The organism is Inquilinus sp. Marseille-Q2685, assembly GCF_916619195.1.
Lineage (GTDB): Bacteria > Pseudomonadota > Alphaproteobacteria > DSM-16000 > Inquilinaceae > Inquilinus.
The window spans coordinates 1-55,335 of sequence record NZ_CAKAKL010000002.1 but is presented as its reverse complement, the minus strand read 5'-3'; the positions used below and the strand labels follow the sequence as shown (position 1 = coordinate 55,335).

The 55,335-nt window shown below is 65.8% G+C and carries 57 protein-coding genes and 4 pseudogenes (1 of these 61 only partly in view); 20 read left to right on the top strand and 41 right to left on the bottom strand.

Features of this window, described 5'->3' with window-relative positions:
- The 5 genes from LG391_RS09180 to LG391_RS09160 all read left to right on the top strand — a co-directional run.
- A protein-coding gene (locus LG391_RS09180; RefSeq protein ID WP_225767707.1) for an SUMF1/EgtB/PvdO family nonheme iron enzyme crosses the window boundary here: on the top strand, positions 1–556 show its 3' portion. It extends 1,418 nt beyond the left edge of the window; 556 of the gene's 1,974 nt are visible here — the last part of the coding sequence; the start codon falls outside the window, past its left edge; it ends in the stop codon at positions 554–556.
- A gap of 104 nt (positions 557–660) precedes the next feature.
- Positions 661–1,290: a GTP cyclohydrolase II RibA gene (gene ribA / locus LG391_RS09175; protein WP_225767706.1), complete on the top strand. Its 630-nt coding sequence runs from the start codon at positions 661–663 to the stop codon at positions 1,288–1,290.
- Entirely contained in the window at positions 1,287–3,014 is a 1,728-nt protein-coding gene (locus tag LG391_RS09170) for a WD40 repeat domain-containing protein (protein ID WP_308013038.1), read from the top strand. The genes ribA and LG391_RS09170 overlap by 4 nt, the downstream gene beginning before the upstream one ends.
- Positions 3,011–4,354 (top strand): hypothetical protein, encoded by a 1,344-nt coding sequence (locus LG391_RS09165; RefSeq protein WP_308013037.1) that lies wholly within the window; start codon positions 3,011–3,013, stop codon positions 4,352–4,354. Before LG391_RS09170 ends, LG391_RS09165 begins: the two co-directional genes overlap by 4 nt.
- On the top strand, positions 4,344–4,886 hold the full coding sequence (locus LG391_RS09160) for an NADPH-dependent FMN reductase (protein WP_225767703.1): 543 nt from the start codon (positions 4,344–4,346) through the stop codon (positions 4,884–4,886). Before LG391_RS09165 ends, LG391_RS09160 begins: the two co-directional genes overlap by 11 nt.
- Here the strand turns inward: LG391_RS09160 and LG391_RS09155 are convergent.
- On the bottom strand, positions 4,821–6,131 hold the full coding sequence (locus tag LG391_RS09155) for an MFS transporter (protein WP_225767702.1): 1,311 nt from the start codon (positions 6,129–6,131) through the stop codon (positions 4,821–4,823). The genes LG391_RS09160 and LG391_RS09155 overlap by 66 nt on opposite strands.
- A gap of 186 nt (positions 6,132–6,317) precedes the next feature.
- Here LG391_RS09155 and LG391_RS09150 point away from each other — a divergent pair, with 186 nt between their 5' ends.
- Entirely contained in the window at positions 6,318–7,253 is a 936-nt protein-coding gene (locus LG391_RS09150; protein WP_225767701.1) for a LysR family transcriptional regulator, read from the top strand.
- 268 nt (positions 7,254–7,521) lie between these two features.
- Here LG391_RS09150 and LG391_RS09145 read toward each other — a convergent pair whose 3' ends face one another.
- Positions 7,522–7,710, bottom strand: coding sequence for a helix-turn-helix domain-containing protein (locus LG391_RS09145; RefSeq protein ID WP_225767700.1), 189 nt, complete (start codon positions 7,708–7,710; stop codon positions 7,522–7,524).
- 212 nt (positions 7,711–7,922) lie between these two features.
- Here LG391_RS09145 and LG391_RS09140 point away from each other — a divergent pair.
- From LG391_RS09140 to LG391_RS09130, 3 genes and pseudogenes are all read left to right on the top strand, one after another.
- Positions 7,923–8,678: pseudogene (locus LG391_RS09140) on the top strand (ArdC family protein); the annotation flags it as partial.
- A gap of 34 nt (positions 8,679–8,712) precedes the next feature.
- A pseudogene (locus LG391_RS09135) lies at positions 8,713–9,147 on the top strand (transposase); the annotation flags it as partial.
- A 537-nt stretch (positions 9,148–9,684) separates the two neighbouring features.
- Positions 9,685–10,212 carry a hypothetical protein gene (locus LG391_RS09130; protein WP_225767699.1) on the top strand — a complete coding sequence of 176 codons (528 nt, stop codon included), beginning with the start codon at positions 9,685–9,687 and terminating at the stop codon, positions 10,210–10,212.
- A 492-nt stretch (positions 10,213–10,704) separates the two neighbouring features.
- Here LG391_RS09130 and LG391_RS09125 read toward each other — a convergent pair whose 3' ends face one another.
- The 6 genes from LG391_RS09125 to LG391_RS09100 form a co-directional block, all read right to left on the bottom strand.
- Complete coding sequence (locus LG391_RS09125; RefSeq protein ID WP_225767698.1) at positions 10,705–11,469, bottom strand: DUF6602 domain-containing protein; 765 nt, start codon at positions 11,467–11,469, stop codon at positions 10,705–10,707.
- A 483-nt stretch (positions 11,470–11,952) separates the two neighbouring features.
- The gene (locus tag LG391_RS09120) at positions 11,953–12,615 is read right to left on the bottom strand and encodes a hypothetical protein (RefSeq protein ID WP_225767697.1); all 663 of its coding nucleotides are present in this window, start codon (positions 12,613–12,615) and stop codon (positions 11,953–11,955) included.
- On the bottom strand, positions 12,608–13,828 hold the full coding sequence (locus tag LG391_RS09115; RefSeq protein ID WP_225769330.1) for an AAA family ATPase: 1,221 nt from the start codon (positions 13,826–13,828) through the stop codon (positions 12,608–12,610). The genes LG391_RS09120 and LG391_RS09115 overlap by 8 nt, the downstream gene beginning before the upstream one ends.
- A 433-nt stretch (positions 13,829–14,261) precedes the next feature.
- Positions 14,262–14,762, bottom strand: coding sequence for a MucR family transcriptional regulator (locus LG391_RS09110; RefSeq protein WP_225767696.1), 501 nt, complete (start codon positions 14,760–14,762; stop codon positions 14,262–14,264).
- A gap of 98 nt (positions 14,763–14,860) precedes the next feature.
- On the bottom strand, positions 14,861–15,679 hold the full coding sequence (locus LG391_RS09105; protein ID WP_225764519.1) for an IS5 family transposase: 819 nt from the start codon (positions 15,677–15,679) through the stop codon (positions 14,861–14,863).
- A gap of 24 nt (positions 15,680–15,703) precedes the next feature.
- The gene (locus tag LG391_RS09100; protein WP_225767695.1) at positions 15,704–16,144 is read right to left on the bottom strand and encodes a hypothetical protein; all 441 of its coding nucleotides are present in this window, start codon (positions 16,142–16,144) and stop codon (positions 15,704–15,706) included.
- Positions 16,145–16,414: 270 nt separating this feature from the next.
- Between LG391_RS09100 and LG391_RS09095 the strand changes: the two genes are divergently transcribed.
- The gene (locus LG391_RS09095) at positions 16,415–16,759 is read left to right on the top strand and encodes a hypothetical protein (RefSeq protein WP_034830839.1); all 345 of its coding nucleotides are present in this window, start codon (positions 16,415–16,417) and stop codon (positions 16,757–16,759) included.
- 122 nt (positions 16,760–16,881) lie between these two features.
- Here LG391_RS09095 and LG391_RS09090 read toward each other — a convergent pair whose 3' ends face one another.
- The gene (locus LG391_RS09090) at positions 16,882–17,118 is read right to left on the bottom strand and encodes a hypothetical protein (RefSeq protein ID WP_225767694.1); all 237 of its coding nucleotides are present in this window, start codon (positions 17,116–17,118) and stop codon (positions 16,882–16,884) included.
- 338 nt (positions 17,119–17,456) lie between these two features.
- Here LG391_RS09090 and groL (LG391_RS09085) point away from each other — a divergent pair, with 338 nt between their 5' ends.
- Positions 17,457–19,082: a chaperonin GroEL gene (gene groL / locus LG391_RS09085; protein WP_225767693.1), complete on the top strand. Its 1,626-nt coding sequence runs from the start codon at positions 17,457–17,459 to the stop codon at positions 19,080–19,082.
- Between the two features lie 33 nt (positions 19,083–19,115).
- On the opposite strand, the gene LG391_RS09080 is transcribed toward groL (LG391_RS09085), so the two are convergent.
- The 5 genes from LG391_RS09080 to LG391_RS09060 form a co-directional block, all read right to left on the bottom strand.
- Positions 19,116–19,430 carry a hypothetical protein gene (locus LG391_RS09080; protein WP_225767692.1) on the bottom strand — a complete coding sequence of 105 codons (315 nt, stop codon included), beginning with the start codon at positions 19,428–19,430 and terminating at the stop codon, positions 19,116–19,118.
- 34 nt (positions 19,431–19,464) lie between these two features.
- Positions 19,465–20,763: a glycoside hydrolase family 130 protein gene (locus LG391_RS09075; RefSeq protein WP_225767691.1), complete on the bottom strand. Its 1,299-nt coding sequence runs from the start codon at positions 20,761–20,763 to the stop codon at positions 19,465–19,467.
- A gap of 35 nt (positions 20,764–20,798) precedes the next feature.
- The gene (locus tag LG391_RS09070) at positions 20,799–23,081 is read right to left on the bottom strand and encodes a glycosyltransferase family 4 protein (protein WP_225767690.1); all 2,283 of its coding nucleotides are present in this window, start codon (positions 23,079–23,081) and stop codon (positions 20,799–20,801) included.
- A gap of 88 nt (positions 23,082–23,169) precedes the next feature.
- The gene (locus LG391_RS09065) at positions 23,170–23,310 is read right to left on the bottom strand and encodes a hypothetical protein (RefSeq protein WP_193366467.1); all 141 of its coding nucleotides are present in this window, start codon (positions 23,308–23,310) and stop codon (positions 23,170–23,172) included.
- Between the two features lie 76 nt (positions 23,311–23,386).
- Positions 23,387–23,599 carry a cold-shock protein gene (locus tag LG391_RS09060; protein WP_225767689.1) on the bottom strand — a complete coding sequence of 71 codons (213 nt, stop codon included), beginning with the start codon at positions 23,597–23,599 and terminating at the stop codon, positions 23,387–23,389.
- A gap of 446 nt (positions 23,600–24,045) precedes the next feature.
- Between LG391_RS09060 and LG391_RS09055 the strand changes: the two genes are divergently transcribed.
- The gene (locus LG391_RS09055; protein ID WP_225767688.1) at positions 24,046–24,492 is read left to right on the top strand and encodes a tetratricopeptide repeat protein; all 447 of its coding nucleotides are present in this window, start codon (positions 24,046–24,048) and stop codon (positions 24,490–24,492) included.
- Between the two features lie 116 nt (positions 24,493–24,608).
- Positions 24,609–25,073 (top strand): hypothetical protein, encoded by a 465-nt coding sequence (locus tag LG391_RS09050; protein WP_225767687.1) that lies wholly within the window; start codon positions 24,609–24,611, stop codon positions 25,071–25,073.
- A 32-nt stretch (positions 25,074–25,105) separates the two neighbouring features.
- Here LG391_RS09050 and LG391_RS09045 read toward each other — a convergent pair whose 3' ends face one another.
- Positions 25,106–26,164, bottom strand: coding sequence for a fatty acid desaturase (locus tag LG391_RS09045; RefSeq protein WP_225767686.1), 1,059 nt, complete (start codon positions 26,162–26,164; stop codon positions 25,106–25,108).
- A gap of 1,015 nt (positions 26,165–27,179) precedes the next feature.
- Positions 27,180–28,511, bottom strand: a complete 1,332-nt coding sequence (gene ltrA / locus LG391_RS09040) for a group II intron reverse transcriptase/maturase (protein ID WP_225767685.1) — start codon at positions 28,509–28,511, stop codon at positions 27,180–27,182.
- Positions 28,512–29,313: 802 nt separating this feature from the next.
- On the opposite strand from ltrA, the gene LG391_RS09035 reads away from it, so the two are divergent.
- Positions 29,314–30,210 (top strand): LysR family transcriptional regulator, encoded by an 897-nt coding sequence (locus tag LG391_RS09035; RefSeq protein ID WP_225767684.1) that lies wholly within the window; start codon positions 29,314–29,316, stop codon positions 30,208–30,210.
- A 19-nt stretch (positions 30,211–30,229) separates the two neighbouring features.
- Here the strand turns inward: LG391_RS09035 and LG391_RS09030 are convergent, their stop codons facing one another.
- The 17 genes and pseudogenes from LG391_RS09030 to LG391_RS08950 form a co-directional block, all read right to left on the bottom strand.
- Entirely contained in the window at positions 30,230–30,616 is a 387-nt protein-coding gene (locus tag LG391_RS09030) for a cytochrome c family protein (RefSeq protein ID WP_225767683.1), read from the bottom strand.
- Between the two features lie 34 nt (positions 30,617–30,650).
- Positions 30,651–32,801, bottom strand: a complete 2,151-nt coding sequence (locus LG391_RS09025) for a molybdopterin cofactor-binding domain-containing protein (protein ID WP_225767682.1) — start codon at positions 32,799–32,801, stop codon at positions 30,651–30,653.
- Positions 32,802–32,824: 23 nt separating this feature from the next.
- On the bottom strand, positions 32,825–33,031 hold the full coding sequence (locus LG391_RS09020; protein WP_308013036.1) for a 2Fe-2S iron-sulfur cluster-binding protein: 207 nt from the start codon (positions 33,029–33,031) through the stop codon (positions 32,825–32,827).
- Positions 33,032–33,128: 97 nt separating this feature from the next.
- A pseudogene (locus tag LG391_RS09015) lies at positions 33,129–33,422 on the bottom strand (conjugal transfer protein TraG); the annotation flags it as partial.
- A gap of 148 nt (positions 33,423–33,570) precedes the next feature.
- On the bottom strand, positions 33,571–35,301 hold the full coding sequence (locus tag LG391_RS09010; protein WP_225767681.1) for a DUF3363 domain-containing protein: 1,731 nt from the start codon (positions 35,299–35,301) through the stop codon (positions 33,571–33,573).
- A 336-nt stretch (positions 35,302–35,637) separates the two neighbouring features.
- Positions 35,638–35,922, bottom strand: a complete 285-nt coding sequence (locus tag LG391_RS09005) for a hypothetical protein (protein ID WP_225767680.1) — start codon at positions 35,920–35,922, stop codon at positions 35,638–35,640.
- Between the two features lie 297 nt (positions 35,923–36,219).
- Positions 36,220–36,417 carry a hypothetical protein gene (locus tag LG391_RS09000; RefSeq protein ID WP_225767679.1) on the bottom strand — a complete coding sequence of 66 codons (198 nt, stop codon included), beginning with the start codon at positions 36,415–36,417 and terminating at the stop codon, positions 36,220–36,222.
- A gap of 273 nt (positions 36,418–36,690) precedes the next feature.
- The gene (locus LG391_RS08995; RefSeq protein ID WP_225767678.1) at positions 36,691–37,338 is read right to left on the bottom strand and encodes a lytic transglycosylase domain-containing protein; all 648 of its coding nucleotides are present in this window, start codon (positions 37,336–37,338) and stop codon (positions 36,691–36,693) included.
- On the bottom strand, positions 37,335–37,853 hold the full coding sequence (locus LG391_RS08990; protein ID WP_225769329.1) for a S26 family signal peptidase: 519 nt from the start codon (positions 37,851–37,853) through the stop codon (positions 37,335–37,337). Before LG391_RS08990 ends, LG391_RS08995 begins: the two co-directional genes overlap by 4 nt.
- Positions 37,850–38,314, bottom strand: a complete 465-nt coding sequence (locus LG391_RS08985; protein ID WP_225767677.1) for a DUF2840 domain-containing protein — start codon at positions 38,312–38,314, stop codon at positions 37,850–37,852. Before LG391_RS08985 ends, LG391_RS08990 begins: the two co-directional genes overlap by 4 nt.
- A complete protein-coding gene (locus tag LG391_RS08980; RefSeq protein ID WP_225767676.1) occupies positions 38,311–38,529 on the bottom strand; it encodes a hypothetical protein in 219 nt (72 codons plus the stop codon). The genes LG391_RS08985 and LG391_RS08980 overlap by 4 nt, the downstream gene beginning before the upstream one ends.
- A 5-nt stretch (positions 38,530–38,534) precedes the next feature.
- Positions 38,535–39,164: pseudogene (gene parA / locus LG391_RS08975) on the bottom strand (ParA family partition ATPase); the annotation flags it as partial.
- Positions 39,161–40,201 carry a replication initiator protein A gene (locus tag LG391_RS08970; RefSeq protein WP_225767675.1) on the bottom strand — a complete coding sequence of 347 codons (1,041 nt, stop codon included), beginning with the start codon at positions 40,199–40,201 and terminating at the stop codon, positions 39,161–39,163. The gene LG391_RS08970 and the pseudogene parA, both read right to left, overlap by 4 nt.
- Entirely contained in the window at positions 40,198–40,494 is a 297-nt protein-coding gene (locus tag LG391_RS08965; RefSeq protein ID WP_225767674.1) for an AlpA family transcriptional regulator, read from the bottom strand. The genes LG391_RS08970 and LG391_RS08965 overlap by 4 nt, the downstream gene beginning before the upstream one ends.
- Positions 40,495–40,623: 129 nt before the next feature.
- Complete coding sequence (locus tag LG391_RS08960) at positions 40,624–41,166, bottom strand: DUF2285 domain-containing protein (protein ID WP_225767673.1); 543 nt, start codon at positions 41,164–41,166, stop codon at positions 40,624–40,626.
- The gene (locus LG391_RS35015; RefSeq protein WP_225767672.1) at positions 41,108–41,389 is read right to left on the bottom strand and encodes a transcriptional regulator domain-containing protein; all 282 of its coding nucleotides are present in this window, start codon (positions 41,387–41,389) and stop codon (positions 41,108–41,110) included. The genes LG391_RS08960 and LG391_RS35015 overlap by 59 nt, the downstream gene beginning before the upstream one ends.
- 194 nt (positions 41,390–41,583) lie before the next feature.
- Entirely contained in the window at positions 41,584–41,838 is a 255-nt protein-coding gene (locus tag LG391_RS08950) for a DNA -binding domain-containing protein (RefSeq protein ID WP_225767671.1), read from the bottom strand.
- 187 nt (positions 41,839–42,025) lie between these two features.
- Here LG391_RS08950 and LG391_RS08945 point away from each other — a divergent pair, with 187 nt between their 5' ends.
- Complete coding sequence (locus LG391_RS08945) at positions 42,026–42,244, top strand: helix-turn-helix domain-containing protein (protein ID WP_225767670.1); 219 nt, start codon at positions 42,026–42,028, stop codon at positions 42,242–42,244.
- A 113-nt stretch (positions 42,245–42,357) separates the two neighbouring features.
- Here the strand turns inward: LG391_RS08945 and LG391_RS08940 are convergent, their stop codons facing one another.
- Complete coding sequence (locus tag LG391_RS08940; RefSeq protein ID WP_225767669.1) at positions 42,358–43,551, bottom strand: DUF932 domain-containing protein; 1,194 nt, start codon at positions 43,549–43,551, stop codon at positions 42,358–42,360.
- Positions 43,552–43,857: 306 nt separating this feature from the next.
- Positions 43,858–44,166, bottom strand: a complete 309-nt coding sequence (locus LG391_RS08935; protein WP_225767668.1) for a DUF736 domain-containing protein — start codon at positions 44,164–44,166, stop codon at positions 43,858–43,860.
- A 905-nt stretch (positions 44,167–45,071) separates the two neighbouring features.
- Here LG391_RS08935 and LG391_RS08930 point away from each other — a divergent pair.
- Positions 45,072–45,551, top strand: a complete 480-nt coding sequence (locus tag LG391_RS08930; protein WP_225767667.1) for a MucR family transcriptional regulator — start codon at positions 45,072–45,074, stop codon at positions 45,549–45,551.
- 145 nt (positions 45,552–45,696) lie between these two features.
- Here the strand turns inward: LG391_RS08930 and LG391_RS08925 are convergent, their stop codons facing one another.
- The gene (locus LG391_RS08925; protein WP_225767666.1) at positions 45,697–45,972 is read right to left on the bottom strand and encodes an HU family DNA-binding protein; all 276 of its coding nucleotides are present in this window, start codon (positions 45,970–45,972) and stop codon (positions 45,697–45,699) included.
- Positions 45,973–46,109: 137 nt separating this feature from the next.
- On the opposite strand from LG391_RS08925, the gene LG391_RS08920 reads away from it, so the two are divergent.
- Positions 46,110–46,334, top strand: a complete 225-nt coding sequence (locus LG391_RS08920; RefSeq protein ID WP_225767665.1) for a hypothetical protein — start codon at positions 46,110–46,112, stop codon at positions 46,332–46,334.
- A gap of 55 nt (positions 46,335–46,389) precedes the next feature.
- Here the strand turns inward: LG391_RS08920 and LG391_RS08915 are convergent, their stop codons facing one another.
- The gene (locus LG391_RS08915; protein WP_225767664.1) at positions 46,390–46,617 is read right to left on the bottom strand and encodes a hypothetical protein; all 228 of its coding nucleotides are present in this window, start codon (positions 46,615–46,617) and stop codon (positions 46,390–46,392) included.
- A gap of 261 nt (positions 46,618–46,878) precedes the next feature.
- On the opposite strand from LG391_RS08915, the gene LG391_RS08910 reads away from it, so the two are divergent.
- On the top strand, positions 46,879–47,991 hold the full coding sequence (locus LG391_RS08910) for an endonuclease/exonuclease/phosphatase family protein (RefSeq protein ID WP_225767663.1): 1,113 nt from the start codon (positions 46,879–46,881) through the stop codon (positions 47,989–47,991).
- 359 nt (positions 47,992–48,350) lie between these two features.
- On the opposite strand, the gene LG391_RS08905 is transcribed toward LG391_RS08910, so the two are convergent.
- Positions 48,351–49,025, bottom strand: a complete 675-nt coding sequence (locus tag LG391_RS08905) for a cyclase family protein (RefSeq protein WP_225767662.1) — start codon at positions 49,023–49,025, stop codon at positions 48,351–48,353.
- 330 nt (positions 49,026–49,355) lie between these two features.
- Here LG391_RS08905 and LG391_RS08900 point away from each other — a divergent pair, with 330 nt between their 5' ends.
- Positions 49,356–50,213, top strand: coding sequence for a site-specific integrase (locus LG391_RS08900; RefSeq protein WP_225767661.1), 858 nt, complete (start codon positions 49,356–49,358; stop codon positions 50,211–50,213).
- A 6-nt stretch (positions 50,214–50,219) separates the two neighbouring features.
- Positions 50,220–51,437 carry an IS91 family transposase gene (locus LG391_RS08895; protein ID WP_225767660.1) on the top strand — a complete coding sequence of 406 codons (1,218 nt, stop codon included), beginning with the start codon at positions 50,220–50,222 and terminating at the stop codon, positions 51,435–51,437.
- Between the two features lie 625 nt (positions 51,438–52,062).
- Here the strand turns inward: LG391_RS08895 and LG391_RS08890 are convergent.
- The 3 genes from LG391_RS08890 to groL (LG391_RS08880) form a co-directional block, all read right to left on the bottom strand.
- Positions 52,063–52,656 (bottom strand): exopolysaccharide biosynthesis protein, encoded by a 594-nt coding sequence (locus tag LG391_RS08890; protein WP_225767659.1) that lies wholly within the window; start codon positions 52,654–52,656, stop codon positions 52,063–52,065.
- A 276-nt stretch (positions 52,657–52,932) separates the two neighbouring features.
- Positions 52,933–53,160 carry a hypothetical protein gene (locus LG391_RS08885; protein ID WP_225767658.1) on the bottom strand — a complete coding sequence of 76 codons (228 nt, stop codon included), beginning with the start codon at positions 53,158–53,160 and terminating at the stop codon, positions 52,933–52,935.
- A gap of 831 nt (positions 53,161–53,991) precedes the next feature.
- On the bottom strand, positions 53,992–55,335 hold a 1,344-nt coding region (gene groL, locus LG391_RS08880), incomplete at its 5' end, for a chaperonin GroEL (RefSeq protein ID WP_225767657.1).

Here is a 55,335-nt window from a genome sequence, read left to right as displayed (position 1 = left end):
TCGCGCCTTCCTGGAAGACACGGGTCATCCTTCCCTGCCGACGAGTTGGTCCTTTGGCCGTTTTCCGGTCGAGCAAACCAATCACCCTGTGCATACGATCGATGCTTCGGACGCGGAGGCTTACACCAAATGGCTCTCGGCAAGGACCGCACGACGGTTCCGGTTGCCGACGGAAGCCGAGTGGGAGTTCGCCGCGGCAGGTCCCTCCGGCCTCGAATTTCCCTGGGGCAATCGGTTCGAGCCCGATCACGCAAACACTGCTGAGGCCGGTCTCCTCTCGACCACCCCGATCGGTGTCTTCCCTGACGGAGCGTCGCCGTTCGGTGTTCTGGACATGGCGGGAAACGTGGAGGAGTACGTCGCCGCTGACTACCGGGCTTATCCTGGAGGCCTCGCGATAGAAGACGATTTGACGCGAGTCGCCGGCCGTCACCGCGTGGCGCGGGGTGGGAGTTTCACCAGGTTTCGTGATCTGGCGCGGACCCGAAGGCGCCATGGACGGTTCCCACGCGCCATTTACGTGATGGGTTTCAGGCTCGCGGAGGACACGCGGTGACTCTGAGCCAACGGGCCCGCTCCGACAGTCTCTAGCGAACAGTGGCTGCGAAGCGTCAGAACTCGGCGCAGGGCCATCCTTCGACAATGCACGAGGATAGAGCCATGGTGAGAACTGTGACAGTCCGCGCCCAGGTCGTCATCCCGATTCTGGATGGAGAGACCTGCGGGACGTTTTACTCCTTCACTGGATTCGACCAAGCTCACGAACACTTCGCTATCGGGCTGGGTTCTCCAGATCCCGTCTGTCCCGTCGTCAGGCTCCACTCCGAGTGCATCACGGGTGACGTCTTCGGCTCACAGCGGTGCGACTGCGGCCAGCAGCTCACCGAGGCCCTGGGCAGACTTACGGCGGATGGGGGGTATCTACTGTATCTCAGGCAGGAGGGGCGCGGAATCGGCCTCTACGCCAAGCTCGACGCCTACTTGCTCCAGGAACAGGGCCTCGACACCTTCGAGGCCAATCGCCAGCTCCGGCATCCGGAGGACGCTCGTAGCTTCGAGTGTGCGGCTGAAATGCTTCGTGCTCTGGGAGTGCGGCGCTGTCGGCTGATCACCAACAACCCCAGCAAGGCCGCCGATCTCCTCGCCGGAGGAATCGAGGTCGCGGAGGTCCTGCCAACTGGCGTGTACCTGACGCGGCACAATCGTCGTTACCTTGAGGCGAAGGCTCAAAAGAAAAATCACGCAATCGACCTTCGGCGACACGACCAGGCCAAAGCAAATGTCGCATGATGGCCTGGATTTCACGCTCGCCTTCAGGCACGGGAGAGAGAACCATGAAGCACACTGGCCCTATTAGTGGAATCTCTACTTGGGCGGAGACCTTCGTCGCGACTGCCGGCTACGATAATCTCGTTATACTCTGGGATGCTCGGTCTGGACGCGCACTGCAGCGGGCATGCCACGACCACCTCGCCAACCAGTGTTCGTTCAGCCCCGACGGGCGTCTCCTCGTAAGCGCGAGCAGCGACTATACCGCCAGGCTCTGGGACGTCCCAAGCCTGCGCTTGCGCGGAAGTCTCGCTGGTCATGACGACGATGTCGAGATGGCGGTCTTCGCGCCACAGTCGGACCGAATCGCCACCTGCTCACGGGATCACACGATACGGATCTTCGATCTTGACGGGCGATGCCTGCATGTCCTCACGGGGCACACCGCCGATGTGATTTCGGTGAGCTGGGCGGCCGACGGGCGAACGTTGGTCTCCAGCAGCGACGACGGCACCGTTAGACGGTGGAGCGCAGAAACGGGCAGACAAATCGGCACGATCGGCGTCGCCGGTGTGGAGACCGACACGATCGCCGTCACGGCGAACGGCGTCGTTTTCGCAGGCGACGACGAGGGACGTATCTCGATCATCCAAGCCGGCCGGACATCGGCCATTTCCGCCCATGACGCCGGCATCAAGCGGATCGTCTGGAGTGACGCCGAACGCCTCCTGGTCAGCCTGAGCTATGACCGCTCGGTGGTCGTCTGGAGCTTCGATCCCGCGGAAGGCCTCAGACGTCGCAATAGGACCGCGCTCCCCAGCATTGTCTGGCCGCGCAGCTGCGCCTTCCTAGGCCGGGAGAAGCTTGTCTTCGGCACCTTCGGATCCCGCTACGCGACCTGGAATCATGCCGACGATGCCTGGCTGACCGATGGCATCGAGCCTGATATCAGCTTGAACACGGTTGCTGTCTCCGGCGGTTCGACATACGCAATCGGCGATTCTGGAGTACTGCTGCAGGACGGTGTGCCGTCGTCGTGCCTCGGCAGCCTTTGCAATTTCCTCCTGCCCTTCGGCCCGGCACTCCTGACCGGCGGTCAGATGGGCCAGCTGTTTGAAGCAAAATCTGGACGATTGATCCATCAACACAGGTCTCCGTTGAACTGCGGCGCAACCTTCGTCAGGAACGGCGAGCTCCACGCGATCATTGGAACCTATACGGGAGAGGGGCTGGTGCTGGCGCTCCGGGGCGACAGTGCAGTTCTCATGTCCGAGATCAAGCTCCACGACAATGCCGTCAAGGGCCTCGCCGCGGACGGTCGGCGCATCTTCTCCGTGTGTGCGACCGCGGCCGCTGCGTTCCATCACATCGACGACTTCAGCCTTGATCGACACGTTCCGGCAGCACATTCCCGGATCGCGAATGGATGCACGTGCATCGAAGGCGGGTTCGCGAGCGTTGGCCGCGATCTGAAGCTGCGCTTGTGGCTGGGAGACACCACCGAAGTTCACGAGACGCCTCACGCCAATTCCATCAAGTGCATTGCCGCCTCGCCCGACGGTCAAACCATTGCAACTGGGAGTTATGGCGGCACGATCGCGCTGTTCGATCTGAAGAAACGCCGTTGGACAGACTTCGTAAGGCCAACGGCAAGCGGTATCTCTAGCCTTGCCGCAAATGGGGAAATGCCTGGGTTTCTTGCCAGTTCCTATGACGGAAAGCTCTACAGCGTCGGCATCGGATGATGGGAGGTCATTCGCGAGCGGGAGTCGATCGGGCGCAGGTCTCGATGTCGCCTCAGTTATCCCTGCTGCGGGCTGGTTTCGCAAGCGGAGGCATCCTCTCGGCAGTGAGTTCGCTCGAGCTGTCCGGTCCGGCAAGCATACTCCAGGACCTATCCGGTGATGACGAGCGTTGGATGGCCGAGGCCCTGAAAGTTGCGATGGGGAACAATGGCATCTCCAACCCAAACCCGGTTGTCGGCTGCGTCTTCGTTCAAAATGGCACACGTGTTGCCGAGGGGGCGACTGAGTGTTGGGGCGCGCGCCATGCTGAGCGGGTCGCGATTGAGAGGTCTGATTCCATTACGCGGCTTGCCGGCTGCGCGGCCTATGTCACCCTTGAGCCCTGCGCCCACAAGGGCCGGCAGCCGCCCTGTGCGGACCTGCTTGCCACCCTGGGCCTACAGCGGTGCGTCGTGGGTGTCAGGGATCCGAACCGTCTCGTGAACGGAGCGGGAATAGCGAGGCTCCGGGCGGCCGGCGTCGAGGTCACGACGGGTGTTCTTGCGCCGGAAATAGCCGCCTGGCACTCGCCGTTCCTGCTAAGACATCTTCTCGGCCGCACGGTGTTTGCCGGCCTATGGGCGCTATCATCCGAGAGTCCGGCGGGCGCCTCTGGGGACCCGCCGCGGCGGGCGATCGGCCAGCAAGCTCGAGCCTACGCCAATTGGCTTCGCAGGAAATACGACGCCGTCCTCGTGGATTCGCAGACGGCGCTGTCTGCCGGGGCCGAGATAGCCCAAGGCATCCGGGTCGGATCGTCCGGCCGCCCCCCGATCGTCCTGGTCTTCGATCCTGATGCACAGCTTCTCAAGGCCCGCATCAAACGCAAGACCGACCGCCAGGCCGCACGCCCGACCGAGGCGCCCTTCGTATTCCTTGTGAAGAGAACGTCGATTGAGGGGCTGGAGCCGTCCCTGATTGCAGACGATCAGCTGGTCGTCGTCCTCCCGGATTGCCGGGACAGCGGGGCCGCGATAGCCGCAGCGCTCGCCCATCACGATACCACACTGCGAGCCGGCAGGCCGATCGAATCAGTGTTGATCGAATCGTCGTCGCATTTATTAATGTCCTTCGGCCGCTGTGGCCTGCTCGACATCGTGCACGCGTTTGTCGATAGCGCTGGTACTGACGACGACATCTTACGCTCGTGTTCTGATATAGCTTTCAATAATGGCGAACCGCTGCCCCTGCTGGCCAAAATCCAATTGGGTAAGGACTGTCTCCTTGAGTTCCTTGCGGGCATTGCGCGCCCGTGCTGCTATGCTGAACCAAGACTGACTGGGTACGGCGATGATCATTGAGATACTTTCCTGCTCGGCCCGACAGAACTCAGTAAGTCGAGCCTCCATTCCCGACCTCCGCGCAGCATTCGCCTCCTTAGGAAATCACGAGGTCATGGTCACCGACGTTCGGGACCTGCCGCCGATCTGGGTGACAACGACCACGGTTACTGCCTATCCTGCCGAATATCAGGATCTCCACCGACGCGTCTCAGCAGCGGATGGTGTCATCTTCCTGGTCCCGATCCATTGCTATACGGCGTGCGCTCCAGCGAAGTCGATTTCCGAGATCCTGTCGACGGCCATGTTGTGGAAGCCAGTCGGCTTCGTCGTCGGATGCGGAACGCACCGCAGCCACCTTGCGATCAGCGATCTGATGATCAGCATGATCTTCGACCAGCAGGCCTGCTGCTATCCGAAGCCCGTGCACATCACGAGAGCGGACATTGACGATGCCGGAGCAGTGTCGCACGAGATCCAAGAGAGGCTAGTCGAGTTTGCAAAGGGTTTCGCGAGCTTTGCCGGCGCGCTCCGTGACCTGAGGCGGAACTAGCGAAGTACGGTCGCGCTCAAGGGCGTTTCCGTCCCGACCGCGGCGCCCCAGAGCCAAGTTGTCATTGTCCGAACTGGAATCCGATGGTGTTGATGTCCGGTCGAACCATCTGCTGGCGATGAGTGCTGCTCCGGTCAAGAAACCCGCGACCCCGCAGGCGCCCCAGAGCGCCGCCCCGCCTAGATAGGTGTAGACCCATCCTCCCGCCGCCGGCCCGAACGCGGTGGTGGCGGCAAACGTCATTTGATACCAGGCCATATAGCGCCCGGCATTCGAGTGTCCGGCGCATCTGTAGAGGATGTCCATCGATGCGGGAAAGAAAAGCATGAGGCCCAGTTCACTGAGCGACGCGAGCAGCATCGCGGCAGCAAAGCCGCCGGCTGGAAACACCGGAAGAAGCGCATATCCGAGACAAAGCAACATCCCGCCCCATGCGGCACGGTGGAATGGATCGAAAGGAGCGCTCCAAGTCGACAAGGGAACCTGGAATAATACAATAATCAAGCTGCCTAGAGAAAAGATGAGTCCCAGTCCCGCCGGCCCTATGGCGTAGACCTGCTCGAGGAATAACGGGTATGTCGACGTAGCTTGGGTGTTGGTCAACGCGACGAGGCACAAGCCAACGATGAAAAGTGGGAATGCCGGGTGTTGCCACGGGGCGACTTCGGGCAGGGGAACGGCATCGGGTTTGGCGAGCGGTGGCGCATCGCGGCGGCTGGTGGCGCCGACGATCGTGATGGCAACATACACAACGCCGGCGGCGAGAATGCACGCGGTGCCGTTAACCCAGAAGATTGCGGAAAAGCTCCATAAGGCGAGAAAGCCGCCAAGGGCGGACCCGATAGAACCTCCGAGATTTGATGCGACGAGATAGAGGCTATACCCGCGGACAGCCACATCGTTGGAAGCAATTGCCCGAAGTCCCAAATTGTAGCTCGGGCGAAACGATCCCTGGGCGATTCCAGCAAGCAGCAACAGCGCAGTGATAGCCGGCAGGCTGTCAAGCACTCCAAGAGCAATGAACGATGATCCATTCAAGACCAAGCTGGCGAGCAGTATCCCCAATGGGGGCCAGCGGTCGCTCAATCGCGATCCCAGCCAACCTCCGGCTGCGACCCCGACACCATACCACATGATGGTCCAACCGACCTGATCGGCCGACAACTGCAGACGCCCGCTCAGATACAGGGCAAGAAACCGGACGACCATGCCACCTGCCGCGTTCACGAGCACGGCCGCGGTCAAGATCCAGAACCCGGTCGGCAGACCAGCATATGCGGCGAGATAGCTTTGGATGACGTGTCGCGGGCTCGTCCGCAATCTGGAACCTCACAATGTGCTCTTGCCCAGGCCGGAGATTGGTTCAATCCTCCGTCATGCACGATCAACAAAAATGAATAACGGTTAGACACGCAGCCTGGAGGCCGCTTCGTGGACTGGGACAATCTGAAGGTGTTTCTGGCTGTCGAGCGATCACGGTCGCTGACCGAGGCGGCCGCCGAGATCAAGGTCAGCCAGCCGACTGTCGGACGCCGACTGACAGCGCTTGAGGAGACCCTGGGAGTGATGCTGTTTGACCGACGACCGGATGGTTGGCGTCTGACCGCTGCCGGAAAGAAGCTTAAGCCGCTTGCGATCGAGGTCGAGGCCAAGGTCAGTGCCCTTGAGAGAGCAACCGATCGGCTGACCGAAGATGACGGAGGCTTAGTTCGCGTCACTGGCGTGTGGTCGGTCTGCCGCTTCATCCTCGACCGTGTCCGAGAGGCCAATCTGGTGGGACGGGCGATCAGCGTCGAGCTGATCCACGATGGCTCGCTTTACAGCCTGGCCAAGCGAGAGGCTGACATTGCGGTGCGAATCCGGCGATCGGCGCCACGGGGAGACCTAGTGACCCGGTCGTTGGGCGTGATGGCATTTGCGTTGTACGCCTCTCCGCAAACTGCCGCCTTGCCTCCAGACCAACTTGCTTTTGTCGGGTTCGATCTCGCGTCTCAGGGCTTTCGCCAGAGCCAATGGCTGGACGCCTTCGCGGATCGCAGGCCAGTCGTCATGCGTGCAAGCAGCGTCGACTTGCGGATGCGGGCAGCGTTGATGGGAATGGGAGCAACGATCCTTCCGTGCTTCCTCGGCGACGCCCAGCCTGGTCTAGTCCGCCTGACGCCACCCATCCCTGAATTGACCGAGGAGCTGCAACTGCTCGTGCACGGTGATGTTGCAGGAGTGAACCGCATCCGAGTGATGACAGACTTCTTGTTCAGCACCTTCAAGCTCGAGCGTGCGCGATTGTCGGGAGCGGCGTCTGATTTCGATATGGATGTGGCGCCAATGTCGCTCCCGAACCGAGACGAGAAATTGAACGAGATCTGATGCTTCCGACGTGGCGAGATCCCCATCCGCACGAAGTTGGCGGCGAGCCTGGACAGCCCGGCCGCGCCGTCGCTCCGAACGGCGGACCGTTGTCCGAGCGGATCGCCCGCGGCAGCCAGTACTCCTTGAACGCCTTGGCCAGGAGAACGCCTTGGCCAGGATCGGCCACACCGTCTCGAAGTCGGGATGCTCGCCCCCCATGCCGGATGCTTGCGCCGCAGTTTCACGATCGCCGCGACGATCTTCGGCGAGGTCTGTGCCGCCCGGGTCAGCGCGCGCTCGTCCGCTCCGCCAAGCCGGCTTGTCTCTCGGCTGCATAGCGGCCGATCCATGTGTACGCGGTCTTGTGCGACACGCCGAACCACATCGCCAGCGCGCTCACGCTCTCCTCGTGGCTCAACAACGCCGAGATGAACCGCACGCGTTCGTTCACGGGGTTGGGTTCCTTCCACGCCATGGCCATCCCTCCATGGCCATGGTGCCGGACCGTCCCCCAGGTGACCGGTCCGAAGTGTCACTCATCTGATCGGTCCAATCCGTCACCAACGTAGCCGGATTGGACCCAGTAGATGCGTCCCCGGCCGCGGGGTGGCCGTCGCGCCCTTGTAGGCCCGCCCGGGCCGGCCGCAACCCTCCGCTTCGCTTCGGGTCCTCCACTGCGTTCCGGCCATGGCCACCCCATCGCGCGGGCGCGATGGGGCCCCGGCAGGTGCGCCCCGCCCTTGTGGGCGGGCCTCCCGGCCGCTCTTCGCCGCCCACCCCGCTGTCCGGGGACGGGCGGGTTGGAAGAGCCAAGGGAGAGGCCCGATGCCTGCTGTCGAACGCCGCTCGGAACCCGACCGGCCGTCCCTCTATGCCGAAGTCACCGGCCGCATCGTGAGTGAACTGGAGCAGGGCCGGGTACCCTGGGTCCGGCCCTGGGGCCAGAGCCCCTGCCCGCTCGGCCTGCCCCGCAACGCCGTCTCGGGACGCCGCTATTCCGGCATCAACATCCTCATCCTGTGGGATGCCGCCGTGGCTTGCGGCTTCCCCAGCCAAGACTGGCTGACCTACCGGCAGGCGCTGGATCTGGGCGGTCATGTCCGCAAGGGCGAGCGCGGCACCACGGTCGTCTATGCCGACCGCTTCGTGCCGCGAGCCGAGCGAGAGCGCGCAGACCGGGAGGACCACGAGCCCGCAGGCGTGCCCTTCCTCAAGCGCTTTGTCATCTTCAACGCCGCCCAGTGCGACGGCCTGCCCGATCGGGTCGGCGGCGCCGTGCCGATGGTGCCGGACGACGCCATCGTGCCCGAGGCCGACGCCCTGATCGAGGCGACCGGCGCCGACATCCGCGTTGGCGGCGACCGCGCCCTCTATGTGCCGGCCCTGGATTTCGTGCAGGTGCCACCACGGTCTTCGTTCTTCGCGCCGATCAACTGGTACCGCACCTGCTTCCACGAGCTCGGCCACTGGACCGGCCACCCACCGCACCGCCATCGCAAACAGCCGCCTCGTCGCCATGGACGAGCATGCCGTCCGCTTCCGCTGGAAGGACTACCGCGGCGCCGATCCCGCCACCGGTGCGGTCAAGCTCAAGACCATGAGCCTCACCCCCGACGAGTTCCTGCGCCGCTTCCTGCTGCACGTCCTGCCCCCGGGCTTCCACCGCATCCGCCACTACGGCCTGCTGGCGAAAGGCTCCCACGCCATCGACCTCGACCACCTCCGGGCCCTGATCGCCGAACAGGCCAGCACAGCCGCCCCCGAGCCCGAACCGGCCGAGGCCGAGCCGGAGACCACGACCCTGCCGGCCTGCCCCTGCTGCGGCGGACGCATGCGCATCATCGAGATCTTCGGCCGGGGGCACACGCCGCGCACCGCCGCCGGCCTCCCTCTCTGGTTCGACACCTCATGAGCGCCGCCACACCGACACGCCCGAGACCGCGCCGCCGTCGCCCTTCGGCCACGGCTCCGGCCCGGCTGCGCCTCACGCCACCGACAGCCTATGAACCCGTCGGTCTCTCGGCTCCGCACCCGGCTCAACCCGCGCCGCGACCGCTCCGGGCGCACCCCGGCCGGCGCTGGCCGCCCCCCTCATCGCCCGCACGCCCACCGCTCGGGACACGGCGCGAGACGCAATCCCCATAATCCCGCCTCAACTGGCCGGCACCGCTCGGGCTGACCGCGGCTTCCTCCCCTGAAGGCCTTCGGACGCCGGCCCCGCTCCCGGCACAACCTCCCGCGCCAGGGCCGGCATCCGAAGCCCTAAACAACTCCGGACATTGTTGTGGTCCCTCCAGAGCGGACATCACAAGTACCGGCCGACGCTCCAAGCCGCGGAGGATAAATTAGGAGCTTGGGTCGAAGGAGCCTCTAGGACGTCGATCGACCCTGTGCTCCGCTGCGTCCTCATGTACAACTAGATTATTAAAGGCACAGCAGATACACGGCGATGAGAACCCCGTTCCACCCCGTCGGATTGATTGCAGCGGCGTTCATGGCCATCGGAACGGCCAACGCCGAAACCGATAGTTGCGGTCCCGTTTCAGATGCAATTGCCAAGGCCAATGCCGCGCCGCGCATTCAGCAACGGGGTACTGTGATCAACGACGGTGCAGGCCAATCCTACACGTCGGACCTGCTCGCTTTTGATGATCAGGAGTACTCACGCCGAGAAACCGGCCCCTGGCAACTCGGCCCTCGACAACGAACCCTACTCGTCATCGACAGCAATCCAGCAATTTTTGATTGCAGGCGGGTGCAGTCCGGTGTGATCGGCGATAAACCAGCAACATTATACGCTTACAAGCGGTTGATGCCGGTGCCGAGGGTCCTAAGGGACGTTCAACTCTGGATCTCCGATGCCACTGGATTGCCGGCCCGATCGAGGATCGCGGTCGATACTCCGAAAGGCCGCGGCGAGGCCGAATTCATATGGTTCTACGAACCTAATGCTGTCCGCCCGGCCGTCCCCGAATAGAGCCGCAGGAGGGCTACTCTCGAGTTGAGGAGCATGGGCCATCCTAGCTCCCCGTTCCGACCGACCGCCTCGCGCCATGAGCTCCCCCCCCGCCGATTCCGGACATCGCTTGGCCCCGCGGGATCCGGGCCCGCCTCGATCAGCCCAAGCCCGAGGCTGTGCTCCAAACCGGCCACTGCGGCCGGCACCGGAGAGTGGACCTGACCGGACGCGACCCGAATCTACCAATCAACATGGAAGACCGGACTTTCCGGTCTCCTAAACAAATGCGGCCTCGGCGCCGGCGACCGAGAGCGGACGCGGGGCGACTCGGCCGGATCCAGCCGCTTCTGACCAGCTCGGATTGGCGAGAGGCGACCCAAACCGGCCACTACGGTCGGCGTTCCGAAGCGGACATGACGGTACGCACGTGGAAGTGGATATCAATCGGGACGGCCGGCTCCGACTTCTTTCAGCCTTCCAGGCCGGACACATCCAATAATGCCAACGCGCTCAGATATCAGTCCAGCTTTGCGGAGCATGAGTGACGTAACGGCCATAGGGTGTCGGCTTACGTCGATCCGCTTCCCGCAGGACAAAATTGAGGATAGTAAAGTAAAAACTACTAATTGCTCCCGCTTTTTCGTCTTCCATGCGAGCCCTCTTGCAGTTGAAATTAATCAAACCCCGCCCTAGTACGTAGGCTCCGTCAATCATATGCGCCTCACCCGCAATGCGGTTAAAGCGAGCAGCCTCATTCGTCGGCCATCGCTTCGCACCAATATCTGTTCCAAAGGCAAATATGCAGTGCATGTAGCGCGCAGAGCCTGCACCGTTTTTGCTCTGGGCAACGTTTTTCCCTCCCAACTCTCGACCATGCGGCCGTAGCCGTCGTAGCCTCCGCGCAGCGTCGACACATTTATTTATTTCATTGGAGGTCAATCTTGATTTTATTTCGATACTGGCCAACAAGGCCTCTGCCGCGACAATCGAGTAATTTCCGTTGTTGAATGGAAAATCCGCGAATCTGTCGTAGATGAGTATGTCTAACTGCGGTCCCGTCTCACCGTGGAGATCAACCACCTCGCCTGACACGACGCCAAAACGCTCAGGAAGGCGCCTTCGAAAGAAGTCTGTAAGACTGTGTTCGCGCTCCGAGCCTTTGCCGACTGGATGGTGGATATTGGCCGAAGCCCGTAGGTCAGCGCCAAACTGATCGATTGCCGCTGCAAAGCGCTGGTTCAAATAAGGAGATCTGGGCAACTGACGGTTCGACATATCGGCTCCTACAAAGAGAGCTGTCACTTTAGCTAGACTCACGTTCGCCGAGCAGTCGTCGCATCCCAAACGTTGCGTCTGTGAGAGACCCTTGTCACCACCCGTAAATCAGCTATTGTTGGAAGATGGAGTTTGCTCCAATGAGGCGACTCCCAGACGGCCTTCCACATTGAGGGCCGTGACGGTCGAGTGACCTACCTCGGCGGGGCTTGCCTCGCCGAGGTGGCTGGGTCAGCAGTCATTCTGTTGCAAATCGGTGGACTGCCAGGGCATGTCACCTGATGCACGACACCCGTGCGCCGTTTGCGGTCAATGAGCCGGCGCCCGGACACCGGAAATTGATCGAAAGTGAAGAATCTCGACGCTTTCCGGCCGGCCCAGCCCGACGACGGCGCCCGAAGCCGGCCGTCGCAGCAGGTCCAGGAAACCACATGGTAATAGTGCGCCACGGCTGTCCGATGACGGTGCATGGAAACTCGGACTTCACTCTAGAGCATCACAAACTGAATTAAATCGCTCTACAAATCGATCAAAGGAGCGTGATCGTCCGCGATCCAATTTTGATGTAAGGTTTAGCTTTCTTATATTCTGCGCAATCTTGATGCTGTCTGATTCGACATATTCCTTGCACTTCATCCTCTTTGCTTTGTCCTTCGGCCGTAGCGCTTCGCAGAGAAATTCCTTTGCATTCTCGATCGACCCGACCTGCCGCGACCTCATATCGACCTTTTCCCAATTCGCACAGGTTGCAGCGAGAGCTTCGGGAAAAAGTAGCCACCAAGCTTCGATCTCGTATGCCGGCGCGGCCGCAACCGGATTTGGCACACCCGCGTCGTACAGTCCCCGCTCTATTGACTCGGACAGCTCTTCATGAGAAGGCTCGATTTTGTCGCAATCTCGATGCGCGACTACGGAGGCGACAGGTGATTTCTTGGAATTTATTTTCACCAGCGTCGATATCGCTTCGGCAGTTTTCCTTCGCTTTTCAGGCCGCTCACTCTTTTTCAAGAGCACCGGAGGATCACGCATCGGCTTGAAGTGAATGCCGGCATCCGATCTCAATGCCGAACAGAGCTCAATAATTGCTCTCCTATCATTATCACTTTCCCCGAACACTAAAATCAGCTTTTGCGAAACCTTACTCAAGCACTCCTCCCAAGGAACCAGAGAACCAGAGCTCACCTAATTGATATCCTGACTCGTGTTGCATCGAAATAATATCCGAAAGAGAGATTTCGGCCAGCCGACTTGCACCTGTATCTTGATCCCTCTCGAATATACGAAGATCTTCTGGCTCGAGTCGATTGACTAAAGCTGGAGAATGTGTAGCGGCTATGATTTGGGTCCGCTCGGAGGCCTCACGAAGCCTCTCTACCAATCGGTCGAGCGCGTGCGGATGCAAGCCATGATCAACCTCCTCCAGACAGGTGAGCCTAGGCGGATCGGGATCATGGAGCATGGCAAATAGAGCAATTGCCCTTATCGTGCCGAACGACGCCATTCCCAGAGGGGTGGCACCGTGCAATCGGGCCTCCTTGATGTCCACTCTAACTGCCGACTGCGCCCCGCCCACAGGGACAAATAGAAAGTCTTCAAAGCTCGGCAAGACAAATTGCACGTCCTCGCAGATCTGAGCAAAAATATGTTCGTGTTTTTCCCTCAACCAAAGCAGATGCGAAGCTAAGTTCGCGGCATTCGGAGCCAACCTCTCCGCATTCTCCATAAGGCCTGGAAGCCTCGCCTTCTCGACGTCGACCTCAAAAAGTCGCAATCCTTCGAATACCTGCGCAAGATCGTCAACCTGGGTCGCGCCGTATTCGTCTCCAAGACGCCTGATTGTACTCAGTCCCGACGACTCCGGACGCACCGCGAGGCGTTCAGGGCTCTTGGCCGTGCGAGACGTCGGCCGGATAGCAGTGACTTCGATTTTGCCGCCGCTGAGCGTGATACGCCGCCCACGCCCTCGCGTTCTCTTCAGCACAATTTCCTCGCGCCGGGCGATGGCCCGGCGACGCTCGTCTGGCTCTCCGTGCCTTCGGAAGCGCAATTCCCAGACATTTAATGTATATTCGTCTGGCGCGCCAAGGCTAGCATGGGGGGTGATGAGCCCTTGGAGATGAATCTTTATCGTTTTGTGCGCAGCAGGCCCGCGAAACTTTATTGCATCAAGCCCCCCAAAATCCTCGATAGTCGGCGACAAATCGTTTCTGGCAACCTCCCCTAGAAACTGAAATATCTTCAGGAAATTTGTTTTGCCTGTACCATTCGGTCCCACGAGGACATTCAAAGGGCCAAGCTCGATTGCGAATTTTGAGAAGCTTAGGAAGTTTTCAACCGAAACCCTGCCGATGGTCGCCATGCCGGTCAACTACCCCCCTCATTGGCGGCCGCTGAAATTGGAAACTGGATACCGCTGAGCAGATTGAACTGGCAAGCTGTATCATGTCCTTGGCGCTCTCGACAGCGCATCCTCTTCAATCTTGTTCCCTGCTCAAACCGCCAGGGCGACGGCATGCGGAGTGCCTCGGTTGGCCGATCCCATGGAAAAGGTCCGTTTCAGGAGTCGCCGTGCCCCGTGCGGATATCCGTTTTGGTGGACGTTGACGTGCCTGGGAATGTCCGCGAGACCGACCGGCCCCTGCCCGAGCGTCCGCTTCGGGGAACTCACCCCAGCGGCCGGGACGTCCGCTTCGGGGAAGCCTGGGCGGTCTCCGAAAAGGCAGCAATGGGGACGAACCGGCCGAGGCACCGGTGCTCGCGGAATACTCACCGACGAGCACCGGATCCAGACGTCAACCCGCCTTGCGGCCGCCGCGACGAGCCTTCGGAGCAGCGGGCTCGGGCTGGGGCGCCGGAGCCGGCGCTACGGCAGGACGGCGCGTTCCGAGCCCGATCGTCTTGGCCAGGGCGCTGCGCTGATTGGCGTAGTTCGGCGCGACCATCGGGTAATCGGCTGGCAAGGCCCAGCGCTCGCGGTACTCGTCCGGCGTGAGGTTATACGCGGTCTTCAGATGCCGCTTGAGCATCTTCAGCTTCCTGCCGTCCTCAAGGCAGACGATGTAGTCGGGCATGACCGACCTCTTGATCGGCACCGCCGGCTGGGGCCGCTCCTTCACCGGCTCGACAGGCTTCCCGAGGCCGTTGAGGGCGCTGTACACCTGATCGATCAGCGCCGGCAGATCATTCGTCGCAACATTATTATGAGCCACATGCGCGGCGACGATCTGCACGGTCAGCTTTCTTGTCTCGTCTGCCGCTCCATGCTGCAGTCCGACGGAAGTCTCCCCCGCCATTTCTGTTCTCCTTTTGGAATCGATGAGCGACTGTTGTCGCAGCCGCTCAGCAAGTCCAGAATTTTCGGAAGCTCTTAGAGTCCGTTTGGAAACGGAGTTTAGTGAGCGATGCGTCGGAGGAGGAGGCTTCCCATGGCGACATGGATCATGGCCTCGGAGACGTCGATGCGGGCTTCGTAGTCGCGGACCAGGCGCCGCCATCGGGTCATCCATCCGAAGGTGCGCTCGACGACCCAGCGGCGCGGCAGGACCTTGAAGCCGGCGTCGATGCGGCGGACAACCTCGATCACGAAGTCGAGGTAGGCGGCCTTGTCCATGAGCTTGCCACGGTCATAGGCGCTGTCGGCGAACAGATGCTTGATCCAGGGCCAGCGCTTGCGGATCGCGGACAGGATCGTCTGGGCGCCGGCGCTGTCGGAGATGCCGGCCGGGGTGAGGTTCACCATCAAGAGGCGCCCATCGGTGTCGACGGCGACGTGCCGCTTGCGGCCCACCACCTTCTTGGCGCCATCGAAGCTGCGAACAGCACCAGGCGCCGGTGCCTTGATCGTCTGGCTGTCGAGGATGCCGCCGGAGGGGCTGGCACCGCGCCCGGCCTGCTCCCGGTCGATCATCAGCGCGATGTCATGGATCGTTCGGAACAGGAACAGCCGGACGAAGCGCCGGAACCACCAGTACACCGTCTGCCAGGGCGGAAAGTTCACCGGAAGCATCCGCCAGCCACAGCCGGTCCGGGCCAGATACCGGATCGCATTCAGCACCTCGCGAAGCGCGATCTCTCGCCGACGCCCTGTCCTGGCCGGCTTCGGCAGCAGCGGCTCGACTTGCGACCATTCCTCATCCGTCAGGTCGGTCGGATAGCGACGCGTCTTCTTCTCGATCTCGGCCATCCGGCCACGGCTCGTTGCTGTCCACATCCACAGCTTGAATCACGAGCTCGCTTAAAACACCAGCCCTGTTTCCAAACAGGCTCTCAGCAGGAGCGCCGCCGCAACCGCCGCAAGCACCAGAACGGCCAGAGCACCCCCGCTCCACCGGCCGGGGGCGGGCGACTGAGTTCCGGGCAGCGGGGCACGACGGGACGTCCTCGGCTCCACACTGGGCAAGAGCGAAGCCAGGCGAGCCGCGATGGCCATGATCTCGCCGCTCGACCGATCGGCTTGTGCCGTGCCGGTGATGATCTCGGCCAGCTCAAGCACGGCTGCGTCCCGCGGCTGCCCGGCCAGCCGGCCTGCCGTGACCCAGGGATCGCCACCCAGGCGGCCCAGCATGGAGACCACGCTCAAGGGCATGCCGTTGGATTCCGCCCCGACATCGGCGAACAGAAACGCATTCAGATTCGACTGGCGCAAGCGAAAGACGTCGGTGTCGGGCATGTCCAAGTCGCACCTCGTGGGGATATATGACGTGATGGCCACACGCCAAAAATCAAGAGCAAGACACGTCAGAATCATCGAAATATCGACCTCTGCACCATTGGCCAATATGAGAATTAAAGCCGAATTGATTGAGAAGGCCGTCGGGTGATCGGATCAGATTGATCGAAATTTAGTGATCGACGGCGCCGAAAAAATAAATCCCGGACAACATCTAGGACATGATAGTTTGGCGAGTGAGGGAGATTTGCCTCTCTCCGAATGAAAGCACAATCCATGAAAACCCCCGAATGGCTTAAACCGGCGCTCTACGGCGCCGTGTGCGGTGCTGTCGTGCTCGCCGTCATCGGTTTCGGCTGGGGTGGCTGGGTCACCGGCTCCTCGGCCCAGCGCATGGCCCAGGACCGGTCCAAAACGGATGTCGTGGCCGCATTGTCGCTGATCTGCATCGACCAGTCGAAGCGCGACCCGCAGCTGACGGAACGGATCGCGGAACTCAAGGCGGCATCGACCTACAGCCGCGGCGACCTCGTGGTCAAAGCCGGCTGGGCGACGATGCCGGGCGGAACGACCGCCGACGCCCAGGTCGCCAAGGCCTGCGCCGCCCAACTCGCCAGCTAGGCCGGATGCAGGATCGGCCGCAACGCGGATCGCGGACCCGGAGCCCGCCCATCGCCGGCCAGGCGCCGGGGATGGGCGGGCATCGGCAGCCGCGTGCCGGTCGGTGTAGGCCCCAGGCCGGATCAGCGGCCGTCTGATCGGCGCGGGGCGCCGGAATCGCGCTCGGCCGAACGCGACAGCTCATGCTCCGGCACCATCCGCTCCTCGCTTCCGCGCACGCTGCGGACCCGGTAGAGCGGACCGGACGTGTCGCTGGGATAATGGGCGAGCACCTTGAACGCCCCGTCCCCGGAGTGTCCGGACAGCGATCGGCGGGAGACCTGCCCGACGCTGCCGATGGCGGATTTGTAGGCTTTCATGGGTGATGCTCCTGACGGTTCCGGGATGGCCCGCGGCGAAGCGGATGCCGCCGTCGCGGATGCGATCGGACCGGCCGCACGTCCCGCGCGGACTCGCCGCTGCTCATCAATGTCTGAAAGACAGTTTCTAGAAAAACAGAATTCGAATATAAAATCAAATCCAAATATTATTTTTGGCGGCCGAATATTGTTTATTGAATTTGCCGGCTCTGGTTCCCATATCTGTGAGATATAGAATTTTGTAGCTGCCTCTCAAGACGAGCCCTTGGATGCACTGGCCGGATCAATGCCGGGACAAGTCGCAGCGGGGCGTTCAGCATCATCGCAAGGACCAGGACATGCCGGCGAAAGACGTCAAATTCAGCACCGAGGCGCGCGACAGGATGCTGCGCGGTGTCGAGATCCTGGCCCGGGCCGTCAAGGTCACGCTCGGCCCCAAGGGGCGCAACGTCGTGCTCGACAAGTCCTGGGGCGCGCCGCGCATCACCAAGGACGGGGTGACGGTAGCCAAGGAGATCGAGCTGGCCGACAAGTTCGAGAACATGGGCGCGCAGATGGCGCGCGAGGTCGCGACCAGAACCGCCGACCTGGCCGGCGACGGCACCACCACCGCCATCGTCCTGGCCCACGCCATCGTCCGGGAAGGCGCCAAGGCGATCGCCGCCGGGCTGAACCCGATGGACATCAAGCGCGGCATCGACCTGGCCGTCGCCGCGGTGGTCGAGGAGGTCGGCAAGCGGGCCAGGACCATCTCGACCAATGACGAGATCGCCCAGGTCGGCACCATCTCGGCCAATGGCGAGCGCGAGATCGGCGAGATGATCGCCAAGGCGATGAAGAAGGTCGGCAATGAGGGTGTGATCACGGTCGAGGAGGCCAAGAGCTTCGAGACCGAGCTCGATATCGTCGAGGGCATGCAGTTCGACCGCGGCTACATTTCGCCCTATTTCGTCACCAACGCCGAGAAGATGATCGCGGAACTGGAGAACCCCTACATCCTGCTTCACGAGAAGAAGCTGCCGAACCTGCAGTCCTTCCTGCCGCTGCTCGAGGCCGTGGTCCAGGCCGGCCAGCCGCTGCTGATCGTGGCCGAGGATGTCGACGGCGAGGCCCTGGCCACCCTCGTGGTCAACAAACTGCGCGGCGGCCTCAAGGTCGCGGCGGTCAAGGCCCCGGGCTTCGGCGACCGCCGCAAGGCGATGCTCGAGGATCTCGCCATCCTCACCGGCGGCCAGGTGATCTCCGAGGATCTCGGCATCAAGCTTGAGACCGTCACCCTCGACATGCTCGGCCGGGCCAGGAAGGTCGTCATCTCCAAGGAGGAGACGACGGTGGTCGACGGCGCCGGCGCCAAGACCGAAATCGAGGGCCGCACCAGCCAGATCCGCGCGCAGATCGAGGAGACCACCTCGGACTACGACCGCGAGAAGCTGCAGGAGCGCCTGGCCAAGCTGGCCGGCGGTGTCGCCATCATCCGCGTCGGCGGCGGCAGCGAGATCGAGGTGAAGGAGCGCAAGGACCGGGTGGACGACGCGATGCACGCCACCCGCGCCGCGGTCGAGGAGGGCATCGTCGCCGGCGGCGGCGTCACACTGCTCTACGCCAGCCGCATCATTGACACGCTGAAGCCGGAGAACACCGACCAGAGGGTCGGCATCGACATCGTTCGCCGGGCCCTGCAGGCGCCGGTACGGCAGATCGTCGAGAATTCCGGCGGCGACGGGTCGGTGGTGGTCGGCAGGCTGCTCGACAGCAAGGACCACAACTGGGGCTACGACGCCCAGAAGGGCGAATACACCGCCATGGTCAAGGCGGGCATCCTCGACCCGGCCAAGGTGGTGCGGGTCGCGCTGCAGAACGCCGCCTCGATCGCGGGCCTCCTGATCACGACCGAAGCGATGGTGGCCACGCGGCCGGATGCCGCCGGCCCGGAGGCTCCGAACGGCGGAGGCATGGACTTCTGAACCCGCCGCCCCGGGACCGGCGTCGAAGCAGCGTCAGGGCAGGACGCCGACGAACACCCGCCGGTAGCCGCTGATCAGATCCACGGCGGAGGTCGCCGTGGCCCGACTGAGCTGCTCCATCCCGGCGTCGCCCTCCCGCTCGACAAGCTGCACCAACTCCTGGAACCGGCGATGCGCGATCGTCGCCGGGTCGATCCCGGCCCTGTCGTGCAGCATAACGAAACCGGGCTGTGGCAACTCTTGCGCCAGGACTCGAAGCAGGTCGAGCAGCTTGGCACCGGTGTCGACGCGGTGCCACCGGTCTCCGTCCCAGACCGAGATCGTCGGCCGGATTTCCATCTGCATCATGCATCTCCGTGTCTTGTCACGAGCGGCCGCGGCGTCAGCCCTCCATCGCCGCCAGCAACGCCGCGATCTCGATCGTCGCGAGGGTGGAGAAGGTGTCGGAGACCGCGTAGGGCAGGACGATCTGATCACCGTGCCGCATCGCCCCGCAGGTGTAGACGACGTTGGGTACATAGCCTTCGCGTTCCGACGGCTCGGGCCGGACCAGCGGTTCGCGCGACCGGGCGAGGACCTTGGAGGGATCCTTCTTGTCGAGGAGAACCGCCCCGATCGAATACCGCCGGATCGGCCCGACGCCATGGGTCAGCAGCAGCCAGCCCTCGTCGAGCTCAATCGGCGATCCGCAATTGCCGATCTGCACGAACTCCCACGGAAACCGCGGCTTAAGGATGAGCCGGCCGCCTTCCCAGACATGCAGGTCGTCGGACCGGATCAGATACAGGTTCTCGTTGTCCTGCCGCCCAATCATGGCATAGCGGCCGTCGAGCCGGCGGGGAAACAGGGCCATGCCCTTGTTGCCGGCGGCGTCGCCTCGCAGTGGGACCATCCGGAACGAGACGAAGTCGGTGGTCTCGAGCATCTCGGACCGGATCCCCAGGCCGCTATAGGCGGTGTAGGTGGCGCGGAAGACCGTGCGGCCGCCCTCGTCGAATGCCACGAACCGCGCATCCTCGATGCCATGCGCCTGGGAGTCCGTGACGGGAAAGATCACCCGCTCGCTGATATCCTCGTCTGGCTCGAAGGCCAACTCCACCACGTCGCCGAGCGGGCCGGGCGTCCGCCGCTCCACGCCGGGAACGGAGGCGAGCCGGGCCGACGGATCGATGGCCAGGCTGCCATCGGCCATGATTGAGCCCGACCGGAACGTCAGCGACGAGATATGCCCCTCACCGATGGCGCGGAGGCTGAGCACGAAGCGGCACCCGCCCTCCGGCGCGCCGGACTGGTCGGGATGGAGCACGATGCTGGGGTTGAACAGCGCTGCCGCCTCGAAGGCGTATTCCAGCAGGAAATAGGCGCCGACCAACTGGCGCTGCGTCTCGGTGAAGCGGGTATGGGTCGCGAAGGCGTCCTCCATGTCGTCCGCCCGGGCCTCGAACCGCTCCAGCAGGCGGCGGTGGCGGCCTTCGAAATTCGTCAGCACCTCGGCCAGCTGGTCGGCGGCCGCCTCGGGCTCCAGCGCCAGCACCCGGTCGACGATGTGGTTGGCGCGGGACTTGTCGCCGGGATTGAGGTCGCGAGGCTCGACCGCCGGCTTGAACGGGCGAACGACCACGCGGGAGGGATCCGGGCGCAGATGCAGGGCCGCCCGGTTCAGGAAAGTGATTTGCGACAAGACGTCCTCGGGCAGGTCAAGGGAAGATCACGCGCTCACGTCTCGGCCAGGCGCGGCACGAATTTCGCCCGGCCGTCCATGACATGCGCGATGCGGCGCATCTCCAGCTGGCTGAGGAGATAGGAGACGATGGATCCGCCGCCCTGGTTCTCTTCCCCCGGGTGGGGATGCAGGCCGTCGCGGCAACCGCCGGTCTCGGCATCGACCAGGGGCAGCCCCAGGTCGTTGGCGCCGAGAAACCAGCCGAAGGCGCGCTCCGCGTTGGCTTTCCATTCAGGGTCGCCCTCGACGCGCCACGCCGCCAGGCAGGCGGAGACCGCGGCCGTGACCTCCAGGGGCTGCTGGTCGAAAGGCCGTGGCGCCGTCCGCCGGTCGCTGAAGCTGCTCGACCCGACCGGCCGGAACACGCCCGCCGGCGTCGTCTGCTGCGACATCAGCCAGTGCAGGGTACGCAGACCCGCATCGACAAACTCGACTGATCGGACGGCCATGCCGGTGATGATCAGGGCCTGCGGCAGCCGCGCATTGTCATAGGCCAGCCCGTCCTCGAACCAGGCCCAGCCTCCGGTCTCGACGGCCGCCAGGATCGACATCAGCCTCGTGGCCAGGGCGTGCCGGACCCGTTCGGCAAGGGTATCCTCGGCCGTCACGGCGCAGTAGGCGTCGAGCCCGAGCAAGGTGAAGGCCCAAGCGCGAGGCGAGCCGAAGGTCTCCGCTGCCGGTAGCGCCTCGGCGAACAGCGCCGTGGCCCAGCGCCGGCGCGATGCGCTGGCGTCGCTGCGGGCGCATTCGCCCAAGGCCCAGAGCGTTCGGCCATGACTGTCCTCCGAACCGCTCTCCTCCAGCCAGCGCCGGTCGAAGCCCATGAAGTTGCGGAACCGTCGCGTGCCGGGATTCCAGGCATGCTGGACGAAGGCCGCCAACCGGGCGGTCAGGGTATCGGGCAGGCCCAGTTCGCCCGGATAGTTGAGGGCGCAGGCCACCAGCAATGCACGGGCGTTGTCGTCGACGCAGTAGCCATGGGACCGGTCGGGCACCGAATGCACGGCATGCTGGAACAGCCCGGTGTCGTCGCACATCGACAGGAAATGGCCGAGCTGCATCGCCGGCGGCGCGAAGCGGGGACTGGCCGGCTCACGCCCATCGGGTCGCTCGACCACCCGGAACCGGTGCCCCTGCCGCGCCTGCTCGAAGACGCTCCGGTACTGCTCCGCCGTGCGCGCCCAGGTCATCGACCGGCTGCCGGCATAGGCGCGACGGCGCATCGCCTCACGCCGGATGTCGTCGGTCAGCAGTCCCGCGACCGCGGCGCCGGTGGCTGCGGCGTCGCTGGACGGGACCAGGATGCCGCGCCCGTCGGCCAGCAGCTCGCGGGCGTGCCAATAGGGCGTCGAGACTACCGCCTTGCCGAGGCCGAAGCTGTAGGCCAGGGTCCCCGACGTCATCTGCGCCTCGTCGAGATAGGGCGTGACGTAGACGTCGCACATCGAGATGAACTCGAGCAGCGTGGCCAGATCGACGAACTGGTCGAGCAGCACGACATGCCCTTCAACCCCGCGATCCCGTGCCCGGGCGGCCAGGCTTTCGCGGTAGGTCTCACCCTGGTCGCGGACCAGGTTGGGATGCGTCGCGCCGAGCACGACATATACCGCGTCGGGCTGGCTGCGCAGGATCTCGGGCATGGCGTCGATCATGACCTCGATGCCCTTGTTCGGGGACAGGAGGCCGAAGGTCAGGATGACCGGCCGCCCGGCGAAGCCCAGCCTGGCCTTCGCCGCGGTGGGCTCGGTGAAAGCGACGTCGGGGATGCCGTGCAGGATGACGTCGATCTTGTCCGCCGGAACGCCATAGACCGTCCGCAGCAGGTCGCGGCCCTTCCGGGCCATGACGACGACCCGCACCGACGCGCCAATGATCCTGCCCAGCACGTCCCGCTGCGCCGCCGTCGGCTCGGCCAGGACGGTGTGGAGCGTGGTGACCACCGGCATGGTCAGGCCCGACAGCAGCGCCATGACATGGCAGCCGGCCTCGCCGCCGAAGATGCCGAATTCGTGCTGCAGCGAGACCACGTCGAACCGGCCGGCGTTGAGGATATCGGCCGCCCGGACATACTCCTCGATCCGGTCGTCGGCGATCTCGATGCGGACGGCGGGCGGGTAGTCATAGGCCTGGCCGTGATCGGTCATCGCCGCGATGCAGGTCTCGGCGACCGCCTCCGACGCCGCCACCGCCTGCTGCAGGTCGGTCGTGAAGGTCGCGATCCCGCAGCGGCGCGGGAGCGAATTGCCGACGAAGGCCACGCGAATCGGCTGGGTCACGGCAGCGCCTCCATCGGAACGGCCGCCGGCCCGTCGCGGCGCGGCGACGGTCCGGCGGCATGGAAAGGGTCGGTCGATGCGCCGGGCCTCAGCTCTTCTTCTTGCTCTGGCCCGCGCCCGGGGCCGCCGCCCGGCTCAGCGCGCTCATGGTCGCGCCATGAATCACCGGCTTCGCAGCCTGCTTGGGTTTCCGGATTTCCCGATTGCTACGCTTCTGCCCTTTGGCCATGAGATCTCCTCTGCGCCCGATGGGGACGGCGCGCTGTGTGTGATGACGGAATGCTGCGGCGGTCGCGCTGGCGCGGTCACTCCACGGCCTTGAGATTGTCCGCGGTGGGCTTCCCGCTCCGCTGGTCGGCGACCAGATCGAAGCCCAGCCGCTGACCCTGGGTCAGCTGGCCGAGGCCGGAGCGCTCGACGGCGGTGATGTGGACGAAGGTGTCCTTGCCTCCTTCATCCGGCGTGATGAAGCCGAAGCCCCTCTGGGCGTCGAACCATTTGACGGTTCCCGTTGGCATGGATTCCTCTTTTCGCAGGCACCGGCCCGGCCGGGCCGCGACATTCGCGGGGACGACCGAACTGGCATTCAGATGAGTACCTGGGTTTCCGTTGCGCCTATGGGCACAAGGACGGATCTCTATATCCGGAATTGATCCAGTGATCCTGGACCAGAATCATCGAAATCCCCAGAAAATACGACCGTCGATTCGAAAAAAATACGTCACCGAAATTGACCTCGGATATGTGATATATTTCAATCGCATATAGATATCGGCGGAATCTGGAAATATAATTCTGAAATGAGTCGTGACTTTTTCGGTCGCAATACCTGATGGTCGTCACCATATTGATTGGCACGAAATGGGAAATCCTGTCCGGAGCTGAGTTCTCTCGCGTTCCTGGATTTCGGTGCCGCCATCGAGGGCTGCCGTGCGGCTCCATACGCCGGCACAAGGAGACATCATTGAAGATCGACAGCATGAGACGACTGCAGCGGGACGCCGAGCTCGGCGATGCCGTTGCGCAGTTCAATCTCGGCATCGTCTATGGCAATCGGAGCGGCGAACCCGGCCATGCCGTCGAGGACAGACGGATGGATGCCATCCGGTGGCTGTTGCGCTCGGCGAACCAGGGGCTGCCGCGGGCGCAGAACCGGCTGGCCGAAATCTATGTCGAAGGTCCGGACGCGTCGAAGGACGCGGTCAAGGCGTGTGCCTGGTTTCTCCTGGCGGCTGCGGGGGAACTCGGTGCCCGGGGGCAGACCGCCCGATCGGGCTACGAGCGTGCCGCAGCGCTTCTGAGCGCGACGCAGATCGCGCAGGCGCATCGCCGGGCGGCGCGCTGGAAGCCGAAGATCGAAGCGGAGAACGCCCAAGCGGACGCGCCGATCCTGGCGACGGTGCTGCCATGAAAGGTTGGTTCGTCCCGCCGGTCGTGATCCCGATCGGCCTTGTGGTGCTGATCGTCATCTACGCCGCCGCCCGAGCCCTCGCCTAGCCGCAGGTCCGGTCGAGGAGAGGGAGCCGAATGACCCTGCGGACAAGTAGCGGGACCGTCTGCTTCACCCGGCCGTTCACGCTGAGCGGCATCGACGGGCCGCAGCCGCCCGGAACCTACACGGTGGAGACGGACGAGAAATCGCTCGATGGCTCGTCGCCCCCGATCTACCGGCGGGTCGCGACGATGATTCGCCTGCCCGGCCGGCCCGGGAGCGGCGAGCTCGTCCAGGTCGTCACCGTGGATCCGGACGAGCTGGCCGCGGCCCTGCTGCGGGATGCCCCGGCGCTGGCGGCTCCCATCCCGGACTCACCCGAGGCAGAGCCAAGGGCCGAGGTTCCGCCGCGAGACGCGGGGAGGCCCCCTGCGCCACGCCCGTTCGACCGGCTGCTGGACAGCTGGCGATACTGGGCGGCGACCAATCCTCGCGCGCCGGGCTGGATCATCGCGATCGTTGCCGGTGTCCTGTTCGCCATGCTCATCGTCGCTTGGTGATCGGGCGGATCCCGGCACGGGGTCGGCTGTGATCAGGCCCGGCTGACGGCTGCGGCTGGGAAGCCGACCATCTGCTGCCGCTTCTCGTCCCACAACGCAAAGAACGGCGCGCGCAGGGCATCCCACAGGCTCAGGCTCGGCACAGCATGCAACTGCTGGACCGCGGCGTGGCAGGCCGGCAGGCGGTAATTCGGGATGCGCGGATTGAGGTGGTGGATATGGTGGAACCCGATATTGCCGGTGAACCACTGCAGGATCCGCGGCAGCTTCAGATAGGATGAGCCCTGCAGCGAGGCAGCGCCGAACCGCCACTCCGCGTCCCGCCGCCACAACGTCTCCTCGAAGCGATGCTGAACCGCGAACAGCCAGACGCCGATGATCGAGGCGATCACCATGATCGGCAGCTGGACCAGCAGCACGCGCTCGAACCCCAGGGTGAGCCCAAGCCCGACGACGAGAATGGCGATGCCGGCGTTGGTGGCATGGACCGACAGCCGTTCCCGGCGCCAGTCTCTCGGCGTGTCGAACGGAATCCGGTACAGCAGCAGGAAGACCAGCGGCGGCAGCAGCAACCCGGTGATCACCGGGTGGCGGCTAAGCCGATACAGGAAGCGGCGGCGCGGAGAGAGTGCCTGATACTCCGACACAGTCAGGCAGGTCGAATAGATGTCGGCCCCGCTGTCGCGTCGGTCGAGATTGTTCCAGACCGCGTGGTGCCCCGCATGTTGGCGGCGCCAGTTCGCGAAGGGCGTGAAGGTGATCAGGCCGCACAGGCGGCCAAGCGCGATGTTGGCGCGCCGCGAGCCGAAGAATGACGAGTGCCCGCAATCATGCTGGATGATGAAGAGGCGAACGGTTAGGCCGGCCGCGATCACGGCCAGCCCGAGCGTCAGCCAGTACGACACCCCGAAGCTGGCATACATCGTGGCACAGACCGCGACAAAGCCGGCAAATGTCGATACCAGCTGCCACACCGCCCTCGACAGGCTCGGCGTCCGGAAGCGGGCGACCGCAGCCCGTAGCCCCGCGTCGGCGTCGAGCGGCAGGCGCGGCTGTGCCGTCACGGGCGTCGGGTCGGGAGTGCTTTGCATACTTGATCCTGAACTGCCCGGCGCAGCTAGGCGGCGGTGTCCGTGAGAAATTTCGAGAGCAATGCAGCCGACAAGCAACGCTCCACAACAGCAGTGGTCAAACTTCGAAAGGTGCGGAAAGCTAGCCTCGGTGCTCGATCAGGAGCGTTGAGAGCTGGCCGAACAAATCTAGGTCGACGACTAATATATGGGAACGGCCATCGGCGATTTTAAGCCGCCGAGATGTATAACCGCGATGTGGCCGGCAGCAGAGATCTGCCGACCGGATGGCCTCACGGCTCGGATGTCCGGCCTCGGCTGCGCCGGATTCCAGCCCTCACCGTGGAGGAATTGTGGATGGAGTTGACGGCAGCGGCCTGATCCATCGCCCGGCGCACCGACTGATCGAGATCGCCTCGGTCTTCCGCACCATATCGCGATAGGGAGGCATGCCTCCGCCGTTTGGCCAGGAGCCCTGACCGCCTTCGAACGTCATCCGTGGGGACGAACCCACCTTCACTCTGACGTCCAGTTTCCGAGAACCACCGCAGCAGGGGATGTCCGGTTCGGAGCGCTCTGGACGGCGTCCCGATGGCGGCAACGAGCCGCCTGCGGTCATGGCGCGTCTCTGGCGGCAGACCTCGATGGCGAAGTGGGCTGCGCCTACGGTCACGGCGCCAATGGCTTGGCCCGCCCCTCCGACGGTGAAGGCGTGGTCCAGCGTACGACGTGCGCTACTCCTGTGGTGGCCTCGGTCCTCGATGCCGGCTTAGCCTTCCGTTGTGAGTACCGCAGAACGAGGAAAGCCCCGCCTTTTTTGGGGCGGGGCTCTGGATCAGACCTCGATGTGGATCGAGTTATAACAAAGCTGGTTGCGGTAGAGTCGAGATGTGGCGCGGCGGCTTTAGGTTCGAACATATCTGTTCCCGCCTCTTTCGTCTGGCGGTGCCTCACTGGTTCGACCATGGCTCCGTTTCCACATCCCGCTCATCGAACCGGACATGCGGATCTCCCGCATCCGGCTCTCGGACAAGACTCACGCCTTCGCCCACGGCACGTCGTGCCCAAGCCTGTTCAGACGCACGAGCCCGTAATGCCCGTAGAGGTGCGAGAGTGGATAGCTCCCACACCGTTGCCGTCTGGACTTGTGCTTGGCGCGCAACCACCGGCGCAACCGCACCGCGGCGTAGCTGTCGAGCGCTCGGTACGCCTTGCTGACGGCGCCTACTTGGAAGTAGTTCGCCCAGCCGCGTAGCGTGCGGTTCAACTGCCCGACCAGCGTTGTGGTCTCTTGCCATGTCCCCGCCCGGTCGGTGAGCGCGTGGATTTTCTCCACAGCGCTCTTGATGCTCTTCTTGGATGGCCGGTGCCCCAGGTACGCCTGGCCGGTCCTCGCCGAATACATCCGTCCGAACGTGTAGCCCAGGAAGTCGAACTCCTCTTCCGGAACCTTGCAGATGCGTGTCTTCTCCTCGTTCACCGTCAGCTTCAGCTTGCTCATGATCTCGCGCAGCCGTCGCAGAGCCTCTTCGGCTTTGCCCTTTTTGCACAGGATCACGAGGTCGTCGGCATAGGTCACGATGCGCGTTCCGAGGCTGCGTTCCAGCCCGAGCTTCTTCCACCCCAGCACGAACCGGCGCATGTAGATGTTCGCCAGCAGCGGTGAGATGGGTGAGCCTTGCGGGATGCCCCGCCGGCTGTCCCGGGCTTCGGTCGTCCGCTTCCTCCGTCCTCGATCGTCGGTTTCTTCCACCGGGCAGTCCAGCCACATCCTGACCAGGCGCAGCACGCGTCGATCGACGATCCGGCGTGCCACACACTTCATCAGTTCGGCATGGGGGATGCTCCCGAAGTAGTCCGCGAGGTCGGCGTCGACGACTTCCGGATGGCCATGGAACAGCTGCCGGTCCACTTCGACCACCGCCTGCCGGGCATTCCGCCCAGCACGGTAGGCGTATTGTTCCGGTGGCAGGTCTGCCTCGAAGATCGGTTCCAGCACCAGCATCGCTGCTGTCATGCAGACCCGATCCCGCACCGTCGAGATGCCCAACGGCCTCAGCTTGCCGTTGGCTTTCGGGATATACACTCTTCTGATCGGATCAGGGCGGTAGCTCTCCTCCCTGAGCGCAAGCGCCAGTTCGCCAAGCCATCGCTCCACGCCATACGCTTCGATGTCCGCGAAGTCCTGGCCGTCGACTCCCGGTGCCCCCTTGTTCGAGCGGCACTGGGCATAGGCTTGCGCCAGGATGTCCCCGCGGCTGATCTTGTCGTGCAGCGCGTAAAAGCGATAACCCGCTTCTGCCTTCGCTTTCGCGTGTAACGCCGTCTGCAGCTTCTGGACACTCTTCGGAGTTGATAGGTCGCCCAATCTCCCGGCCCCTCACCGCGTCTTGCGTCCGTCTTGAACTGAGGCCCCTTCCCTCCACCGGCATTACCCGGCCTCACCGGTACTACGGGCCTCTCCGCCACCCCAGCGCGCCCGGCCTCTCCCTCACGGGCCTCCGGTTGGTCATCCCTGACCACGCTCTGGGGCTTCCCGTGTTGCGTACGCTTTCCTTGTGTACATGCTGCCGCCACTACCCCGGTGCAGCAGCCGGGCGTCGTCTCGCTCTTGCACCCAGCCATATCAGCCTTCCCCGATGTCCCTGTCGGGTCGGCCTGCACATTGGTTGTTTCGAGGCTTGCTCGGCGTTCACTCACGTTGCGGCCTGCACACGCGCACGGTCACCAAGTCGTGACCGCTCTATCCAGAGGCTTCAGACATTTCGTCTCCTCCATGCCTGCTCCGGTTGCTTCCGGCTGGAGCGTTCGCCGGGTGGGACTCTCACCCACTGGAAAACACCGCCTTTCACGGCGCACGGGACCCGCAACCAACGATTCTTGCGGTTAGCCGAGAGCATGGTCCCGCGGCTCGCCGGATAAGACGATAAAGCTTACTACGAAGCCCGCGCGGCCAGCCAGACCGCCTCCCGGACGGACCGGTCGCGCAGAACGCCCAGAGCATGCAGCGTGTCACCGCGGCGACCACCGCAAGCTGGAAGTCTGCGAGCTCATTCCTCCGCAACGGTCGAGTGCCGATACTCGGCATGCCGAGCACGGTTGCGCTGGATGCAAGCGACGCTTTTATACGGTCCGGACCTCAATGCCGGCAGGCTTGACAGGAGCGACGGATGGATCGGCTGAAGGCGATGGAGACATTTGTCCGTGTGGTGGAGACCGGAAGTCTCTCCAGGGCGGCGAAGGCGCTCGGCCTGCCTCGCTCCTCCGTCACCATGACGATGCAGCGCCTGGAGCATCATCTAGGCGTGCGGCTCCTGCATCGCAGCACGCGGCGGCTTGGTCTTACCGAGGAAGGGGAACTCTATCTCGAGCGCTGCCGCGCCATCCTGCTCGACATACAGGGTGCGGAAGACAGCCTGCGCCCGGACGGGCGAGTGAGCGGGCGCCTGCGGGTCGATATGCCGCCGGTTATCGGTCGTTCGATTGTCCTGCCGGCGCTGGGTTCGTTCCGCGAGCGCTATCCCGATGTCGACATGGCGATCGGCATGAACGACCGGCTGATCGACCTCGTCCAGGAAGGCGTCGACTGCGTCATCCGCACCGGAACCCTTCCCGATTCCAGCCTCATGACCCGGCGCGTCGGCAGCTATCGCTGGGTGGTGTGCGCCTCGCCGGACTACCTGGAGCGCCATGGCGAGCCGCAAGACGTTGCGGCGCTCACCGGCCACATGCTGCTGGGCTATTCCTCGGCTCACAACGGCCGTCCCGACAAATGGGTGATGACCGAAGGCGATGTCTCCCACGCGATCGAGCCCCGCGGAGACCTGGTGGTCGACGAGACCTTCGCGCTGCTGGATCTCGCCTTGGGAGGCTTCGGGCTGGCCCGCCTGTCGGACTTCATCGTGGCCGCCGATATCGCCAGCGGGCGCTTGCGCGAGGTGCTCGGCCAGTGCCGCTCCGACCACGTGCCGATCTCCCTGCTGTTTCCACCGTCACGGCAGGCTTCGCCTCCCGTCCGGGCGTTCATCGACTGGGTGACGGCACTGTTTGCCAGCCGCGGTTCATGAGGCACGACCGCCCGTCCGGCTATGGCGCGCCAGGTGTCGAGGCCAGCGTCTTCAGATAGGTGATGACGTCCTGGCGGTCGTCGGCCTTCGGCAAGGCGATGGTCATCCGCGTGCCGGGCACGAGCTTGGCCGGCGCCTCCAGAAACCGGTCGAGCGTGGCTTCCTCCCAGGTGAGGCCGCTTGCGGTCAGCGCCGGCGAGTACTTGTAGCCGGTGACAGAGGCGGCCGGCCGCCCGACGACGCCGGCGAGGCCGGGCCCGACCCGGTTCTGGGCTGTTGCCGCGTGGCAGACGGCGCATCGCTTGAACACGGTCTCCCCTCTTGCGGGATCGCCGTCGGCGCGGGCGGGCTGGATCGTCGAGACGAGCAGAAGGGTGGCGGCGAGCACACCGGTGATCGATCGCATGGGACACCTGCGGAATGGGACAATGGTCGAGGCGTTAGCCGCCGAGCGCTTCCGGCGTGATCGGCAGATGCCGGAGGCGTTTTCCGGTTGCCGCGAAGACGGCGTTGGCGACGGCCGGCCCGATGCCCGACGTGCCGGCCTCGCCGACGCCGAAGGGAGCGGTACCGCTTTCGACGATGTGCACGGTGATCCGGGGCGCCTCGTCCATCCGCACGGCCGGGTAGCTATCGAAGTTTCCCTGTTCGACGCGTCCATTTGAAAAGGTGATTTCGCCATAGAGGGCGGCGGAGATGCCGAAGATCGCACCGCCCTGGATCTGGGCAGCGATGGTATCCGGGTTGATCACCTTGCCGCAGTCGACGACGGAGGTGACCTTCGTCACCCGCGTGGAGCCCCGTTGGTCGACCGTCACCTCCGCGACGTGCGCCAGGATGGTGCCGCCGAAATCCTGGATGAGGCTGATGCCGCGGCCCGTTCGCTCGCCCGCCCTGGCATCTGGCAACGGCGTCCCCCAACCTGATTTCTCCGCGGCCAGGTCGAGCACGGCGCGCAGCCGCGGATCGTCCGCCAGATGCATGCGGCGGAACGCCAGCGGATCGATACGCGCCGTGGCGGCCAGTTCGTCCATGAAGCTTTCCACCACGAAGGCATTGTGCGTGGTGCCGACACCGCGCCAGAAGCCGGATCGATAGGCCGGGCTTTCGCGGCGCACATATGCAACCTGTACGGTCTCGAAGGCGTAGGGGCCGACGGCGCTGGTGGTCGCGTCGGGATCGAGGCCATCGCTGCGGATCGCGGCTGGCAGCCAGCGCGTCAGCGGCGAGGGGCCGACGACGCGATGAGCCCAGCTGGTGATCCGGCCGGAGGCATCGAGGCCCGCCTTCAGTACGTTCAGATAAGCCGGGCGATAGAAGTCGTGCCGGGTGTCCTCCTCACGGCTCCACACGACCTTCAAGGGATGATCGACCTGCCGGGCGAAGAGCACCGCCTGGGTGACATTGTCGGATTCTGCCCGCCGGCCGAAAGAGCCGCCGAGATACTGGTTGTGAACCTCTACCTTTTCGATAGGCAGACCGGCGGCCGTGGCGGCCGCAGCCTGCGCGCGCGTCGCCGCCTGGGTGCCGATCCAGACCTCGCACCTTCCGTTGTGGAGATGGACCGTGCAGTTCAGCGGCTCCATCGGGGCATGGGCGATCATCGGCAGGCGGTACGAAGCCTCGATGATGTGTGCCGAGCGGGCGAGGCCGGCCGCCGCGTCGCCGGCGGACGGACCTGGCACGCCAGCTTCCGAACCGGCCATCTCCAGATCCGCGAACAGCGCCGCTGTCGAGAAAGCGGCGTTCGGACCGTCGTCCCAGGCAACCTCCAGGGCGTCGAGCCCTTTCTTGGCAGCGGCCCAATGGTCGGCCACGACCGCGACCGCATCGTCGATGCGCAAGACGTTGCGCACGCCGCCGATCTTCCGCGCGGCCCTGTCATCCAGTGCGGCGAGCCAGCCTCCGAGCACCGGGGAGGCCATGACAGCCGCGACCTTCATGCCGGGAAGCCGCACGTCGATGCCATACTGGGCGGCGCCCTGCACCTTCGCGGCCGAATCCAGCCGCCTGTGCGATGTGCCGATGAGGCGGAAGCCTCCCGTCTTCAGCGGTACATCATGAGGGACCGGCAGCGTCGCGGCGCGGTCGACGAGGTCGCCATAGCCGATCCGCCGCTCGGTCGGCATGTGGAAGACGGCGCCGTCGCGGGCCTGGCACATCGCGGCGTCCACGCCCCACACCGATGCCGCGGCGGCGACCAGCATCTGACGCGCGGTTGCGCCGGCCCGCCGCATCGGTTCCCAGGCCGCCCGCATCGAGAGCGAGCCGTCGGTCTCCTGATCGCCCATGATCGGGTTGGCGTAGAGCGCGTCATCTGCCGGAGCGTGCGCCACGGTGACGGCGTCGAGGTCGATCTCGAGCTCCTCGGCGATCAGCATCGGGACCGAGGTATAGGTCCCCTGGCCCATCTCCACGTAGGGCACGATCAGCGTCACAGCGCCGTCGCGGGCGATGCGCAGAAAGGCATTGGGTGCGAAGACGAGAGGCTGATCGGCCGGCGCGGCGGCGGACTCGGCTGCGAGCGGCACGCCGATCATAAGCGCGCCTGCAGCGGCCGCCCCGGTGACCAGGAAGGCGCGGCGGGACATGCCCGGGTGCGACATAGGCTTCGTCACTGCCGGCTCTCCCGAACCGCACGGCGTCCGGTCGCCACCTGCCGGATCGCATCCTTGATGCGGTTATAGGTGCCGCAGCGGCACAAATTGCCGGACATCGCCGCGTCGATATCATCATCGGTGGGATGGGGATTCTCAGTGAGCAGCGCTGTCGCCGACATGATCTGCCCAGGCTGGCAGTAGCCGCACTGGACCACTTCCATGTCGAGCCAGGCCTGCTGGACGCGCCGGCCGGTCTCGGATGCCGCGACGCCCTCGATGGTGGTGATCCGCGACGAGCCGATTGAATCGATCGGCGTTTGCCCGCCAGATCGACATGCCGATCGCGATCCCGATCGCGGCGAAGCCGCCAGCGGCGGCGATCAGCCCGGCCTCGAGGAACAGGCCCGGCGCATAGGCGTCGTACCAGTACCACCACCAGAACAGCGCCGGCGGCGGATAGAGCGGCACGCCGCCGAGCTCGGCCCAGGGACTGCCGAGCTCGGGTTGGTAGCCGAGCCGCCAGGCGGCCCACTGGGTCGCGCCCCAGACGGAGGCGAGCACCACTGCGAAGACTACGACGATCTGCCCCCAGAGGATCTTGGTTCCCGACATGCCGCACCTTGCGAGAAGCACCGCATACGCGATGTCGGGAAGCCCGGTCGCAAGGCAACCGCCGAAAACCCGCCGTCGCACATGCGGCGAACCCATCGCGCCAAAACAGGCCCTGTGCGGTGCGTCTACCAGGGAGACGCCGCCCCTCTCAGATCCCGAGCCCCCGCTTTCGGCCGAAGCTCCAGTCGACGCCACCGTCGGCCCGAACGATCCCGGAGACCTCCTGTCCGAGGCGCCGCTCCAGCATCGGCGACCAGGGCACCAGGCTGAAGCCGAAACCGTCATCGATCATGGCGAAGCGGCCGGAGGCCAGGCCGAACCGGCGGCGATAGATGCCGCCGACCGGATCACCAGCAACCGCTTCGGAACGTGCTAGGCCGGTCTCCGTCGCCAGCGCCGCCGCGGTGGCATCGAGCTCGCGCCGGCGCAGCGCGTCCAGCAGGTTGCGTACGAGGACCACCCGCTGGTTCTGCCTGCGCGCGAGGCCGTCCTCGGCGAGCCGCTCGATCCGCATCTCCAGGGCTGCGCGGACCTCGGTGCCGAAGCCACCCTCCGACAGCGTCGCCGGCTCGCGCGCGACGAGATGGCGGTCGAGCCAGGTCGCTCCGCGGGCGCTGACCTGCGCCTGGATGTCGAGATCCGAGCGCGTGATCAGCTCCGCCCTCCCTGCCCGGATCTCGACGATGCCGCCGAGCGGCGGCGCGTGCTCGAGTGCGCCGAGGTCCGGGAAGCGGAGATGGTGGACCCGGCCGTCGATCCCGTCGATGACGGCATAGGCGGTGCCGGCGAGCTCGTCGTGCAGGCCCTTGTCGACGAGGCGCCCTATGACGGGGCTCGTCGTCCCCGCCCCATGGATGACGTAGTCGCCGAGCGCCCGTTCCGTCCTCTGCCCGGCCAAGCTGTGGTGCATGGTGCGGATGATGTCGCCGCGGTCGCCGAGCTCGCGCAGCGTGCGCTCGGCCTCGGCCGCGACCACCCATTGGGCCGGGCCGGCCGGTGCTGCGAGTCCCATCCGCTCCAGCCGCTGCAGCCGGCCGATCATCAACCGGCGGAGATCAGCAGCGTCTTCGCCGGATCCGACGGGCCGCAGGTCGATGAAGCCATCCTCATCCGCCATGCGGCGGATCTCGGGGTCGAGCCGGGTCCAGCGCTCGGCCTCGACCTCCCGCTCCAAGGCGAGTCGCACCGCGTGCTCGGGCTTCGGGCCGAGCTCGAGCGTCACCAGCGCCTCCGCTCGCGCCCGCAGACCGCGGCTGATGTAGTCGCGGGCGATGACGAGATCGCTGCCGCCCTCGGCGACGCCGCGGACCAGGAGATGGACATGCGGATTGTCAGTGTTCCAGTGGCCCACCGCGATCCAGTCGAGCCGGGTGCCGAGGTCGCGCTCCATTTGCCCCGCCAGGTCCCGGGTGAAGGCCCGAAGGTCGGTCATCTCCGCCGCGTCCTCCGGCGAGACGATGAACCGGAAATGATGCCGATCTTCTCGGCAGCGCGCGGCGAAGGCAGCATCGTCCGTCACGTCACTCCGGGCGTCGAACATGCGGGCTTTCTCGCCGTCCCGGGTGACGCCCTCGCGCTTCAGATAGGCGAGGTGGGCGGTGATCGGCGCCGAGCGGAAGGTCCGGCCCTTGTGCCGGACCACCCGGGCCTTGACGACGACGCGGCGCCCGGGCGCAAAGGGCCGGTCGCGGCTGAAGGCGAGCCGCCCGCGGCCGAAGCCCGACCGGCCCGGCCGCGGCTGTCGTGTCGAGCGCGGTCCGACATGCCCAGCCTTGTTCGCCGCCTTCAGCACCTGGGAGATGAAGGTCGGCCGGCGGCCGCTGCCGCGGCTGCGGATCCGTCCGAGGCGGATTCGAAGATCGTCGTCAGACGTGCCCATTGCCGATCACCCCGAAACCTTCTCCAAGCCCAGTGCTGCGAAGGCCATTGATCCGATTGGGAATTCCCTTGCGGCGGCACTCTCCGAACCTCGCGTGGCCGCAGAAACACGAGTTCGATCAAAGGCTTACCCAGTCATCAGCCACACGCTTTTATCTCGCCGTAGCTCAAAAGCTGTTTCCGACCCCTCAGATCGGCAACCCATAGTAGTGGGATATCGCAGTGCGTCGCGCCGCTTCGCAGTGTTGGGGCCAGCACTCGTCCCGGCAGTGCCGCTGCGCATGGAATGAGAAAGCGGGAGCGGCGCCCTCGGCACCGCCCCCGCCGTCCTCAGCGCCTACTCGATATGATGCAGCCGCTTCTGCGCGGTCAGGATCTCGACAACGGTCGGGTTATCGCAGGCTTGCCACTGCAACAAATAGGCACGTTGCCGGGGCCCTGTGTTCTCAACAACTGGATTGTAATCGTCCTCCTCTTCGTCGATCGGACGGGGCAGGTAGGGCGGCGCGTCCTTGCATGCCGCGATGGCATTCTCGAGCCGGCGGATGAGGGCAAAGGCCTCCCGCCGATCGTGCCAGTAGTCGTCGGTGCCCGGGATGGGACGGGATGATGCGATGGTCATCGGAACGCTCCTTGGTTGACGTCCTCCGCGTCGAGGACGTGTCCCGGGCTCGGCCGGCGGAGCGGCCGTCAAGGACGCCGGAGGCGCCGCGGAGCGGGGCGTGGGGGAGCCGCAATGCGTCAGCATTTCGGGGGGACCGCACCTCCTTGACGGGCGTTTCGTCCCGGCTGACAGGATGGGATGACCGAGACGAGAGAGGTTTGGATCCGACCTCTCCAGGTGCGTCGGTCATGTCGTCGGATGGCGGGCGCGACGCTCGACGAACGCCGCGCCCGATGCGCTTGGAGCTGTTTGCGATCAGCTTTCCGGATGCCGATCGGCTGCAGCGCGGCGGCGCCGCGGCCACGTGTCGAACAGCTCGTCGAATGCACGGTCGAGCTCCGCCTGGCGAACGATCGCCTGCGCCAGTTCAGCCTCGGCCGCGGCCCGCTCGCGGCGGGTCAGGTGGCAGTGGCGCAGCTCGCCCTGCAGCTCGCGGATGTGGTCGTGAAGCATGGTCCTCTCCGTCCCAAGTCTGAAGACGGGAGGGGCGGCGCATGCCGGGGCGAGCCGGGTCGTGGATCGCCGCAGGCGACCGGCTGGCCGGCGGGCGGGGGGGCCGATTTTGTCGAGCGGGACGACAGACCGGCGCACGCAGCGCGCTCCGCACGCTCGACAAAATTGGGGGCACCGCTCGTCCACGACGCGGTCCGCCCCGGCATGGGAGGATGGACGATCCGAAGAGACGGTCCTCCTCTCCGGTGGGGCTCTGCCGGTGCAGCTGCGCCGTCACGGTGTCGACTTCCGGGCCGTGCTCACCGGCACGAAGAGGCCGCCGGCCGAGGACGGCCGGAATGCTACCCCTCGGCCAGCGCCATGCAGGTCGACGAACAGGCTAAGGGTGGATGCGACGACGGGCGAGCGCTCCCGCGCGATGTCCGCATGGCCGAGGGCTGCGAGATAGGCCCGCGTCTCGGCCGGTAAGGGACGGCCATCAGAGAGGTGCTCGTCGACCCGCCGCGGGCCGGCGTTGTAGGCGGCGAACACTGCAGGATAGCCGTAGCGGTCGTGCATCTCGCGCAGATAGGCGGCCCCCGCGAGGATGTTGTCGCGCGGGTCATAGGGATCGGCACCGAGCCCGTAGCGGTCGCGCAGATCCGCCCAGGTCTCCGGCATGATCTGCATCAGCCCCATGGCGCCCTTCGGCGACACGGCGCGCACGTCACCGCCGCTCTCCACCTGCATCACGGAGCGGATCCATGGCTCCGGCACGCCGAAGCGCTGCGATGCTTCGGCGATGTAGGCCGACCAAGGGTCGTCCGCCTCCGCTGCGATGCTGCTCGCGAACTCGGCACGGACAGGGATCGTCCATGTGCAGACAGAGAGCAGGATGGCTGCCGCCAATCGGACCCGGCGATGGCTGCGGATCCGCGTCATCGCCGTCCCTCGTATGTCCAGAGCGGCACCGCGCGGCCGATGATCGAGGCGACGGGCACCGGTCCGAAGTACCGCCCGTCCAGCGAGTCCGGGACGCCGCGGTTCATGAGGAAGACCTCCCCGTCGCCGAGCACCCGGCAGCCCTTCCAGACGGGCAGCGTCCGACCATGACGGTCGCGCTCACGCGCCTGGTCGGCGGCAATGCCGTCGATCGCGATCTGCAGGCCGTCGCGGCAGACCGTGCTGCCGGGCAGCGCAGAGACGCGCTTCAAGAGCGGCACGCCGGCCGGCAGATAGCCGCGGTCGGCGAAGAGCGGGACGAGTGCGGCCGGCGCCCGCGCGAGCGCGATGTCGCCGATGGCGAGATTGCCGGGTGGCCGCACCCGATAGAGTCCCTCCGGCAGGCTGGCCGAGGCGTTCCAGACGAGACGCGGGACCGGCGCGACGAGCGCCGGGCCTGCGGTCAGGCAGACACCGGCGAGCATCGCGGTGAGAGGAGCGGCGCGCGGCCTCATGCCTCGATCCTCCGGCGCCTGAGCCAGGCGGCATGGCGTTCGCGGCTGTAGGGCCGCGGCTCGAAGCCGGCGGTCAGGCGGTTGTGGACGTGCCGCCAGTGATCCGGCGCGGCGTCGGCCGGATCGATCCCGAGCGCCAGGACGGCATCGATCGCCTGCAGCACCCGCTCGACCTTCGGCCAGCCGGACTGGCGGAGCAGGATCTCGGCGCCGGGCCGCACATGGGAAACAGTCGCGCAGCGCTCGCCCGACGTCACGGCGCGCAGGATGTCGATGCGCGAGACCCCGGTGCCGAGATCGGTCGCGGCCCAGCGCAGGACGGCGAAGACGCTGCCGGGTGCGAAGGACAGGACGCGCCGGTGATGGTCGACGGTCGCCTCCGCGAGCGGCCGGCCGAAGCGCAGCCAATGCTCGATCCGCCCGTGCAGCCGCAGAAGTTCGAGCTGGGTGAGATCGCTCACGGCGCCTCTCCGGTCTCGTCGGCGAAGTGGCGGGCGAGCAGGTCGCGCAGCAGGTCGGCGACGGTGACGCCTTGGCGGAAGGCGACGATCTTGATGCGCCCGCGCAGCTCCGGCGTGACGTCGATGGTGAGGCGGGCGGAGAAAGGCCTTGTCGCTTCTGACGCTCGAATCCAGGTTTCGGGACTCCCCGGCCGCCGCGCGAACTCCCGGGACATTGCGCGATCCTCTCGACCTCGGCGGCCAGCATCCGGATCTCCCGCGCCGCAATCCGGCTGCGCGGAAACTCGCCGACCAGGCGCCCGCTGCGGGCGGCATCGGCGAAGGCGACGCGCTGGCCGATGCGCACGGCGAGCGCCGGCGGGTCGGCCCTGGCGAGCGACATCGCCGTGTCGTGCGCGATCACGGTGCCGGCACCGCAGCGGTTCAGCAGGAACCGCGCCAGCAAGTCAGGCCGGAACTGCCGCGCCTCTTCGAGCAGCCGGAGCGTCTCGGCCGAGGCCCAGCCGTCGAAGGGCGAAGGCTGGACCAGGATCAGCACCAAGTCGGCCGCGAGCAGCGCCGAGCGCATCAGCGCGGCGACGCGCGGCGGCCCGTCGATGACGACGTGATCGACGCCGCGGGCGATCTCGGGCGCCTCACGGTGCAGCGTGTCGCGGGCGAGGCCGATGACGCCGAACAGCCGCGACCGGCCGGCCCGCGCCCGCTGCTCGGACCAGTCGAGCGCCGAGCCCTGCGGGTCGGCGTCGATGACGGTGACGCGCCGCCCCTGCCGCGCCCATTCGCCGGCCAGATGAAGGGCGAGCGTGGTCTTGCCGACGCCGCCCTTCTGGTTGAGCAGCGCCACGATCACGGCAGGCCTCGCCGGGCAGCGCGCTGCGTTCGGTGGGCACCACCAACAATGTTAGAGTCTATTACGTTAGACTCTAAGTTACGGGCGCCGATCCCGCTTGTGGACCAAAGGGTTAGCTGGGTTCCGTGCGCCCGATGTACCGATAGCGCTGCGCCCGAAGTACCGATACCCGCTGCGCCTGATGTACCGAGCGCAGTCACAGGCTTATCCACCGATTCTGTGGATAAGTGCGGCCCTGCGATCGGCGTGATCCACAGGAGGTCGCGGCCCTCGAAGGCGAGGCGATAGCCGGGCAGCGGCTGGCGGGCGGCGATGCGGCGGAGATCGAGGACGAAGTCGGAGAGCCGGGCCAGGCTGCCGGACTTGGCGTGGAGATGGCGGACCTCGAAGGCCCAGCCCGAGGGCTGCCGACCGGCATGCTTGCGGGCGACCCGGTAGAGCCAGCGCTCGATCCCGCCCGTCAGCCGGAAATACGCCGGGTCGATTGTCAGCACCAGCGACCGGTCGAGCACGCCGCGGTAGAACCAGTCCGGCAGCACGAACTCCATGCCGCGGCAGCGGCCGGAGCCGTCGACCAGTTCCTGCCACTCGCCGATCCAGGAGAACTGGTGCCGGCGCCAATTGGGACCCTGGCGGATCGTGGTCAGCACCACGGTCGACTGCAGCCGCTGCAGCGCCGCCTTCAACAGCCGGTACTGGCGGAAGCCAGTGTCCCGTCCGGTTGCCCGCAGGATCTGATACGGCGTGAAGCGCAGGAAACGCGAAGTGCGGAGGCCATGATCGGCGGCCTCGACGACCTGGGTCGCCGCCCAGATCAGGATGTCGGCGTCCCAGATGGTCGCCATGCCGTGCTCCGGCACGGCGTAAATCTGCACTTCCGTCTCGCCGGCCTTGTAGAGGATCGGCCGGGTGCGCCGCCCTTTGGCCAGCGAGAAGAAGGGCCGCTCCATCAGGTCGCGCTGATCGCGCGGGCTGACGCCGTCCTCGGGCAGCGCCACGAAGGGATCGAGCATCGCCCGTTCGGGGAGAGTGGTCATCGCCCCCTCCCCGGCTCGGCCCGATCGGCGTATTGCGGCGCCACGGCGGCATGGCGCTTGGCCGGGAGCACGGTGTCGGCGCCGGCGTCCGAGGTCGAGCGCCGGGACCCGCGGTCGGCCCAGGCCTTGAGATCCTCGATGGTGTAGACGACGCGGCCGCCGATCTTGCGGTATTGCGGCCCGGTGCCGTAGGTGCGGTGCTTCTCCAGGGTGCGGCCGGACAAGCCGAGGAAACGCGCGGCCTCGGGCGTCCGGAGAAAGCGCGGCGGCATTCCGGCCAGAGGGTCGGGCATGGTCGGGCTCCGTGGTCTTCGGGAAGGCCGCCGGACAGGGCGGCCGGTCGAAGGCCACGGTGGCGAAGCGCCGCCGCGTGGGAGGATGGCGAAAACCGGGGTGGCGATGATCGCCACCCCGACGCTGAATCAGCGTCGGGGGCCGAGCAGGCGGCGGTAGCCGCCGCGCATCAGCGCCAGGCCGGAGCGGACGAGGCGGATGGTCCGGTCTCGGATCGACGAGGTCTTCCAGCTCTCCTCGCGGATGCGGTCGGCGCCGAACAGGACCTCCGCGATCTCGCGATAGCTCGCTCCCTCGGACCGTCCGTCGAGGGCGCGGAGCGACGCCACGAGGCGGTCGCGTCGCTGCGTCGGCAGGATCGGCGGCGCCTGTGGCCGTCCCTCTCGAAGCAGCCGCCAGAACCGCAGGGTTGCTTCGGCCCGGAGCGGTGCCGTCACGTCGAGCGAGAGGGCCGAGTCAACGGCGGTGCCGCGGGCCGGAGGTCCCGGCAGCCAGAGGCGATGCGTGCTCCGGCCGTCGCGCAGCAGCAGATGCAGGCCGTCCGCGCTCCGACGTTCGGCGACGGCGCCGAACCATGCGTCGGGATCGAAGACGATGGCGTCGATCGGGGGATCAGGGAGGGAGGGGGTCAGAATCACCGTGCGGGCGTGCAGTTCGGGCAGCCAGAACACAGGCTGCTCGGAGGCGCGTCGGCGCGGATCCGCCAGAAAAGGTCAGCCCCCAGCGCCGGGCGAGGCTCGCAACCTCGGCCTCGGAGCCGAGAGCCTCCTTCCCCTGCATGCGCTCGTAGTCGCTCCGATATTCCGGATGCCGCCGCAGCGCCTCCCAGGCGAAGTCCGGGGCATCCAGGTCAGAGTCGTAGGCGGCCCGTGACCGCCAGTCGCCATTCGGCATGACGTCTCCTCGGTCCGGCATCATCAACAACAATGCACCGGCCGCATCTTGGGAGCTCATTCCTGATTGAGAAGTCCTCGCAACGGCATCACGTGATGCCGATTGCGTGCACAGCCGCCACTACGCTTCGCCTCAAAACTGCAAGTGCGACGATGCGGCTCGCCGGAAATCCGGTTCTCCGGATCGGCGGCGGGTCAGCCTTTGCGCAGGAGCTCGCGATACCCTTGGGCGCTGAGCCAGCGGGCCCGGGCGAGATGGCTCTCATGGCATTTGCGGACGCGCTCCGGATCCCGGTCGGGATCGAGGCCGAGCACGATCCTGGCGACCTCGCGCCAGTCCGCCCCCTCCTCCGCCGCATCGAGCAGACGGAGATAATCCACCAGATGCTCCCGGTCATAGTCGGTCAGCTCGTCGCCGGTCGGCGCGCTATCGGCAGTCGGAGGAGCCACTCGTCCCTACCCCCTCATCGGGTCCGCAGTGTCAGCCGCTGAACAATATGCCCTACAATTGGTGAGCCTGTCACGGCCGTAGCAGATCTGGCTCGCCGGTCGTCGATCGTCGATCAGCGAAGCCGGCTGATGTAGACTATAGTCCGTGGTTCGATAGTCAACACACGGCTTGTCTGCATGCATGGACATGCGCAAGCTGGTGGCTCGCAACCTCAAGAAATTCCGCATCGACGCGGACCTGTCTCAGGAAGAGCTGGCAGAGCAGTCCGGTGTCGATCGCACGTACATCAGTGGGATCGAGCGTGGTGTCCGCAATCCAACAATCGTCATGCTCTGGCAAATCGCGTCCGTATTGAAAATCGAGCCTTGGCAACTGCTCCATCCGGACTCGGCTACAGACGAGTGAAATGAGAAGACCCGCCGGTCCGCGGATGCGGATCGGCGGAAAATTGAAGATCCTGAAGAACGCCAAACCTGAAACCGTGCAGCCGGAAATCCAGCCGCACGGCTTCGCGATGATCAGGCGGCGCGCTCCAGCAGCGCCCGGGCCTTGCCCTCGAGCTCGAGCCGGCCGTCCTGGTGCGGCTTGGTCCGGGCCAGCGCGGTGATCCCCTGCACGAAATCGAACAGGCTCTCGGGCGGATGCCCTTCCTCCCGCAGCACGGTCGCGATGATCTTCGCGGTCTCCGGCTTGGAGAAGCCGCGCTTGCGCAGGAAGGCCTGTCGATCCTCCTCGGTGCGGGCGACGATCCGCTCCCGCGCCGCCTTGATGCCGGCAACGAAGGGGGCCGGGCTGGAATTGGCGAAGCTGGCCAGGGCCGGCGCCGCCTCATGGGCGAAGCGCTGCGCCGCGAATTTCGAGTGCCGGATGGTGATCTCCTCGAAGCCTTCCACGCCCCACAGGTTCCGGTTCTGGCAGACGGCGCGGAGATAGAAGGAGGCGATGCCGAGGGTCTTCGACCCGACTTCCGAGTTCCAGGCATAGAAGCCGCGGAAATAGAGGTCCGGCTCGCCGTTCGGCAGCCTGCCCGCTTCGATCGGGTGGGTGTCGTCGACCAGGAACAGGAACACGTCGCGGTCGCTGGCGTAGAGGGTCGTCGTCTCCGCGGTCGCGTCGACAAAGGGGTTGTGGGTCATGGTCGCCCAGTCGAGCACGCCCGGCACCTTCCAGCGGGTGTCGCCGGTGCCGTTGCCGGCGATTCGCTGGACCGCGGAGACGAGTTCGTGATCCCAGATGCGGCCGTAGTCCGGCCCGGTGACGGCGCGGAGCTCGATCCGGCCGGCCTCGGCTTCGAGGGTCTTCACCAGTTCGCCGCGGTGGCTGAGCAGGCCATGCTGCAGGTTGATCCCGGCGATCGGCGCCGGCAGTTGCCGCAGGTAGCTGGCCGGGGCGCCGATCATCGTGCAGAGCTGGCCGAAGCTCCAATGCGTCGGCATGACCGGCTCGTCCCGGCCGGGCACGATCAGCGCCAGCCGCTCGTCATTATCCCGGCTCGCCTCGACCTGCACTGCCCGGCTCTCGACCGTGCGCGCGGTTGCCCGCTGGGCCCGGGCCTGCACCGCCGCATGCAGATCAGAGAGGCTGAGGTAGCGCTCGTCCGCGGGGCGGGCGTACCACTCCGACGAAACGCGGCCGATCCGCTCGCCGCAGCCGACATTGACATGGAAGCCGCTCGAAACCTCCTGGTCGTCCGGGGTCACGCTGGTGGTCATGGTCGATCTCCTTGGGATTGGGGTGTCAGCGCAGCGCTGCGCTGCACCCCTGCCCGTCGGCGAGACCGGGGGAGCAAGGGCAAGGGCGGCCGGAGCGGAGGGGGATCACCCGACCTGCACGAAGGAAGGTCGGGGAGACCGCGCCGGCCGAGCATCGCGGTCCCTTGCCCGCGCGGGGGCGGAGCCCCAAAGCAAGACTCTACAGAACAGGTTGGACCGCAGGTCCGCCGCATGGGTCGCTCGCTGGCCCGGCAAGAGCATGCGAAGGCGTCCCGCTCCGGAGAGCGGGGCGCCGGATCGATCGGATCAGTCGCCGTTGCGGCGGGACCAGATCAGCGAGAGGGTGTCCTCGCCCTCGATCTCGACCAGCGAGGCGTAGATCGGGGCCGGGAGGCTCGGATCGTCGAGCTTGACCGAGAGGTAGTCGCGGCCGGCGTTCGAGGTCTTCTTCCAGGCGGCGCCGAACTCAATGGCGCCGGCGTAGACGCGGTAGTCCGGGGCCTTGTCGTTCTCGCGCTCGGCCGGGCGGATGGTCGCCTTGACGTTGAGGGTCAGGGTGCGGACCGCGCCGGTGAAGCCGTCCGTGGACTTGGTGAAGGTGCCGATGGTCGCCATGCTAGCTCTCCTCTTCCGTTCTCGGGCCGCGCCCATCGCGGCCTCGATGGCGATCGGGAGCCGAGGGGCGATCGCGCCGCAGCCGCAGGCCCGCAGCGCAGCGGAGGACGGCGGACGCCGGCTTTTTTGCCTGGCGATGCAAAGCCGGGCCTCCGCCCGGCGGCGGAAAAAAGCCGGCGCCCGCCGTTGCGGATCAGCGATCGAGGCGGGAGCCGCTCCCTCGGCCAGATCGGGCCATCCGAGGCGGCATGGGCGTGCCTGCGGACGGGCCGGGAGGAGACATGGCGGCGTGCGCATCGCCACGCCAAGGGAGGAGACACCGCTGGGCGTGCAGGAACCCGTTCCAGCGAGCGCATGGCGGCAAAGACTGGCGCAGGGAAGCATCCGGCAAGGCCCGGCCATCCGCCTCGACAGCGGAACACCGGCACGAGGCTGGACAAGCTCCTCTGTCCGCCCGGCCACCGCTCGATCCCGCGTCAACGGACAGCGGACCCCAGTCTCTCCGATACGCATGGTTCGGGACGGCACCGCGGACCGCTGCATCCCGGCGTTCCGAGCACGATGCGACACAACAGAACGGCCATATCGTCGCCCGCACTATCCGGCCGGGAAGCGGTGCCGCGGTCGGGGCCATCGGGATTTCCACGGGAGCGGAGCTCCCCAGGCGCGGCCGCCAAGGACGGCCGAGCTGACATGTCGCAGCCGCAGGAGCACCGGCATAGCGGCGACGAAGCCGGGCGCGGGACGACCGCGCCCGCCTAGGCCGTGCCGCATGATGATCGAGGATGTGATTATCCAGCGACTGGGGTTTCACCGCGGCTTGGAAGCAAAACGGAGAATGGACGGGGCCTTTCAGTGTCTCTACAAGGACGACATCTTAAATATTGGCCGCGGGAAGAATGCGAATGGCAGTGAACGGGGAAGCGAAGGCGTCGCATGACGAACTTCTCAAGCTGACGACGACGATCGTCTCGGCCCATCTCGGGCACAACACGGTTGCGACGACGGATCTGCCGAGCGTGATCCAGCAGGTGTTTGTCGCCCTGGAGAAGCTCGGCCAGCCGATCGAGCCCGTCGCGACGAGACCCGAGCCGGCGGTGCCGATCAAGAAGTCGGTGACGCCGGACTATCTGGTCTGCCTGGAGGACGGCAAGAAGCTGAAGATGCTGAAGCGGCATCTCGCGTCGGCCTACAACATGACGCCGGATCAGTACCGCGAGCGCTGGGGATTGTCGGCGGACTACCCGATGGTCGCCCCGAACTACGCCCAGCAGCGCAGCAGCCTGGCGAAGTCGATCGGCCTGGGTCGGAGCCGAGCGGCGGCGAAGCCGGCCGAGCCGGAGCCCGCCCCAACGAAAGGACGAAGGACCAAGGCGAAGGCGTGAAGGGGGCGGCACGGCCGCTCCACTTCAACCACGGAGTATCGACGCCTGATCTTCGGGAGCCGTCGAAAGAGGCGCAAAAGGATCGAGGAGCGGAGTCTCCTCCATCCCGGCGGCGGCGGGCTGAGCCCGCGCCGCTCTCCATCAGTCAGCTGTTGATGGCGTCCTTGACCCCTTTTGCCGGTGCGAAGGTCAGCCTCTTCGAGGCCGCGATCTTGATCGTCTCACCGGTCGCCGGGTTGCGCCCCTCGCGCTCCGGGCGGCTGGCGACCTTGAACTTCCCGAAACCGGGCAGCGCCACTTCTTCGCCCTTCGCGGCGCTGTCGACGATCGCCCTGAAGATGCTGTCGATGGCCCGCTTGGCCTGCACCCTCGTCAGCCCGTTGCCCGTGGCGACCTGATCCGTCAGCTCGGAGATGTTCATGCTCGTCCTTGATGCGTGGTGCCCGATTCGGGCGGGAGCATCTCCCTAGGCCCCGGTGATCATCATTGCAATCCGCCGCGACTGTTCCTGCCCGCCCGAGGCACCGCCCGCCCTTTCGGCGGTCACCCGGACTGCCGATGCCCGGCGAGGAAACGACGCCCCTGTTCCAGGATTTGGTTCACCCCATCCGACCTCCGGGACCGGCCTTCCAGCTCCTCGACGAGCGCTTCGACGTCATCGGCAAAGGTGCTGTGCCCGTGGAGATTGCGGTGCAGCTGGAGGGCCAGGATTTCCGTTTCGGTGAGCGCATAGCCCTGTCGATGAGCCATGAGAAGAGTCCCGACGTCATCATTCCGCAATGATCAGACTTATACCACCTGAGCATGGCATAGACATCAGGACAAAAGGTCCATCTCATCAGTGCGGAAGGACCACTTTCTGGGCCTGAACGTCGATCACGGAGAACTCGTGGTCCGGAAATGATCGTGAGCCCACCTCCAACGCGACGCTGACATCAGCGTAGAAGCACATCACCCTGCCCCGTCGGACGAAGGCATATTGTGATGGTGCGGCCACCGCAGACCCCGCGAGGAACTTCGCGAGTGCCTCGACATCTGCTTTGCTGGCATGTCCACGGTCAGCCATGGCTCCCCCCGATCGGGCCTGGGCCGACAAGGTAAGTCGCCGTGGGGCTGTGAACCAGGGGTTGATGTTCCCAGAGTGGCTACGCTCTGCCGGTCGTTCGCCAGCACATGCGCAGCAGGACGTCAAAGCGTCGTTCGGTCTTCACGCCACACCACCCGCCAGGCGCGGCTGGGGACAACTGCGTGGTGGTTCGGAACAATTTGGTCGCGCGATTGAAACGCAAAAGTGAGACGCTGGTCGACTAAAAATCGAGGGGGGACCATGCGACTTGCAGTCTACAACGTCGAAAATCTATTCGACCGCGCCAAGGCGATGAACTTGGATAGCTGGGACCAGGGCCGCCCTGTCCTGGAGAGATTCGCGGAGCTCAATGCGCTCCTCGGCCAAATCGCCTACACGGCCCCCGACAAGACGCGGATGGCGAAACTCATGGTCGAGCTGGGCTTGGAAAAGTCCGATACTGGACCATTCGTTATTTTGCGGCGCAATCGCGGCGGGTTGCTTAAACGGCCGCAGGCAGGCGGCATCATGATCACGGCTCAGGGCCGGGCCGACTGGGTGGGTTCACTCGAACTTCGCGATGAACCGATCAACGAGCACGCCATGCGCAATACGGCGCGGGTAATCAACGATCTCAAAGCCGACGTCCTCGGCGTCGTCGAGGCCGAGAGCCGCCCGGTTCTCTGGGCATTCAATACCGAGATCCTGCCGGCCCTCGGTGGCGCGCCATTTCGGCATGTCATGCTTATCGACGGCAATGACGAGCGCGGGATCGACGTCGGGCTGATGACCCGGGAAGGGTATCCGATCGGCGCTCTGCGCAGCCATGTCGACGATCGTCTCCCCAACGATCAGCCGGTCTTTTCCCGCGACTGCCCGGAATTCGAGATCACGACGCCGAACGGCTCGCGCCTGCTCGTCATGGTCAACCATCTTAAGAGCAAAGGATATGGTGGCACGACGGCGTCGAATGCCCGACGCCGGGCCCAAGCGGAGCGGATCGCCGAGATCTATCGGGGGCTGATCGCCGATGGGATCGATCATGTCGCCGTCATAGGCGATCTCAACGACACACCGGAAAGCAAGCCGCTGAACCCGTTGATCGAAGGCACGACGCTGCAGGACATCTTCGCCCATCCGGCATTCGACAAAGGCGGCCATCCAGGCACCTATGGCCTGTGCAATGCCGCCAACAAGATCGACTACATGCTGCTGTCGCCCAAGCTGTTCGAAAGGGTGCAGGCGGGCGGAGTCTTCCGCAAGGGCATGTGGCCGGGATCGAGGCCTCGGCGCTGGGAGGCCTATCCCGAAGTCGGTCGCGCTGAGGACGCCGCGTCCGATCATGCGGCGTTGTGGGCCGACCTCGATCTGTAAGGCATGGCCAGACGGTGACTTGTCGACATTCACCTTGTGTTTAGGGCTTCGGACGCCCGCCCCGCTCCCGGCCCCGTCTCCTGCGCCAGGGCCGGCATCCGAAGCCCTAACATAGGTCGTCGCCGCGCTGGCGCCCCGAGACCCGGCATCGACCGAACGGGCTGGGTTTGACCCGAAGCGGCCATCCGTGCGGGCATTTCGCCGTGAGGCTTGCGCCAGCAGGCCGCGGCTTGCCCCCAGACAGCCTTTCACCCTGGCAGCCGCTTCCCGTAAGCTCGCATTCGAAAGCATTGTGTCAACAGACGAGCATCCGCGCGGCATGCTTCGGCTCGAGCTCTCGCGGTCGCAGATCCTGGGCTTCAGGCGGCGGGTCGGCGGAAGCGCTTATCGTCCTTGCCGATCAGCTCGAGCCAGCCGGTGTTGAACAGCACCACGTCGCCCTTGCGCAGGGTCAGGCCCTCCTTCTTCAGCACCGCCTGGATATCGGCGACGGTGAACTCGGTGCTCTCGGGCACGATCGCCTGGCCGTAGTGCCCGGTCATGTCCAGCACGATGCCGCGGGTGACCATCGGCGGCACCTTCTCGATGCCCAGCTTGGTCACGCCTTCGACCGTCACGAAATCGGCGGCCTTGTTGCCGTTGTAGTAGACGTGGTCGATGCCGATATGGCCGATGCCGTTCAACTGAGTGCCGACGCCGGTCCAGGCCTCGACCAACTCGTCGTTGAAGGTGAACTTGTTGGGACCGAGCGTCTTGCCCGCCTGCTCGCCGGGCTGGACGTTGTACAGCCGGAAGCTGCGGTGCCGGAAGGCCGGCAGGTGGCGGTTCACCGGCACGGCCAGGGGATAGACCTTGCCGGTCTTCACCAGGCGGACGGCCTCGAGCGTCACCTCCGCCGTCAGCAGGTTGGCGGCGCCGATCTCGTCCGCGGCGCCGTATTTGGACGGATGCCAGTCCTGCGCGGCGGCAGGGCCGGATGCAGCCGCCGCCAGCAGAGCGCCGACGCCGACGGCGCGTCTCACACCTCCGATCATCGTGATCTCCTCGGATTGTCGATGCGCCATTGCGGCGCACAGGCCCCCGATATGGCTGGCGTGCGCCATGGCAGTAGGGAGCAGCCGAGACCAGGACTTTTGAAGAGCATTCACAGACAGGGCCCGATTCCCCTCTTGAGGCAGAACCGCGGCTATGCCAGGCAAGACCTCAATCGGCGCTGCCACCGGATCGGTCGAGAAGCGCCATAGGACTAAGCCGCTGCCGCGGCACGGGCTTGGTGCGGGGGCGGAGAGTTGAGCCGGCCTGGGCGATGATTGCGGGTCCTGTCTGAATCAAGGGGTCCATCCCCTTGCAGACAGGAGGCTTCCGTGAACTCTGCACCCGTCAGCCCGCTGCGCCAGCGGATGATCGAGGACATGACGATCCGGCAGTTCGGGCCCAAGACCCAGCACGACTATGTCCGGGTGGTGGCCGACTTCGCCCGGTTCCTGGGCCGCTCGCCGGACCGGGCCGAGCCGGAGGACCTGCGGCGGTACCAGCTGCATCTGGCCGCCCAGGGCGCCTCGCCGGGTAAGATGAACCTCGCGGTGTCGGCGCTCAGGTTCTTCTGCAAGGTCACGCTCGGCCGGGCGGCCTTCGGCGAGCGGCTGGCGACGGTGCGCACGGGCGAGCGGCTGCCGGTCGTGCTCAGCCCCGAGGAGGTGGCGCTGCTGCTGCACTGCGCCCCCGGCCTGAAGCACAAGGCGGCGCTCAGCGTCGCCTATGGCTGCGGCCTGCGTGCCTCGGAGATCGTGCATCTCAAGGTCTCCGACATCGATTCCGCCCGCATGCTGATCCGGGTCGAGCAGGGCAAGGGCCGCAAGGACCGCTACGTCATGCTCTCGCCCGACCTGCTGGACCTGCTGCGCGTCTGGTGGCGGGAAGCCCGGCCGCGGGGCTGGCTGTTCCCCGGCCGCGACCCGGCCCAGCCGCTCACCACCCGCCAGCTCAACCGCGCCTGCCATGTCGCCGCGGCGACCGCGGCGCTCGACAAGCGGGTGTCGATGCACACCTTGCGCCACTCCTTCGCCACCCATCTGCTCGAGCGCAAGACCGATATCCGCGTCATCCAAGTCCTGCTCGGCCACAAGAAGCTCGACACCACCGCGCTCTACACCCGGGTGGCGCTGAAGACCCTCGGCGCGGTCAAGAGCCCGCTCGCCCATCTCCGGCCGCCGCCCGCCTGACCGGCCGTGCCGCGGCCAGCCCTGGAGCTGGCCGACATCCTGCGCGCCCATGGCGAGACCTTCCGCCGCGCCCATGCCGGCCATCTGAGCCTCGGCCAGCTCAAGGTCATGTCGGCCATCGAGGCCTGCCGCACCGCAGCCCTCGGCGGCCACGTCGCCCGCTGCGACGACTGCCGGCACCTGGCGGTCAGCTACAACTCCTGCCGCAACCGCCACTGCCCCAAATGCCAGGGCGCGGCGGCCCGGGCCTGGCTCGCCGAGCGCCAGGCCGACCTGCTGCCGGTGCCGTACTTCCACGTCGTCTTCACCCTGCCGGCCCCGCTCGCCGCCATCGCCTTCCACAACAAGGCCGTGGTCTACGACCTGCTGTTCAAGGCCGCCGCCGAGGCCCTGCAGACCATCGCCGCCGATCCCAGGCATCTCGGCGCCCGCATCGGCCTGGTCGCGGTGCTGCATACATGGGGCTCGGCTCTGACCCACCATCCCCATGTCCACTGCATCGTTCCGGGCGGCGGGCTCTGCCCCGACGGCGAACGCTGGATCGCCTGCCGGCCCGGCTTCTTCCTGCCGGTGCGGGTGCTCTCGCGCCTGTTCCGCCGGCTCTTCCTGGAGAAGCTCGCCGCCGCCCACGTCCAGGGCCGGCTCGGCTTCTTCGGCGAGCTCTCCCACCTGGCCGAGCCTCAAGCCTTCGCCGCCCACCTGGCGCCGCTGCGCCGGGCCGAATGGGTGGTCTACGCCAAGCCACCCTTCGGCGGGCCGGCTGCCGTCCTCGCCTATCTCGCCCGCTACACCCACCGCACGGCCATCGCCAACAGCCGCCTCGTCGACATGGACGACCACGCCGTCCGCTTCCGCTGGAAGGACTACCGCGCCGCCGACCCCGCCACCGGCGCGGTCAAGCTCAAGACCATGAGCCTCACCCCCGACGAGTTCCTGCGCCGCTTCCTGCTGCATGTCCTGCCCGCGGGCTTCCACCGCATCCGCCACTACGGCCTGCTGGCCAAGGGACCCCGCGCCATCGACCTCGACCGCCTCCGGGCCCTGATCGCCGCCCAGGCCGGCGACGCCGCCTCCGACCTCGAACCGGCCGAGGCCGAGCCGGAGACCACGACCCTGCCGGCCTGCCCCTGCTGCGGCGGACGCATGCGCATCATCGAGATCTTCGGCCGGGGGCACACGCCGCGCACCGCCGCCGGCCTCCCTCTCTGGTTCGACACCTCATGAATGCCGCCGTGCCGACACGCCCGAGCCTGCCACGCCGTCGCCCCTCGGGCGCGGCTCCAGTCCGACTGCGCCTCACGCCGCCGAACGCCGCCAAACCCGTCCTTCTCTCGCCTCCACGCCGGGTTCAACCCGCACGGCGACCGCTCGGGACACCTCCGGCCGGCGCTGGCGGCCGCCGTCATCGCCCGCACGTCCACCGCTCGGGGCTCGGCGCAAGACCAAATCCCCATAGCCCCGCCTCAGTTGGCCGGCACCGCTCGGGCTGACCGCGGCTTCCTCCCCTGAAGGCCTTCGGACGCCGGCCCCGCTCCCGGCACAACCTCCCGCGCCAGGGCCGGCATCCGAAGCCCTAAACATTTGCGGTCATCGAGTTTGCGCCCCGACAGCGGACATCGGCCAAACTCGGGGGTTCCGGTCTATCCGGCTGACCCGGCCCAACTAGGCCGCCCGAAAGCGGCCGTAGCAGCCGACTCTACGAAGCGGACACGACCTGACGTGACCCGAAGGAGGTTTTGCGGCTCGGCGTCTCCTGGGCTGTGAAGCGGTGCCCCGGGCATGTTCCCAGTATCGTGCCAGCCCTACCCATTCACTGCGCCAATTGGCCGATGCCCAAGCCGATCTGTACCTACAAAAGCCCCCGCACCCAGCCCAGCTCACCCATCGCCTGCCAGACGGCACCGGCGGCGATAGCGAGCAGCAGGGCGGAGGCTGCGAGCGCGACACACAAGAGGATTCCGTCCTCCTCCAGATAGGCTATTGCGAGCAGAGCGATTACAAGGGCGGGCGGGATGTTGCTTAAGGGGATCGGCGTCAGCAGCAGTGCGCCGAGCAGCAGCACCACCAGTCCGACCCCGCGCTTGGTCGCCTCGAACGGCGTCGGCCAGCGCGGATGAATAAATCCCTCAATCGCACGCAACACCGGCACGGCGCGGCCGAGGGTTCGCGCCAGCCGCTCGGTCCGCAAGCCGCGCTCGGCGACTTTCCGGGGAAAGACCGGGGCGGCATGGCCCAGCATCATTTGCACCGACAGCATAGCCAACAATGGGGCAACGATGGCGGACGCACCCGGCATCGCCGCGAGCAGCGCCAGGAGCAGCATGACCAAGCCGAAGGAGCGCTCGCCCAAGCTATCCACCAGCCAACCGAGGGTCACACGTTCGGTGTCGGCGCCGTGCAGCAGACCGTCCAGTAGGACGGAGGTCGGGATTCGTATCGTCATCGCGCCTGCAGAATAAGACGCTCTTACCGGGAGGCAATCGTCGTCGGAATCGTCGTAGCGCATTAAATCCGGCCCAGCCGAACGCTTGGATCTCGGCGCAGGATGCATGAGCTGCAGTCAGCCAGGAAGGTCCCGGACCGGCGTCACGTGATGCCGAATCCGCACCGGCCCTCGGGAAACCCGACCCGGAGCGTGATGGGGGAGAACCAAGCTGCGCCGGATACCGTCTCCGCCGAGAGGAAGCCGTCGCGGCAGCTGTCGCCTCCTCGTTGGGCCTCAGGCAAATGGAGGCACCTCGACCAGTGATCCAATCAGGCGCAGCAATGCCTGATGCTCCGGCCCGTTACCGCTGCGCAGGAACTCACCCAGTTCGATATGGGACAGTCGCCCCCCAGAAGGGGCGTTGGGCTGATGAATGATGAAAGCATGACCACTGGTCGGCTCGCGCCCGAGGAACCACGCGTCACCGTTCGGGCTGCGATAGAGTTCCCGCCGCTCTGTCATACGGCCTCCTCTCGTTTTGTACCGATATAGGCTCCGAAGTCGGCGAAACGAGATCGTGATGATCCTTGCCGTGGATGCAGCGCAACCGGAAGCCTGGTGAGCCGCGTCATAGCTGAGGCCGCTACGCCCAAGGCCTGATCGCCGCCTTGATCGCCGCCTGGGCGGCGATGCCGACCAGTTTGTCTTCCTTCGGAGGCGGGCCTTTACCCCTCCAGCCAGATGATGCGCACGACGCCGTTCGGCCGCACCTTGAAATGGTCTCGATACTCGGCGCAGGTCAGCGCACCTCACCCATTGATCAAACTGATCCGGTAAGCTGTCGCAACTGGTGCCTGGCACGGGAGAGGCGGGAGCGAAAGCGAGCAGCCACACAGAGCCGTGCGAACGCGCTATCAAGAGCGGAGCGATATCGACGGTGCATCCCCGAGGGGAGCCAGGAACTCGTTAAACCTTAGGCGCAGCGCCAGTCGAGCTTGGTCGGGACTGTCTGTCTCGAGCCAGGCACCACGGTGATCGCGCAGATACCGAAACAGGGCCCCGTCGAGGATGTCTGTGCCCTTCTCGTAAACCAGTGCACCAGATCCGTAGCTCGACAAGGGATTTCTGTTCGTCCAGCGCAGGGCGTGAGGCTGCTCTCCTGGAATGTGAAGCACATAGGTCATTGCTTGGTACCTCCTGTCGATCCGACAGCAGCGATGCGGCCTCCGAGAGGGTGAGGCGCATCGGCTGCTGTCACTGCATAAGCGAACAAAAGGCCTCCACCGATGGGCGGGGCGAGCTTGGGCAACGACGGCTGAACTGCTTTAGAGCCGTCCCGCGGCGGCTCCGGGGTCAGAAGTCCATGCCTCCGCCGACCGATGCCGGGCCGGCCGCCTCCGGCAGCGCGGCCACCATCGCTTCGGTCGTGATCAGCAGGCCGGCGATCGAGGCTGCGTTCTGCAGCGCGACCCGCACCACCTTGGCCGGGTCGAGGATGCCCGCCTTGACCATGGCGGTGAACTCGCCCTTCTGGGCATCGTAACCCCAATTGTGGTCCTTGCTGTCGAGCAGCCTGCCGACCACCACCGATCCGTCGCCGCCGGAATTCTCGACGATCTGGCGCACCGGCGCCTGCAGGGCCCGGCGGACGATGTCGATGCCGACCTTCTGGTCGGTGTTCTCCGGCTTCAACTGGTCGATGACGCGGCTGGCATAGAGCAGGGTGACGCCGCCGCCGGCGACAATACCCTCTTCGACCGCGGCACGGGTCGCGTGCATCGCGTCGTCGACGCGGTCCTTGCGCTCCTTGACCTCGATCTCGCTGCCGCCACCGACGCGGATGATGGCGACGCCGCCGGCAAGCTTGGCCAGGCGCTCCTGCAGCTTCTCGCGGTCGTAGTCCGAGGTGGTCTCCTCGATCTGCGCCCGGATCTGGTTGCAGCGGCCCTCGATGTCGGTCTTGGCGCCGGCGCCATCGACCACCGTCGTCTCGTTCTTGGAGATGACGACCTTCCTGGCCCGGCCGAGCATGTCGAGGGTGACGGTCTCGAGCTTGATGCCGAGATCGTCGGAGATGACCTGGCCGCCAGTCAGGATGGCGAGATCCTCGAGCATCGCCTTGCGGCGGTCCCCGAAGCCCGGGGCCTTGACCGCCGCCACCTTCAGCCCGCCGCGCAGCTTGTTGACCACCAGGGTGGCCAGCGCCTCGCCGTCGACATCCTCCGCCACGATCAGCAGCGGCTGCCCGGCCTGGACCACGGCCTCGAGCAGCGGCAGGAAGGACTGCAGGCTGGGAAGCTTCTTCTCGTGCAGCAGGATGTAGGGGGTCTCCAGCTCCGCGATCATCTTCTCGGCGTTGGTGACGAAGTAGGGCGAGATGTAGCCGCGATCGAACTGCATGCCCTCGACGATGTCGAGCTCGGTCTCGAAGCTCTTGGCCTCCTCGACCGTGATCACGCCCTCATTGCCGACCTTCTTCATCGCCTTGGCGATCATCTCGCCGATCTCACGCTCGCCATTGGCCGAGATGGTGCCGACCTGGGCGATCTCGTCATTGGTCGAGATCGTCTTGGCCCGCTTGCCGACCTCCTCGACCACCGCGGCGACGGCCAGGTCGATGCCGCGCTTGATGTCCATCGGGTTCAGCCCGGCGGCGATCGCCTTGGCGCCTTCCCGGACGATGGCGTGGGCCAGGAC

Bases quoted from the DNA above. Each gene is read 5' to 3' on its own strand.
- ribA (WP_225767706.1), top strand. From the start codon at position 661: ATGGTGAGAACTGTGACAGTCCGCGCCCAGGTCGTCATCCCGATTCTG.
- LG391_RS09170 (WP_308013038.1), top strand. From the start codon at position 1,287: ATGATGGCCTGGATTTCACGCTCGCCTTCAGGCACGGGAGAGAGAACC.
- LG391_RS09165 (WP_308013037.1), top strand. From the start codon at position 3,011: ATGATGGGAGGTCATTCGCGAGCGGGAGTCGATCGGGCGCAGGTCTCG.
- LG391_RS09160 (WP_225767703.1), top strand. From the start codon at position 4,344: ATGATCATTGAGATACTTTCCTGCTCGGCCCGACAGAACTCAGTAAGT.
- LG391_RS09145 (WP_225767700.1), bottom strand. From the start codon at position 7,710: ATGGCGTGGAAGGAACCCAACCCCGTGAACGAACGCGTGCGGTTCATC.
- LG391_RS09130 (WP_225767699.1), top strand. From the start codon at position 9,685: ATGAGAACCCCGTTCCACCCCGTCGGATTGATTGCAGCGGCGTTCATG.
- LG391_RS09125 (WP_225767698.1), bottom strand. From the start codon at position 11,469: ATGTCGAACCGTCAGTTGCCCAGATCTCCTTATTTGAACCAGCGCTTT.
- LG391_RS09115 (WP_225769330.1), bottom strand. From the start codon at position 13,828: ATGGCGACCATCGGCAGGGTTTCGGTTGAAAACTTCCTAAGCTTCTCA.
- LG391_RS09110 (WP_225767696.1), bottom strand. From the start codon at position 14,762: ATGGCGGGGGAGACTTCCGTCGGACTGCAGCATGGAGCGGCAGACGAG.
- LG391_RS09105 (WP_225764519.1), bottom strand. From the start codon at position 15,679: ATGTGGACAGCAACGAGCCGTGGCCGGATGGCCGAGATCGAGAAGAAG.
- LG391_RS09095 (WP_034830839.1), top strand. From the start codon at position 16,415: ATGAAAACCCCCGAATGGCTTAAACCGGCGCTCTACGGCGCCGTGTGC.
- LG391_RS09090 (WP_225767694.1), bottom strand. From the start codon at position 17,118: ATGAAAGCCTACAAATCCGCCATCGGCAGCGTCGGGCAGGTCTCCCGC.
- groL (WP_225767693.1), top strand. From the start codon at position 17,457: ATGCCGGCGAAAGACGTCAAATTCAGCACCGAGGCGCGCGACAGGATG.
- LG391_RS09080 (WP_225767692.1), bottom strand. From the start codon at position 19,430: ATGATGCAGATGGAAATCCGGCCGACGATCTCGGTCTGGGACGGAGAC.
- LG391_RS09065 (WP_193366467.1), bottom strand. From the start codon at position 23,310: ATGGCCAAAGGGCAGAAGCGTAGCAATCGGGAAATCCGGAAACCCAAG.
- LG391_RS09060 (WP_225767689.1), bottom strand. From the start codon at position 23,599: ATGCCAACGGGAACCGTCAAATGGTTCGACGCCCAGAGGGGCTTCGGC.
- LG391_RS09050 (WP_225767687.1), top strand. From the start codon at position 24,609: ATGACCCTGCGGACAAGTAGCGGGACCGTCTGCTTCACCCGGCCGTTC.
- LG391_RS09045 (WP_225767686.1), bottom strand. From the start codon at position 26,164: ATGCAAAGCACTCCCGACCCGACGCCCGTGACGGCACAGCCGCGCCTG.
- LG391_RS09035 (WP_225767684.1), top strand. From the start codon at position 29,314: ATGGATCGGCTGAAGGCGATGGAGACATTTGTCCGTGTGGTGGAGACC.
- LG391_RS09030 (WP_225767683.1), bottom strand. From the start codon at position 30,616: ATGCGATCGATCACCGGTGTGCTCGCCGCCACCCTTCTGCTCGTCTCG.
- LG391_RS09025 (WP_225767682.1), bottom strand. From the start codon at position 32,801: ATGTCCCGCCGCGCCTTCCTGGTCACCGGGGCGGCCGCTGCAGGCGCG.
- LG391_RS09020 (WP_308013036.1), bottom strand. From the start codon at position 33,031: ATGGAAGTGGTCCAGTGCGGCTACTGCCAGCCTGGGCAGATCATGTCG.
- LG391_RS09010 (WP_225767681.1), bottom strand. From the start codon at position 35,301: ATGGGCACGTCTGACGACGATCTTCGAATCCGCCTCGGACGGATCCGC.
- LG391_RS09005 (WP_225767680.1), bottom strand. From the start codon at position 35,922: ATGACCATCGCATCATCCCGTCCCATCCCGGGCACCGACGACTACTGG.
- LG391_RS09000 (WP_225767679.1), bottom strand. From the start codon at position 36,417: ATGCTTCACGACCACATCCGCGAGCTGCAGGGCGAGCTGCGCCACTGC.
- LG391_RS08995 (WP_225767678.1), bottom strand. From the start codon at position 37,338: ATGACGCGGATCCGCAGCCATCGCCGGGTCCGATTGGCGGCAGCCATC.
- LG391_RS08990 (WP_225769329.1), bottom strand. From the start codon at position 37,853: ATGAGGCCGCGCGCCGCTCCTCTCACCGCGATGCTCGCCGGTGTCTGC.
- LG391_RS08980 (WP_225767676.1), bottom strand. From the start codon at position 38,529: ATGTCCCGGGAGTTCGCGCGGCGGCCGGGGAGTCCCGAAACCTGGATT.
- LG391_RS08970 (WP_225767675.1), bottom strand. From the start codon at position 40,201: ATGACCACTCTCCCCGAACGGGCGATGCTCGATCCCTTCGTGGCGCTG.
- LG391_RS08965 (WP_225767674.1), bottom strand. From the start codon at position 40,494: ATGCCCGACCCTCTGGCCGGAATGCCGCCGCGCTTTCTCCGGACGCCC.
- LG391_RS35015 (WP_225767672.1), bottom strand. From the start codon at position 41,389: ATGCCGAATGGCGACTGGCGGTCACGGGCCGCCTACGACTCTGACCTG.
- LG391_RS08945 (WP_225767670.1), top strand. From the start codon at position 42,026: ATGCGCAAGCTGGTGGCTCGCAACCTCAAGAAATTCCGCATCGACGCG.
- LG391_RS08940 (WP_225767669.1), bottom strand. From the start codon at position 43,551: ATGACCACCAGCGTGACCCCGGACGACCAGGAGGTTTCGAGCGGCTTC.
- LG391_RS08935 (WP_225767668.1), bottom strand. From the start codon at position 44,166: ATGGCGACCATCGGCACCTTCACCAAGTCCACGGACGGCTTCACCGGC.
- LG391_RS08930 (WP_225767667.1), top strand. From the start codon at position 45,072: ATGGCAGTGAACGGGGAAGCGAAGGCGTCGCATGACGAACTTCTCAAG.
- LG391_RS08925 (WP_225767666.1), bottom strand. From the start codon at position 45,972: ATGAACATCTCCGAGCTGACGGATCAGGTCGCCACGGGCAACGGGCTG.
- LG391_RS08920 (WP_225767665.1), top strand. From the start codon at position 46,110: ATGCCCGGCGAGGAAACGACGCCCCTGTTCCAGGATTTGGTTCACCCC.
- LG391_RS08915 (WP_225767664.1), bottom strand. From the start codon at position 46,617: ATGGCTGACCGTGGACATGCCAGCAAAGCAGATGTCGAGGCACTCGCG.
- LG391_RS08910 (WP_225767663.1), top strand. From the start codon at position 46,879: ATGCGACTTGCAGTCTACAACGTCGAAAATCTATTCGACCGCGCCAAG.
- LG391_RS08905 (WP_225767662.1), bottom strand. From the start codon at position 49,025: ATGATCGGAGGTGTGAGACGCGCCGTCGGCGTCGGCGCTCTGCTGGCG.
- LG391_RS08890 (WP_225767659.1), bottom strand. From the start codon at position 52,656: ATGACGATACGAATCCCGACCTCCGTCCTACTGGACGGTCTGCTGCAC.
- LG391_RS08885 (WP_225767658.1), bottom strand. From the start codon at position 53,160: ATGACAGAGCGGCGGGAACTCTATCGCAGCCCGAACGGTGACGCGTGG.